This window comes from Marinobacter maritimus, assembly GCF_007671675.1.
GTDB lineage: Bacteria > Pseudomonadota > Gammaproteobacteria > Pseudomonadales > Oleiphilaceae > Marinobacter > Marinobacter maritimus.
Genome location: NZ_VCGW01000001.1, coordinates 1 through 57,671, shown reverse-complemented (window position 1 = coordinate 57,671; position 57,671 = coordinate 1). Strand labels below are relative to the sequence as shown.

Below are 57,671 nucleotides of genomic sequence, written 5' to 3'. Positions count from 1 at the left end.
TGCTAAAAGACGACGGAATTGCCGGAGGTAGTGCACCAAAAGGCTTTAAGCCTTACACAGGCAAGGAAGTCGAGTCCTACAGGGGGGTGATGATCAAAGATCTGGTGGGATACAGACGTAATCTGATTGAACAGATAAGAGATCTGAACATAGATATCCCCGAAGACGTCATTCCATAAATTAAATCACGCCTTTGACAACGCGGTTCGAGGCGCCTTAATGCCTTGAACCGCGCCTTCCGGGTTCTAGCGTCGACAACCAGAATCTTCTCCCAACAGACACTACCCAAGAACCGCACTTTACGTTAAGGTCAACTTTGCACAGCTCGACTCGGTTTTACCCAAACCGGAATGACTGGCAACGGGAGCTTCATTGCAACACCGGCAGGGTTGCATAAAGCGTTCTATACTCTGGCAAAACACCGGCAGATAGAACAAGGCTCCGTAACTTAACGATGCCCTCATAAGGGGCATTCTGTTCCTCAAGCCATCACCCCAGGAAGAGGATTATGACAACAACAAAGTCCAAAACCGTTTATAACCCTGTTTTTACGGACGGTGCTGAATACCGCATCCCGACATTCAAACTTCTGAAACAGGACGGCTCGCTCTATAAAGGCGGCAAAGCCCCTGATATCGACAAAGAGAAAGCTCTGCGAATCTACCACGCGATGGTCACCACCCGTGTGCTGGATGAGCGTATGCTTGGCGCCCAGCGCCAGGGCCGCCTGAGTTTCTACATGCAGTGCACTGGCGAGGAGGCTTCCATTATTGGCAGTACCGCTGCGCTGGATGACGCCGACATGATCATGGCCCAGTATCGTGAGCAGGGCGCACTGGCCTATCGCGGCTTCACCATTGACGAGTTTATGAACCAGCTGTTCGGCAATGAACTGGACTACGGCAAGGGCCGCCAGATGCCGGTTCACTATGGTTCCAGCAAACTCAATTACATGACTATCTCCTCTCCGTTAGCCACGCAAATCCCCCAGGCGACCGGGTATGCCTACGGCCAGAAAATGGCCGGTGACGGGCACTGCACTATTGTCTATTTCGGTGAGGGCGCAGCCTCGGAAGGTGATTTCCACGCAGGTCTGAACATGGCCGCCGTGCATCGCGTACCCGCTATTTTCTTCTGTCGCAACAATGGCTATGCCATTTCCACTCCCGCCGTTGAACAGTTTGCAGCCGATGGCATAGCCCCTCGGGGCTTCGGCTACAAAATGGACACCATCCGTGTAGACGGCAACGACCTACTGGCCGTTTACCAGGCCACCGAAGCCGCCCGCAAACTGGCGGTGGAGGAAAACCGCCCGGTTCTGATTGAAGCCATGACCTATCGCCTGGCGGCGCACTCGTCATCTGACGACCCTTCCGGTTATCGCAGCAAAGACGAAGAGGCCGTATGGCGCGAGAAAGACCCCATCCTGCGCATGCAGAACTGGCTCATAAAGAAAAAATGGTGGAGCGAGAGCAAAGAGAAAGAACTTCAGGAACGCCTGCGCCGTGAAGTGCTCGAGACCATGAAGCGAGCCCAGAAGCTCCCGCCACCCCCGCTGGAAACGCTGGTAACGGATGTTTACGACGAAGTGCCTCCGTTGCTGAACGCGCAGTTCGAAAAACTCAAAGCACACATTCGCAAATATCCGGACGAGTATCCCAAGTCGGCTGCTCACGTTCAGGGAGGGGCATAACATGGCCAAGATGAACATGCTGCAGGCCATCAACGATGCGCTTGATATCGCGATGGCTACCAACGACCGGGTTCTTTGCTTTGGAGAGGATGTGGGTGTTTTTGGTGGTGTATTCCGTGCCACCAGCAATCTGCAACAGAAGTACGGCAAAGATCGCTGTTTCAACACGCCTCTGGTGGAACAAGGCATTATCGGTTTCGCCAACGGGCTGGCAGCTCAGGGCTCCTTCCCGGTGGCCGAGATCCAGTTTGCCGACTACATATTTCCAGCCTTCGATCAGATTGTTAACGAATCGGCCAAGTTCCGCTATAGGTCCGGCAACCTGTTTGATGTGGGCGGCCTGACCATCCGGGCGCCCTACGGCGGTGGCATAGCCGGTGGCCTGTACCACTCCCAATCACCAGAAGCCTATTTTGCCCACACACCGGGTTTGAAAATTGTTGTGCCACGCAACCCGCATCAGGCCAAAGGCCTGCTACTGGCTTCCATCAACGACCCAAACCCCACTCTGTTCTTTGAGCCAAAGCGTTTGTATCGAGCCTCTACAGGCGAAGTGCCGGAGGGCGAATACGAGTTGCCCATAGGCGAAGCCGAAGTCCTGAAGGAAGGCACCGATGTCACGGTGTTGGGCTGGGGCGCCCAAATGGAAGTCATCGACAAAGCTGTCGAGATGGCAGAAAAAGAAGGCTTCTCCTGCGAGGTCATTGACCTGCGCACAATCCTGCCCTGGGACGTGGAAACCGTCGCCGAATCGGTGCTTAAAACCGGACGTCTGGTAATCACCCACGAAGCCCCCCTGACGGGCGGCTTTGCCGGTGAGATAGCCGCCACTATCCAGGAACGCTGCTTCCTCTATCTGGAATCACCGATCGCACGGGTTACCGGGATAGACACACCCTTCCCGCTGGTGCTTGAAAAAGAGCACTTCCCCAATCACCTGAAGGTCTATGAGGCCATCCGGGAAAGCGTCGAATTCTAGACTGATATCAGGACAGGAGAACAATTATGAGTGATTTTATACTGCCCGATATCGGCGAAGGTATCGTGGAATGTGAACTGGTCAAATGGCTGGTGAGTGAAGGTGATCTGATCGAAGAAGATCAGCCGGTCGCAGAAGTTATGACCGACAAGGCCCTGGTAGAAATTCCCGCGCCCTACAAGGGCCGGGTAACCCGCCTGTACTGGAAAGAAGGCGACATAGCCAAGGTGCATGCGCCGCTGTTTGAACTGATTGATGAAAGCGGTGAAGGCGAGGGAGAACCCGCAAAAGCCCGTGATGAAAGCAAAAGCTCTGAGCCAGAGGCAAACCAGGCGGAGCCGAAGCAAAGCTCTGATCGCGCAGAAACAGTCGCTTCAGCAGCCCCGTCGACGCGCCAGGACGGGGAGCGCACGCCCGCCAGCCCCGCTGTGCGCCGTTTGGTTCGCGAGAATGAACTGACGCTGGAAAATATCCAGGGCTCGGGCAAAGATGGCCGCATACTCAAGGCCGATGTACTGGCTCATCTGGAACAGCCTGCCTCCGGCAGTTCACCAGCCTCAACGAGCGGAGCACGCAGGCCTGCCGCGCAAAACCAGGAAGTGCGCATAGAGCCCATCAAAGGCATGCAGGCCGTTATGGCCAAGCGCATGGTGGTTTCCGCAACCACCATTCCACACTTTATCTTCAGCGAAGACATTGATGTTACTGATTTGCTGAGCCTGCGCCAGCAGCTAAAGCCCGAAGCAGAAGCCCGTGGCTCTCGCCTCACGCTCATGCCGTTCATCATGAAGGCCATCGCACTCGCAGTGCGTGAATACCCGGTGCTTAACAGCCAGCTCAACGAGGATGTTACCGAGATCCACTACCAGCCCCAGTGCAACGTTGGCATGGCCGTAGACAGCAAAATCGGGCTGCTTGTTCCCAATGTTAAAAACGTGGGCCAGCTTACCCTGCTGGAGATTGCGGACGAGGTAACCCGGCTGACCGAAGCGGCCCGGGAAGGCCGGGTAAGCCAGGCGGATCTCAAAGGCGGCACCATTACCATTTCCAACATTGGTGCACTGGGCGGCACCTACGCCTCACCCATCATCAATGCGCCGGAAGTAGCGATTGTGGCGCTGGGGCGTACCCAGAAGCTGCCGCGCTTTGATGCGAATGGTCAGGTGGCAGAGCGCGCCATCATGACAATCAGTTGGGCGGGCGATCACCGCATTATTGATGGCGGTACCATTGCCCGGTTCAACAACCTGTGGAAGAGTTATCTGGAGTCACCGCAATCCATGCTTCTCCACATGGGCTGACCGGTATGGCGCCACCAAACCCGTCATCGCAGATGCCACAGCCGTCACAGCTGCAACAATTCTACATCCCGGAAGAGCAGTCGGTTTACCTGCTCAGCCACGACGATGCGAGAAAGCTGAAAGACTGGGTTGAGCTATGCACAACCCAGCTCAGGCAGATGGGTTACGCCGACATCTCGATGATCGGAAAGGGCGCCTACGGTTTTGTGTTTGCCGGCAGGCTGCCGCTGGAGGGCGCGCGTGATCTTGATCATGTGTTCAAGTTCACCCGCATCACCCTGCCCCAGCATCTGCACGACCGGCTGGAAGACGAAGCCTATATTCTGGAACAGGTAGAGCACCCCCGGGTGCCCGGCCTGGTTGCCTTCCACCGCGCCGGCAGCCAGCCTATTCTGGTCATGGAGCGGGCGCCCGGTTTTAACCTGGAGGAAGTATCTCTCCAGCAAGGTCGGCTGAGCCCGCGCCTGATTATCCGCATCGCCGATCAGCTGGCCGATATCCTGCGCCACCTGCGGCGCGAATCCGACAATGAACAACGCCCCATCGTGCACGGTGATATCAAACCATCCAATCTGGTGTTTGACGCCGAGACCGAAAATATTGCGCTGATCGACTGGGGCTCCTCGGTCTTTGCCCAGTTGGACGCCAACCAGCAGTTTCTCAGCCCCAGCGTGATGGAGCTGATGTCCGACAACTTGCAGCAGACCAACGCCCGCCTGGGCGATGTTTACTTCATTGGTGAAGAACAGCTCTATGGCGGCCTCTCATCCCCAAGGTTTGACGAGCAAGGTGCTGCGGCTACGCTCTACGCGCTGGCCTCCGGACAGTCTTGCCGCTTTGGCCATCAGGCGATACCCGCCACCTCCCTTGGCTTACCCATGGAATTTGCGCGCATGCTGGAAGGCATGCTCGACCCGGACCCTGCTCTGCGCATGCGTGCCGGCGACCATTATCTGAAGGAGATGCCGCGTTTGGGCCGCACGGTGATGATCGACCTGCCCGAACCCGCACCCACGCCTCTGGTGCCCATCTGGACACGGCTTTCTGAACGGGAAATCGACACCGTGGTGTACAGTTCCCGAAAGTCTTTCCTGCGACAGGAAGGCGCGCCCGAAACCCTGAACGACGTCAACGACGTGCAGCTGGATCGCTACTACAAGAACTTCATGCAGGGTATGGGAGAAACTGAAAAAGCATTTCTCGCCGCCGTCAGCCGACTTGGCCGTTATCCGGTAGAAGGCGGGCTCGCTGTGCGCTGGGAGGCTGATGGTATCTACGTGGATACCTCTTTGAACCTGCACGACCCGGAACTCAAAAACGCCTTCACCACGGCCGTGAACAACATGGTTAACCTGGCTCAGGCCATCTATCGCCAGGGCATCTTCAAAAGCTGCCTGTTCAACGCCCGGGACACCCTGCACATCGAGCGTGATGAGCCCGAGCAGCCGTTCATTGCGCCGCCTGAGATGCGACTGCCCTATCAGGTGAGCTCGGCGCCGGAAGTGGAAGACCGTTCACGGGTGCACTCTTACTTTGAGGACGGGCCGGATCCGGAGGAGTTTCTGGTACTGCCACAAACCATCATTAAATCCCTGGAGGCGCTCAACACCATCCGCCACACCGGCATGATCATTTTTGAAGCCCTGCCCCGACATCTCAAAATCCACAGCCAGTACCGACTGCTGGACCCGGAGAAGGAAGACGAGTTTCGACAGCGGCTGGACGAAATTCTCGCGGCCGTAGATCAGATTACCGGGCTGGGCGTATCCGGCTTTATGAAAATGCCCTACAAGGACACCCGGTTTTTCCCGCATATTGAGCGGCTGCCTGAACGCTATTACCCCCGGAATCCCAGGCACGAAGCTGCAGAGGCAAGCTAGCTCCCGGCAATCATCTTATCTGCTTCGCAAACACGCCCGATTGGTTTACGATGCGCCGCCATACCCTGTTCCCGCTAAAACCTTCAGGCTGCCATGTCCTCCAATTATCTGTATACCGACCTGTCTGGCTATTACGACTTAATGTGTGCGGATATTAGCTATCACGCTCAAAGCTTCGGCGTTCAGAGGCTGCACCAGCTTTTCGGTAATGATGGACAGACGCACCTGGACCTGGCCTGCGGAACCGGCCCTCATATTCGCCACTTTATTGATTTCGGATACCAAAGCAGCGGTCTGGACATAAACCAGCCCATGCTGGAACAGGCAAGAGAGCGGTGCCCGGAAGCACAGTTTTCATTAGGCGACATGTGCAACTTTGAGGTTGATGAACCTCTGGATTTGATCACCTGCTTCTTGTATTCCATCCACTACAGCGATGGCATAGAAAAGCTGAAACAATGCATTGCCAGCGCACATCGCGCACTAAAACCGGGTGGCGTGTTTTGCTTTAATTCCGTCGATAAAAACAAAATTGATAACAACCTGTTTGAGCGACACACCGTCTCCCAAGGGGATAGCCTGTTCACCTTCCGCTCCGCATGGGATTACTGTGGTGAGGGCGAGAGGCAAGGCCTCAAGCTCAGCATCACGAAAACCACCGACGGCGTCACCCAATCGTGGAACGACGAACATCCTATGGTGGCTTTGGGTTTTGAAGAGCTGGCAAATATCCTGCAGCCCTTTTTCGATGTCCATATTCTTGAACACAACTACGAAAAGATCGTTCCGTGGGACAAGGTATCGGGAAACGCGATCTTCGTATGCGTGAAAGCATAACCTCGCCACTGGATTTTCCGGACCAGCACTGGTAACTTTCCGTACAGATTTATCAACAGATAAACATACCTTCAAGGATTGAAGATATGCCTCAGGCAAACGGATTGCAGTTCACCGCGCGTGTCGGTGAGCTTCCCTCAGATATGTTCTCTGTCGTCAGCTTTGCACTGACCGAAGGTCTTTCGGAGCTTTTTCATGGCCGCCTGATCCTGGCTAGCACCGATCCTGGAATTCAGGCCTCTGACGTACTGGAACAGCCCGTTGACCTGGCAGTCTGGCAGGACGGCATCCCCCAGCGTCGCTTCACCGGCGTGGTGAACGAGTTTGCCCGAGGCGAAACAGGCCATCGCAGCACCCTCTACGAGGTGATCATTCAGCCGCCGCTATGGCGCTTGGGGCTGATGCACAACAGCCGCATCTTCCAGACTCAAACCACCGACGCCATCGTGCGCACCCTGCTGGAAGAGCGGGGCATTGTGGATTCGGTGTTTGATCTGAAGCGCACTCCCCAGGATCGGGAGTACTGCGTACAACACCGGGAAAGCGACCTGGCGTTTATTGAGCGATTGGCAGCAGAGGAAGGCTGGCACTACCGCTACCAACACGGCAGCGTAGATAAGGACGAGCAGCCCGGATTGATCCTTGCCGACCACCACGGTGATGCCCCAAGGTTAGAGGCCGCCGAATACAACGGCAAAGCCGGTGGAAGCACCAAACAACCTGCGGTGTTTCGCCTCCGCTACGAAGAACGGGTGCGTGCCGCCTCTGTAGCCACCAAGGACTACACCTTCAAGAATCCAGCCTATGCCCTGATGCACGAACACAGTGCTTCCGGTACCAGCCATCGCCAGGACTACCAGCACTTCGACTACCCAGGCCGATTCAAAGCCGACGCCAGCGGCCAACCGTTTACCGAAGCTCGGTTAGATGCCCTCAGAAACGATGCCAGCACCGCAAACGGCGAAAGCAATCGCCCGGATTTCACTTGCGGCGCAAAAGTGGAGCTCACCAACCACGACAGCGCCAGGCTAAACTGCGACTGGCTGTTAACTGCCATTACCCATGTGGGCGAACAACCCCAGGCACTGGCAGAAGAAGGCGGCTCTGAACCCACCACCTATCACAACCTGTTCAGCGCTGTACCAGCCAACAAAACCTGGCGGCCATTGTGTGACCACCGGCCGCTGATGGACGGTCCACAGATAGCCATAATTACCGGCCCGGAAGGTGAAGAAATCCACTGCGATGAATACGGCCGGGTGAAAGCGCGCTTTCCCTGGGATAGGCGCCAGCGGCCAAATGGGGTAGAGAGCACTGAGAACAACGAACACAGCAGCGCCTGGCTGCGCGTAAGCCAGGGCTGGGCCGGTGGGCAATACGGTTTCATGGCACTGCCCAGAATCGGCCACGAAGTGATTGTCTCCTTCCTTGATGGCGACCCGGACCAGCCCATCATCACCGGAAGAACACACCACGCCACCAATACACCGCCCTACTCGCTGCCGGAGCACAAAACCCGCACCACCCTGAAAACCCAGACCCACAAGGGTGAAGGCAGCAACGAACTGCGCTTTGAGGACGAAGCAGACAAGGAGCAAATCTACATCCACGCCCAAAAAGACCTCGACCTGCTCACCGAAAATAACCGCACCGAGGTCATCAGAAACGACAGCCACCTGACCGTTGAGAACGACCGGTTCAGCCACGTCAAAACAAACGATCACACAACCGTAGATGGCGAACAACGGGTAAAGATCGGCGGCGACTACAGCCTCGCAGTTAACGGCAGCCACCACAGCAAATTCGGCAAAGCCCAACTCATCGAAGCCGGCAATGAAATCCATCACAAATCGGGCTTTAAGATTGTTATCGAAGCCGGCGCCGAAGTAACCCTGAAAGCTGGTGGTAGTTTTGTGAAGGTGGACCCGAGTGGGGTGACTATTTCAGGCCCGCTGGTGCGGGTGAATTCCGGGGGTGCGCCGGGGAGTGGGAGCACGGCGGCAGTGCAGAAACCACAAATGCCCGCCTTGGTCGCCATACGCGATTCAGGCTCCGGCAATCCCGATACACTACCGGTAACCAAAACCCGACCAGTGGCTACCCCTCAGCCCAGCCCCGTCTCAAAACTGCGTGAAGCTACCCAGAATGATGCCCTGTTAAGCAAGCAATGCGGCAAACAACCAGATGGACGTTGCGACTTCAGCCCATGTTCTTGTGAGGCTGGATAATGATAGAGAACCTGAAGGAAACCTCAGTGCACGCCGGACACAACGTCTACCTAATGATAGATGGCGCTCAACTGGACGCACCAAAGCTGATATATAGCCACGACGACAGTCCGGGATTCGACCAGCTCTACCGCGGCACATCCCATCAGTCAGCTCTGGAAGTAAGCCCTTGCATTGTTCAACCCTCTGAAGCCAGCCGACTGCGGACAGAAGAGACAGTTTGGCGTTCGGCGGGCGTTATTATTGAAAGCAATGCAGATATTCAGACCCTTACAGATCATTTCCGCAGCCTGATCAGCGTAAGGCTACCCGACCAAACATTTGCCTATCTCAGATTCTATTCGCCAACTCAGATCCACGGCGTGATCTCCGCCTTTAATCCGCACGAGTGCGCACGTATAGGCCAGGAACGTCCAGGGCACCGGGGGAAGTCCACATCCGACAACAGCCACTTGTTATGTCATGTATTGCTGAAAGTTACCGAAATAGGGCTTTAATGCACCCAGTATTGGCTCTCTACAATCTCCCTTCACCAATCTCACTACTGTATCAGGTAAACTCCCATTGGCTAATCCCAAAGAATTACTGACTTGAGAGGAAAGTGATTTACGATTATATAAGGCTAATAATTGTCTATAGTCGTTATTTTGTAGCACAAGACTAAATACAGCATTTGTATCAGTGTAAATTTGGTAAACATCGATACTAGCAATTAGATTTTGTAGTGCGGCGTCAATATTGGAGGCACCTTTCTGCATTACATCAAATACATTCAGCTTAAATTTCACTTCACTCGAAACGTGTAAAGAGACTTGTGTATCTAGTTCAGCTTGAAGCCTACCAAAAATTGTATTAGAAACCGTCGCAAAATCTGCGGCAGGATCACGGGCAAGTCTTTCACTTACTATCTCTAACAATTCTTTAGTGCAAAAAAGATTCTCTACTTCAGCAACTTCCAAGACATAAATTGAATCTTGTTCTAATTTAGAAATCTCAGCTTGGACTCTTCGGTCTCGATCTATTAATCCAAATACATCTAAATGATGTATCTGCGCATTTGCTTTTAATGCCTTTACTGACTGAATTACTTGGGAGCAGCTACCACGCGGAATTACCAAGAAATTTGATAACAACTCTCGGTATAGACTGACATCAAAGCTGCCATTTTCTCCTTCGACAAATACTACAGGTTTTCTACTCCCTAACACTTCAATAAGAAGTTCATTAGGTAGATCTTCATCTTCATTAATAAGCTCCCAATCCCACTTTTGACCATCAAATGATTTTAACCAGACACTTTTAGCCGCTTCTTTAGCAGCCGCAAAATCTACGTCATGGGTTAAATAAACAAAAAGACAGTCTTGACGTAGTTTTTCTATTGCATCCCACAGGGGGGCTTGAACAGATTTATGTAAATGCAACTCAGGTTCATCTATTACTATAATTCCATCTTTTGAAGCAGCTAAACACTGACCAATAAGATAAAAAATGACTCTTTCACCATCACTCATTTCAGATGAATTATATATCTTGTCTTCTTGTCCCTTTATTCTAGTTTGAATCCTCAATCCACCAATAATCAATTCTCTATGTGGAAGAATCGTTTCCCATAATTCCTTTACCAGATCAATTTTAGTTGTTGGCGGTGTGATACGCTCTTCGATAGCTATGCATGCTCTTTTGAATTTCGCATTTTCTTCCGTTTCGTCCGAGAACAAATAGACCATCAGTTTTTGGAAGTCATTCATGAATGTGGTAGCTGGTTTTTGACTCCATTTACTTGTTTTATTTTGATAGCCCCATCCTGGGTTACCAAATAATAAATCTTTTTCCGCTTGCTCAATTGATTGAGGGGTAGTTGAATCCGGCAAGGCCAAAGACTTTTGTGCAGAAATTCTATGTACTAACTCTTTCTGTGGAGAATTTATTTCTATCCATGAACCTAGTCTAGTCTTACCTGAACCATTAGCGCCTACAAGTAATATACTTTGATTTGTCTCAACTGATTCAGTTGTATTCTCTTTGGGAAGGATAAGCGCTTTCATAACTAAATTTCTCTACTCCATCAGGATGACATAACGTCTTGGTAACGCTTTAGCTGCCAGCTGTAGTTTCCACGGCAGCCACCTCAATCTTTTCACTAGCCCACGAGTATATGTCATGAGAAAACGACAAAAATGAAGGTACAATTTCCGGGTTATGGCCACCAGCCATATAATGGTTGCCATCTGAAAGCTTCACAGTCAATGCATTATCGCGGTTCTTAGTTGCGAATGGATACTTGCCTCCCCAGACTCCATACCGGGTAAGGAAAGCCAGCGCGAACTCAGAGTCAATATCGAGATGAAAGCCCGCTCTGTTGGCGAGTTCAACTAAGTCATGGCCAATCAGTATATTCGGGACTTTAGAGATCATCGCTATATTTTTCTTTACTTCTTTCTTATTTATAACCGCGATAAGCCCCTTCAAGGAATTTTCGATAGAAAGCGCACAATGGAAGAAGAATATATCCGTGACTCTGGGCGCTACCTTTACAGAGCATTGCCTCCCAATTATATTTTTCACTTCTTCGTACTGTTTAGCCACCACCGGGAGCAATAATTGAGCTGTATAGATATGTTCCCCGGCACTGCCAAGCCATTGCCTCGAAGTAATCGCGACTTCTGAAAAGTGGTCATTGTCTGACTCCCACCCTACGTCGCCATAAAATCTATTATTCTCTGCCTTTATCTTCATATTTAAGGCTCATATGTGTTAGGTATTTTCAAGCTCCAAAGCCAGATCGCTAGCGAATTTTGATAGATTCTTGTGGCATGCTTCTAGAAAAGGAACCACTTCGATTTGCTTACCGTAAAATTGTATTTTGTTATTTTCTGTGATCATTGTTTGACCTGAAACTGGCCCAACCGTAGTGGTTCCATCAGGATCTATAAAAACATCATCTTGAAGCACACCATTAACTCGGTTACGTCTCATTGTCACCTGCGACCCTTCGCCTACCTCTACAAGCGGCATACCTCCTTGATGAATAGTTCTACTCTTTTTGTTATCGGTTTTACTTAAGCTGTTATGTTTTGCATCGTTTGTTAAACCACATAGATCAACCAGCCAAGGATCACCACTTCTAAATGGCTGCATAGCTTGCACCAAAGAATGGATTGAGGGCATATGGTCCGATAAATTAGGGAGATTTCGCTTCACGCTATTCTTGAAGTGGTTTTCTCTTTGCCCATATGGAAAATACACCTTTTCTGGAATTTTATTATTGGTAAGCGTTTTCAATTTATTTTGCATATCTTGAGCTGCATAGTCGAGTACGCTTCGTAAGTTCTCCAGTGTGTTTTTCAACGCCACTTTATTTATGGTGCCATTTTTCGATTGCGCTGAAATAGTGGATATTTCCTTCTGAGCATGCTCAAGCAATTCCTGTATATCTCGATTATGCATCTGCACTCCCTATTGATGCCTAACGATAGCGTCAGGTGCGTCCCTTGACCGCATTTGTCAGGCTATTTTCTACGATAAGTCACCTGATGGAACAAGCTTTCCATCGTACCAATTTCCAGCATCGCTCCTACCAATGACTTCAAGAGCGCGTCTGATGCCTCGTAAAAGCTAGTCAATGCCATGGAAAAATCCATGATCTTCAACTCAGAAATAATTTCATACTGACGCAGAGCATCTGCCTCTCTGTGGGCAATAGTGTTATGCCTTGCCCCAGACACCTCATTCTCAATGGTTTTTCTTGCTTTCTTTAAATTTTTCAAAGCATTGACAACCATATTCTTTGAGGAATCAGATAATCCGGTCGATTCGTATATGAATTGCATCCGTCGCCCGGTGACTTTTCCCATATCCCACTCATAAATAGTCAAAAGCAACGCACGTAACGCAATATTCCTCTTTGTCTCATTTGGGTGCGCAAAAGCATCAGCTTTCAATGCTTGAATATCTCTCTCTGCAAGCAAAAAATACAAGCCAATGTTGAAAATTTGCTTCGTCGCAGGAAATAGATCCTGATTGACCTTCTTATATTCATTTACTGTGGTTTCAATAGCTCCATTTATGACTTTCTCTTTTTCGTTGAATTCCCTTTCCAGCTTACGATGGAGGCGCCACAAGAAAAAAGCTTTCGTCTGCCGGCCAAACTTTCTGTGGAACCTCATTCGAAACCAGCGTTCTTGGACGCTTCTATCCTTCTCAAGGAATCTACTGTTGAACATCAAACTTCCAGTGGTTTATTGCCTAACGCTTTGCTTACCGAAAAGTTAGGAGCGCAGCGAGTAACTTTTCCGCGTGCAGCAACTTGTTATGCAAATTTACTTCCCCCAGCCCTTTGGGAAGCTTATCGTTCCCGAAACCCCAACAGACTTGTCTTCGTCTTTCTTCTCGGTTGCGCCAGGTTTCTCCCCAATCACATTCCGCGTGTAAATCTGGCTGCTCGTGTCGAACGGTATTGGGGCTATAGTTGAAGGAAAATTTTCGTGCACATTCTCGAAGCTATAAATGTATCCAGATTCGGAAATGCTTAATGTAGCCTTATACACCAACTCGGACGCCCGTCTAAGCTCTGGCATGTCCACTGAATTTAGCATTGGAGCCAGCAAGGCTTCCCCCTCCCCAGTGAGCTTTTCAGCTGCTTTTGCATCCGTATCGTCCTCCAATGGATCAACAAATTTACCGGTCAAGTATTCTTTAATTGGTATCAAAGAGGAAATACCCTCCGACAACTTGGTGTCAGGGCTTGAAATTACCTTTGACAGGGTGCCGTCGCTATTAAGCTCTTGAGTTAGATCTCCGGAACCAAACCATGGGAGCGGGGCATTCAAGAAATATTTTGAACTTTCGTCCACCACCCATGAGGATGTTATTTTGTTTTCTATCTGAACTGGTGCAACCGATGAAAAGTCAGTTAGCCCGTCTATTCTTGAGAACGCCTTCAATAGCGCTTCAACCCTTGCATCATCAGCAAGACCGGGCTGCAATATAGCTTCCCTTACTCCGTTTAGTTCGCTCAACTGCGACTTCGAAATATGCTTCTCGATACCCTGCTTGTCTAATGGGAAAGTTTCGAATTTTCCATCTTTTTCGGTGACTAAAAACTTTTCCACAGACAGAGTTGCAACCAGCCAAGATCGAGAATACGACGTCACTTGCTTGTAAATTTCTTTCTTTGTATAGAAGGGAATTCCTCCAACATCGCTAACTGACTCAACTCCATCTTTCGTTACTTTTTCCTCAACCCAAACTGTGCTGGTACAACCAAGTAGGAGAAAGACCAATCCACTCACAATTAAAGCAATCTTCATATCTCGCCTCCTTTCAATTTTAAATTAGGCCAAAAGTGACGGCCTAACAGCTAATTCAGCGACAAATGACATCTATCCCGCCGGCGCCTAATTCCGTACCAGTTTTCGTCATCCTTTCGCTTTAAGTTTTATAAATCAGTGTACTAAAGGATAGACCAAGGGAGCGCTCCGTGGAAATAGGCGTCATTTGTCTTTTATTCGCGAGGCTTTTGTGTCTTCTAATTACGAAACTCTCACTAATTTATTTCTATAAATCAATTGGTTGAAATTTTTCTCCGGAGTTTTGCGTCATTTGTCGCTGAACTCCGGTGCAAATCTTCACCTCTCCAACCGTGCTCCGGCCTGGTACTCAATCACCCGCGTCTCGCGATAAACCGGGACAGATTTATTTCTGGTTCCGATTTATTTCTGGTTCCCGGTTTTCCGGTAGCGCTGGAGAGAGTGGAGGAGAAATTATTTACGAAGGTGTTTATCGTGACTGATCAAGTGGAGTTTATTTTTGCCTGCGCGATGTTCGTCGCGCAGCTAGCAAAATAGGAAACGTCAACGCCGAAGTTTCTCGCTATTTATTTCTTTGGGCGTTCATACCGACTTTGGGGCTTTTTTCATTTGGAGGAATTGCCGTAAGCGTCAGTCTTATTATCAGTTGATAAACCCACTGCATGGCGCTGATCCTCACATTCTGATAAGCGGCAACTCGTCATCATCACTGCCCAACCTGCGGGCTTCACGCACTTGCCTCAATACCCAAAGCAGATGCCGGCGCAGCTCCTTTATTTCTGGCTCTGATTTATTTCTGGCCCTCAATTGGCACACGATTCCTGCTCTTGAGATGCCTGAGAGGCCTTATCAAACAATAGTCGGGGACAGGCCTCGCGTTTTTTAGCCGGGCTTAAGAGCAAGGCCCGACTTCAACAGGCAAGACTTGCCCCCGGTTTTATAGAAGAAAATCGCTGCGGCCAGATGGATGCTTCAAGGGCTTTAACGGCGATTAGATAAACTCAATGGGCGTTAACGCCAACGTTGTAATCACCCTCGATTGTTACCTTGGTAAAGTCACCATCGCCTTTGTTGTAGGACCAAAGCTCTTTCCAACCCATGTTGTCAATCAGAACGAAGATGCGGTCACCCAGGGCAAATGCGTAGTCAACAGGACTGGGGAACGTATGCAGCGGCGCAAAGTCATTGGTGGCGCCGTTAAGTTGGTATACAACGTAACTACCGTAAGCTTCACGGGTCACCGCTATTACCTGATCGCCGTAGGAATACAGGTAGGTCTCACCCTCAAAACTGTCGATCATCTCCGTGGTCGCCGCGGTACCTTGTGTCCGCCAGATTTCAAAGGTGCTGGAACCCTCCGCTACCGCCACAAAATACGCCGTCGTGCCGTTGCTGACGAGGCTGCCAATATAAGTTGAGCCCAGCTGCAGGTTCTTGATCATCTGCGTGCCGGCCGTGGTGCCATCGCTGACCCAGATTTCAGAATTGTCATAGGTGGTATTGCTATCATCGTCAGCCGCATCGTTGGCCGAGAAAACGAAATAGTTCCCCACACTCACCAGATTTCCAATCCTCGCATCACTGTTCAGGTAGCTGGTCTCGTTGATATCCGCCAGGACCTTAGTGCCAGCCTGTGTGCCGTCGCTCTTGTAGAGGACATCCCCCTTACCACCGTCAGCGTAAAGTCCGGCGCTGCCCTGAAAGTAGAGGTCACCTTTGAAAATCAGGGCCTGGTCCGTACTAAAACCGTCGTTCGAGCTCACAGTGGAGTCGATCAATGTATCGTTACCAGCAGTGCCGGTGCCAACAAATACCTTGTGGTTGGTCCCACCCGAACCATTATCTTCAAGCGCATTGAAGATGAGCCGGCCGTCGTACACCAAAAAGTCTGATGGGTCAGCGTTGGAGCTAGTTGAGCTGCGTGTGTTGGTCACAAATTCAGGGCCGGTGCTTTCATTGACCAGCGTCCAGAGCGCTGTCCCCGGGTATGCCTGACTGAGACCGCCAAAGTACAGCGCGTTGTTGAAGACGATACCCTCAGCGCCATAGAAAATATCGTTCGCCGTTCCGGGGTTAAGGTCTTGAACCATATAAGTGCCATCGCTGCTCCCGTCGGTACGCCAAAGCTCCCGCCCATTGGTATCTGTGCGGGTGCTAAAAAAGGTAATACCGTTTATCTCACCAAAGAACATGGCATCCACTGCGCCGGTATGATCGATGTTCCTGACCAGCTTGGCGGAGCCGTCACTACCGAATCGATAAAGTCCCACATCATAGGATGTCAGATTAACCAGTTCACTGTAGGTATAGGTCGCGGGCTGTTCGTTATCCACAGATGAACTAACAGTGCCGTCCCCACAGGCGGTCAACACAGACACGGACAAACAAAGGGTTATATAACGTTGGAGCGAAATTCCCGAGCGGAAAATATTTTTCATTTTATCTTCTTATTGAGTCAGCCGGACAGGCCCGAATGGACAACATAACCAACTGTTGGCGAAGGCATTTAACTGCCAAAAATCCGTCAAACCGATCGCAGACGCGAACGGCAATCCAGGGTCAGGGTTCTGCATTCTGCCTTTAATAGCCGGGTAACGAAAGATGCAAATCCCGGGACTTACCCCCGGCGTTCACTCGCCTATTGCGTGGTGCGTGAGTAAAGAGACGCCCAGTTGTAACGGCCTCCCAAATCTGATCTGCCTTGGCAGTATGGCTCGCTTTCGTCGTGGGCTTCCATAACCAATCAAATAAATCTGTCCCGGTTTTGTGGTCCCGGTTTTGTGCGTCGAATTCCCCCTCACGGTGTTCCTTTCTCCAGCGTGACAGCATGAAAGGGTGAATATCCAGCGCTTCCGCAACGCTCTTCACACTCCGGTGGGCCTGGTGGCTCCACTCAACAGCTTTGACTTTGAACTCGGTGGTGTACTTCTCGGTTTTCTTGCCAGTCTTGATAGCAGGCATCGTTTTCCCCTTCGTCGGAGTTATCGATGCATGTCTACTGAAGCGGGGGAAGTGCAAATTTGCTTTCAAGCTCTTCGGCGTACCTACGGAAGATCTCGATTTTGCTCTTGAAGATCGCCTTATGGATCTCGAAAACTATCCTGTGATCACCCATTAAGGTCTACTCTCTTAGTGCATATAACAGCTAATTCAGCGACAAATGACATCTATCCCGCCGGCGCCTAATTCCGTACCAGCTTTGGTCATCCTTTCGCTTTAAGTTTTATAAATCAGTGTGCTACAACATAGACCAGGGGAGCGCCCCGTAGAAATAGGCGTCATTTGTCTTTTATTCGCGAGGCTTCTGTGTCTTTTAATCACGAAACCATCGCTAATTTATGAATACAAATCAATTAGTTGTAGTTTTTATCATTGCGCTCGAGGTTTAAGCAAGGCGGGAAAACAAAAAAGCCCCCGAAGGGGCCAAACAGGTTACAGATGAAGCGCCAGTCAATCAGTGGCTGATCATCCAGGGCCTCATGGAGGGGAACATTTTCTTCCCGTCGGCGGTGTAGAACAGCATCGACTTGCCAGGTTTGGGCGAGCCACAGCCACAACTGCGGCTGTGCTCTTTGTCGTTCTCCCGGCGGTCGGCGGTTGAAAACACCGGCTCGTGGCGGGAACGTTCATTCCTGTCCTGGGCCTTACGTTTTGCCGGGTCCATGGCTGCAATTTCCGGTGGTAGCACAATCACTCTGGCTGACAGCGCCTTGCAGGTGGGGCATTCCGCCGGTTTGGCGCTGTCGGCCATGGTCGCCAATGTGTTGAACAGACCATGCTCGCGGCACTTGTAGTCATACACAGGCATGGCTGTTACTCCTTATCTTTGGACAGAGGTACATCCATTCCCTCGGTGACCATCTTCTTCGGACCGTCAGCGCACGGGTTGATGTCGAAATCGAAGATGCCCGTTGGTAGCCAGAGCGTGGCACAGGCGTTCGGGATATCCACCACGCCGCTTATGTGGCCTTCCACGGGAGCACAACCCAGAATCGCGTAGGCCTGAGCCTTGGTGTAACCGAACTTGGTCATGTATTCGATAGCGTTCAGGCAGGCCTGGCGGTAAGCCACGTGCACATCCAGGTAATGCTGGCCGCCGTCTTCGTCTACGGAAATACCTTCAAAGATCACGTAATCGTCGTAACGGGGCTTGATCGGGCTGGGCTTGAACACCGGGTTCTTGATGCCGTACTTCTTGATGCCGTCTTTGATCAGGTTAACCCGCAGGTGAATCCAGCCGGCCATTTCGATAGCACCGCAAAAGGTGATCTCGCCGTCACCCTGGCTGAAGTGAAGGTCGCCTACCGACAGGCCGGCACCGTCTACGTACACCGGGAAATAGATCTTGGAGCCACGGGAAAGGTCTTTGATGTCGCAGTTACCGCCATGTTCACGGGGCGGCACAGTGCGGGCGCCTTCAGCACCTGCGGCTTTGGCGGCATCGCCTTTCATCTGGCCCATGTGGGCGGTATCGCCATTCGGCAGGGCCGCCAGTTCCGGCACGCGCTCAGGATCCGTCGCAACCAGCCCGGCCTCGCGCTTGTTCCAGGTGTCCAGCAGCTCTCTGGACGGCAAGCAGCCGATCAGGCCCGGGTGAATCAAGCCGGCAAATTCCACGTTGGGAATGTGGCGGGATTTGGTGAACATGCCGTTGAAGTCCCAGATGCTTTTCTGTGCATCCGGAAAATGCTCGGTCAGGAAGCCACCACCGTTCTGCTTGGAAAAGAAGCCGTTAAAGCCCCACTGGCTTTCTTTAAAGGTGCCGATATCGAGAATATCCACTTCCAACAGGTCACCAGGCTCCGCGCCTTCCACTCCAATAGGGCCTGACAGGAAGTGCACTTGGCTGAGATCCACGTCGCGCACATCGTCGGCGTTGTCGTCGTTCTTGATCTGCCCACCGGTCCAGTCGTAGCACTCGACGATGAAGTCATCACCGGGCTTAACAGTGGCCACCAGCGGAATATCCGGGTGCCAGCGGTTGTGGATTTTGTCGTTCTCATAGGCCGACTTGTTCAGATCAATCTTGATAATGGTTTCAGCCATAGCGGAGGCTCCTTGGAATGATTGGCTTACACGTTCAGGTAACAGCTTCACTATCCGAAATCCGGCCCCGGCGAGGTATTCGCGAAATACCCCCGGTGCCTACGTCATTCGACGTATTGGTGCACGGTGACCACCCTTCCCTGCACATCGGCTTCAAACCGGTTACAGCCGGGATACTGCAGCAGTGCTCTGGCCACCACCGGTTCCAAACGCTGGCGGAAGGCACGCAACATCTCCCGGGCGCCATAACGGGCATCGTAGCCACGGCACAGTTCGTCCCTAAGCTTAGTCGACAGGGACAGCTCTGCGTGTTTTTTGGCCAACCTGTGATTAAGACCCGCCAGCTCGATATTCAGCAGAGCTTCAAGCCAGTTATCAGTGAGACTGTTGAAGGTAAGAATCTGGTCAATACGGTTCAAAAATTCAGGGTCGAAATGCCGGCGCAGAGCGGTATCGCGTATGGTTTCAACGTTGCCGGGTGATAACCCGAGCCAGCGGCGCCAACCTTTCTGATAGCGCTGTTCGTGCGCCTCGGCATCCAGCGCCCCGGCGTTACTGGTCATGAAAATCAAGGTGTTGCGGAAGTCGATCTCTCGGTTGCCGGAGGGGAACACCAGCCGGCCGGTGTCCAGAACGTTCAAAAGGGTGCGGACTACTTCTTTGCTGGCTTTCTCTATTTCATCGAACAGCACAATGCCAGGCTTGCTGAACGAACCCTGCACCTTGTCCAGATCGAACAGGCTGTGGCCTTCCTTGCTGCCAACATAACCTGGCGGTGCGCCGGTGAGTGCGGCAGCGTAGTGTTCCTGGGCCAGGGTGTTCATATCGATGCGGCACAGACCATCCCGATTGCCGTGAATGGCTTCGGCGATCAGGCGAACGGTTTCGGTTTTACCGACCCCTGTGGGGCCAAGGAATAAATGTACCGCCAGCGGCCGGTTTTCCTCACCGATGTCGGCTTTCACCCGCACCAGCATGGATTCCATGGCTGCCAAGGCATCATCCTGGCCGACAATGTTTTCCCGCAAGCGGGACATAACGACATCTGGCTCAAAGCGGAACCGGGAAGCACGAACCGGGCCTGAGGCGGCCCGGTTCTTTTCAATGGCTTCCCGATTGGCTTCCAGCCGCTCATTGATACACGGCATCAGCGCCTCCCGGCTTTAAGCTCCTGCGGATTTTTCCTTGCCATCGAACGGCAAGGTTCCCACCGGGCATTCGGCGGTGCCAATGGTCTTACGTGTCATCGCCTCTACGTTCTCCTGGGCCTTCTGAGCGTCCATCACCCAGGTGCGGTAGAACTCGAACGGGCAGTCGGCCACGCCCTTGTCGCCGTCACCGGAGCTGTGAACTCCGGTATAGCCTCGATGCAATAGCTTGAAGAGGTGGTTCTGGGACTGGTCATTTGCCCGCGCATCGCGAATCTGGCTGATAGAAAGCTGGGCATACTGGATACCCATGTCTTCCTCGCCACACTCACCCAGCGTGCGGCCATCAAAGCCAATGATGGCGGAGTGGCCGAAGTAGGAGTACACCCCGTCAAAGCCAGATGCGTTGGCCACCGCCACGTAGCAGTTGTTCGCCCAGGCCATGCTCTTGGACATCATCACCTGCTGCTCCTTGGCCGGGTACATATAGCCCTGACAGCGTACGATCAGCTCGGCGCCTTTCATGGCGCAGTCTCGCCAGATCTCCGGGTAGTTGCCGTCATCGCATATGATCAGGCTGATTTTCATGCCCTTGGGGCCTTCGCTTACGTAGGTGGTATCGCCCGGATACCAGCCTTCGATCGGACACCAGGGGACGCACTTGCGGTACTTCTGAACAATCTCGCCTTGATCATTGATGAGAATCAGCGTGTTGTAAGGCGCCTTATTCGGGTGGTCCTCGTGACGCTCACCGGTCAAAGAGAAAATGCCCCAGGTATTCGCCTCACGGCAGGCGGCGGAGAAAATGGCCGTTTCGTCACCGGGAATGGTGGCGGCGGTTTCCATCATCTCGTCGTTGTCGTACATGATGCCCATGGTGCTGTATTCCGGGAACACCACCAGGTCCATACCCGGCAGCCCCTTCTTCATACCCTTGATCATGTCCGCAATCTTGCGGGCGTTGTCCAACACTTCGGCCTTGGTATGCAGCCTCGGCATCTTGTAGTTCACTACCGCCACGCCAACGGTATCGTTGCTGCTGGAAATATCACCGTGTCTCATAGATTACTCTCCCGAAAATCTTACTCAGAATTTTGGGCCGCCGCAGCGGCTTGCACCAAACTAAACGGCCAGATAACTGGCAATCTTCTCCTGATCCGCCTCGGCCCGGCTCTCTTCGTGGACGATGGCGCCCTTCTCGATCACCAGAATCCGATCCGCCGCATCCATCACAAAACTCAGCACCTGTTCCGACACCACAATAGACAAGCCACGCTCATCCCGGATGCGCCGGAGGGTCTGGGCGATTTCCTTGATGATATTGGGCTGGATGCCCTCGGTGGGTTCGTCGAGCAGCAACACTTTGGGCCTGGTGGCCAGAGCGCGGGCGATAGCCAGCTGTTGCTGCTGGCCGCCAGACAGATTACCGCCGCGACGGTTCTGCATTTCCTTCAGCACCGGGAACATCTCATACAGATCCTCCGGCACCTTCTTCTCGCCCACGGCAGCCAAGGCAGCCTCAATGTTCTCGCGCACCGTCAGGGTGGGAAAAATCATCCGTCCCTGGGGCACAAAACCGATACCGGCACGAACCCGTTGAAAGCTCTTCAGGTTGGAAAGATTGGTGCCGTTGAGACTGACTTCACCGCCCTTGGTGGGGATCATGCCCACCAAGGATTTCATCAGCGTGGTCTTACCCATGCCGTTGCGGCCAACCACGGCCACAATCTCGTTTTTATCCACATCGAGGTTCAGGTTCTCGATGATGGTGCTTTGGCCATAGGCCACCGAATGATGTTTGATGTTTAGCATGATCAGTGCCCCAGGTAGACTTCGATGACTTTCGGATCCGACTTCACGTGTTCGATGGACCCTTCCGAGAGAACCTTGCCCTGGTGCATAACTGTGACCCGGTCAGCGATGTCGCCGACAAACTGCATGTCATGCTCAACCACCAGAACCGTGTGGTCCTTGGTGATCACCCTGAGCAATTCCGCCGTTTTCTTTCGTTCTGCCACAGACATGCCGGCCACCGGCTCATCCAGCATCAGCAAGGCCGGCTTCTGGATCAGCAGCATGCCGATCTCCAACCACTGTTTCTGACCGTGGCTGAGCATGGCTGCTGGTTCGTTCAGGACATCCGTAAGAAAGATGGTTTTCGCCACGTCTTCCACCGCCTCAATAACCGCCGTATCCCGCTTGAAAGCCAGTGCGCCTATCACGCTGTGGCCTTGTGGATAGGAGACCTCGAGGTTTTCAAACACCGTCAGGTCTTCGAATACAGACGGGGTCTGGAACTTCCGGCCCACGCCCGAATGAACGATCTGGTGTTCTTTGAGCTTGGTCAGTTCCTTGCCCGCAAATTTGATGGAGCCAGTTGTCGCTTTGGTCTTGCCACAAATCAGATCCAGCACTGTGGTTTTGCCCGCTCCGTTAGGGCCGATGATGACCCGGATTTCCCTGGGATCGAGATAGAAGGACAAGTCGTCCACCGCCTTGAAACCATCGAAGGAGACGGTCAGGCCCTCAACTGCCAGCAAAAAATCCCCGCTGATGCTCTTAGCTGTGCTCATCACGATTTCTCCGGGCTGTAGGTGTCGTTCATCGGGCTATAGTCATCCACCTTTTCAGCGGTCTGCCTGGTCGCCACAGGCGCGGTTTTACTCTTGTTGCGCTTGAATACCTTATTCTCCAGGGGCATAACGTAGCTCTTGTAGAGCCCCGCAAGGCCATCCGGGAAAGCCAGCACTACACCAATGAACAGGGCACCCATAGCGAAAGGCCAAAGCTCTGGGAAGGACTCGGAGAAACCACTCTTGGCAGCATTCACCAGCAGCGCGCCGTAAACAGCACCAAGAATGGACAAGCGGCCGCCAAGGGCACAGAAGATGACCATCTCGATGGAGGCAACGATGCCGATGAACGACGGCGACATGAAGCCCACCAACAGTGTGAACAGCGCGCCGCCGATGCCGGCAAAAGCCGCTGCCAGGCAGAATACAAAGATTTTGAAAGCTGCCACGTCGTAGCCGGAGAAGCGCACCCGCATTTCCTGGGCATTCATGGCGACGAGGATACGGCCCAGTTTCCGGTTCTGAACAAGGCGCGCTGCGAACAGGCACAGAAAGAGCATGCCGACGCAGATGAAATACAGGATATTCCTGGCCTCATCTGTGCGGATGTCCCAGCCCATCAGGGTCTGCAGATCGGTAATGCCGTTCACGCCACCGGTATAACCCTGTTGCCCGATAATCAGGATGGTCAGGACCGCAGCAATAGCCTGGGTGATGATGGCGAAGTACACGCCGCCCACCCGCCGGGTGAACATGGCAATGCCGATAACGAACGCCAGCAGAACCGGCACACCAATAACTGCCAACAAGGTGAACGAGAAGCTGTGGAATGGTTCCCAGAACCAGGGCAGCTCGGTGAGCTGGTTCCAGTCCATGAAGTCCGGAATACCGGGTGTGGATTGAATCGCCGTGGCCTCCGGCGTGGAGGCCTCCAGCTTCAGGAACATGGCCATGCAGTATCCGCCGAGGCCAAAGAACACCCCCTGGCCCAGACTGAGAATACCGGCCTTGCCCCAGCACATGACCAAGCCAATCGCAACGAATGCATAAGTCAGATACTTACCCACCATGTTCAGGCGGAACGAATCCAGGGTAAGCGGTAAAAGAACCACCAGCAGAAAAGCCAATGCCAGGTAATACAGTCCCTCTCGGGAAACAAACCACTTCATAAGGGATGAATGCTTCATGACAATCTCCTAGCGACGGACCTTCAGGGCCATGAGTCCTTCCGGACGTATCATCAGAATTCCGATCACAACCAGCAGGGTCAGGACCTTGGCCATAGAACCGCTGAGGAAGAATTCCATGGTGGACTGGGCTTGCGAGATACCGAAGGCAGATACAATCGTGCCGATCAGGCTTTGGGCGCCGCCAAACACCACAACCAGGAAGGTATCGACGATGTAAGCCTGGCCTGATGACGGACCGGTTGAGCCGATCATGGTGAACGCAGCACCGGCAATACCGGCAATGCCGCAGCCAAGGGCGAAGGTAGCCCGATCTATGCCAGCACTGTTGATGCCCACGGCTTCCGCCATCGGGCGATTCTGAACCACCGCACGAACTTTCTTGCCGTACCCGGAGCGATACATAAGCAGGTACACACCCACAGCGACCGAAAGCGCAATGATCATGACGAACACGCCGTTGATTGGCAGGTCGACCATGTCGGTCACCGGAATAGCTCCCATCATCCACTCTGGCAGGTCAACACCCACTTCACGGGCACCAAAAATAGAACGGTATGCCTGCTGCATAATCAGGCTCAGGCCCCATGTGGCCAGCAGGGTGTCGAGGGGGCGGTGGTAGAGATGCCGTATCATGAGCCACTCAACGAGTGCTCCCAATGCGGCACAAATAAAGAAAGCCAGAATCATGGCAACAAAGAAATATCCGCCGAAGAGTCCTGGCAGATAAGATTGGAAAAATCCGGATGTCAGGTAGGTTGTGTAGGCACCGAGGATCATGAATTCCCCATGAGCCATGTTGATCACACCCATCTGACCAAAGATGATCGCAAGGCCCAAAGCCATCAGTACGAACACTGAAAACAGGGAGAGCCCGGCAAACCCCTGCATGGCAAATATCGACATCAATTCACTGCTGGTGTAGCCATCGAACATGACTCTTACTCCCCGTTCAAACCAATATGCTTAGCGTTTTGGAGACAATAGACGCCGGCGCCTCAGGGCGCCGGCGGTCCAAACTTACTGGTAACCCTTAGGGAAAGGATCTGGCTCCATCAGTTCTTCGGTCTCGTAAACCACTTTGTACTGGCCATCAAGCTGAGCCTGACCGATACGGGTTTTGGACCAAAGGTGATGGTTCTCGTGGATGCGAACGTAGCCTTCAGGCGCCTTGTCGAACTCAATGCCAGCAAACTCTTCGCGGATCTTGTCGATATCGAAGGAACCGGCCTTCTCAACCGCTGCCTTCCACAACCATGGGCCGAGGTAGGCCGCCTGGGTAACGTCACCGATGACCATGTCATCGCCGTAGGCTTCCTTGAAAGCCGCAACAAACTCTTTGTTGTTGGCGTTATCAAGGCTCTGGAAGTACTTCATGGAGGCGTAGATACCTTCCACGTTCTCACCACCGATACCGCGGATTTCGTCCTCGGTTACAGAGATGGTCAGCAGCAGAGGCTTCTCATCGGTAAAATCAACACCAGCGGCTTTCATTTGCTTGTAGAAAGCTACGTTGGAGCCGCCCACAACTGATGCGAAGATCACGTCCGGCTTCCGAAGCTTGATCTTGTTGATAACCGAGTTGAACTGGGTGTGGCCCAGTGGGTAGTACTCTTCACCCACCACTTTGAGACCCAACTTGTCGATGTGCTTGCGCGCGATTTTGTTGGAGGTGCGTGGCCAGATGTAATCCGAGCCGAGCAGGTAGAATGTCTTGGCACCTTTGGTTTCAACTGCCCAGTCGATACTTGCGAGAATCTGCTGAGTAGCTTCCTGTCCGGTGTAGACAACGTTGGGGGACTGTTCCAGGCCTTCGTAGAAGGTCGGGTAATACAGCATGCCATTGAACTGCTCAATCACCGGCAGGATGGCTTTACGGGATGCCGAGGTCCAGGCACCGAAAATAGCCGCTACGTTGTCCTGTCGCAGCAACTTACGGGTTTTTTCCGCGAAGGTCGGCCAGTCACTGGCGCCGTCCTCCTGAACAAATTCAATCTGGCGACCGAGTACGCCGCCGGAGGCGTTAATCTGATCAATGGCGAGCTTTTCAGCCTGCACCGAACCGATCTCACTAATCGCCATTGTGCCGGTGATCGAGTGCAAAATACCGACCGTGACGGTGTCATCGGTAACCGCCAGTCCTGTGGTGTTGACCTCAGCTGTGCTCGGCGTCGCCGCTTGCACAGATGTAGCCAGCATGACGGACGCCGCCAGTGTCATCAGGCTCTTTCGAAACCCTGGCCCCTTTCCATCTGACCGCCTGGTGGCGGTTGTATCAGTCGTACCCATGGTGAATCCTCGCAGTGTTTGGAAAGCCGGTACTGCGCTTCCTTCCGAAAGCACAGCGCCTACCCCAAACATTCTGCTCGGCCCCTTCATAGGCGCCCATTCGGTAATCGCCCCAGCAGACTACGTCATTTGACGCATTCCTGAACGCCTTCTTCGTAGGCTAACGCCCAGCCGCACCAAATAATCGCGTCCGTTTATTCCAGCCCGCCATACTTTGGCACAAAAGTTGTAAAGACTTCCTTGTACACCATTTAGAGGCTCCAAACCGCACCAAAACCGGGCACTCCTCAGACCACACAGGCAATGCAGCAATGGCCGCACGACAAAATATTTTTCGGGTTAGGCGCCAGTACAACCAATGGGTTGCCAATCAGACGCTAGAAGATTACGCCTTGCGCTTTACCGCCAAGAGCGCCCGGCGCTGGTCTGCGGGAAGGGTCGCCAACACCGCACTGGGTGCAATCTCATTCCTGGCCATGGAGGCCATTGGCGGCTCCATCACCCTGTACTACGGCTTCGATAATGCGGTGGCTGCGATTCTTGCGGTCAGCCTGGTGATCTTTCTGACCGCCATCCCCATCAGCTACTACGCTGCCCGCTACGGTGTCGATATTGATCTACTCACTCGGGGCGCTGGCTTTGGCTATATCGGCTCAACCATTACATCGCTCATTTATGCCAGCTTCACGTTCATTTTCTTCGCCATAGAAGCCGCCATCATGGCCATGGCCCTGGAAATGCTGTTCGATATCCCCCTGGTGATCGGCTATCTGATCTGCGCAGTGGCCATCATTCCCCTGGTGATACATGGCATTACCACGATCAGCCGGTTTCAGGTCTGGACCCAGCCTGTATGGATCCTGTTACAACTGGCTCCGTTTGTATTCATTATCTATGCAGATGCCTCCTCCATCGGCGATTGGACCCAGTTTGAGGGGCTGAGCCCGGTTGCCGGACAAGGGCTCAATGTTATGGCGTTCGGTGCCGCCGCAGCCGTTGTCTTCTCGCTGATCGCGCAAATTGGCGAACAGGTAGACTTTCTCCGCTTCATTCCGGAACCCCAGAACCTCAAGGAGAAACGGCGCTGGTGGTTGGCCGTGATGGCCGGTGGGCCAGGCTGGATTGTCATCGGCATGCTCAAGACTCTGGCCGGTTCATTTTTGGCCGTGCTGGCACTAAATCAGGGCGTTTCCGAAACAGAGGCGGCCGACCCAACCCAGATGTACCTGGTGGCGTTCAACTACATCACTCATTCCCCGGAAGTTGCCCTGGCCATGGCGGGCATTTTCGTTATTCTATGCCAACTCAAAATCAACGTAACGAACGCCTATGCGGGCTCGATTGCCTGGTCAAACTTCTTCTCCCGCCTGACCCACAGCCACCCCGGCCGTGTGGTTTGGCTGTTTTTCAACGTGGCGATTGCGTTGCTGGTCATGGAGTTGGGCGTATACCGGGCACTCGAGGAAACATTGGGGTTTTACGGCATCATTGCCATCGCCTGGGTCGGCTCATTAGTGGCTGATCTTGTGATCAACAAGCCGCTCGGGTTCAGCCCCCCGCATATCGAATTCAAGCGGGCCCATCTTTATGACATCAATCCAGTAGGGGTTGGAGCCATGCTCACCGCATCCGTGGTGGGTATTACCTGCCATACCGGCGTTGTTGGTGAATACGCTCAAGCACTGTCTCACTTTATCGCCTTGGGCGTAGCGCTTATAACTGCGCCGCTCATCGCCTGGAAAACGAAAGGCCGTTTTTATACTGCTCGCCCCTTCGTGCTCCTCGCCACAGATCACCAATTGGTGCAGTGCACCATTTGCGAGCACAAATTCGAACCAGAGGACGTTACCAGCTGCCCAGCCTATGCCGGCATTATCTGCTCATTGTGTTGCTCCCTGGATGCCCGCTGCGGTGACGTCTGCAAGCCCGGAGCTGGTTATCAGGAGCAGCTCCAGCAGTTTCTCGGTAAGTTGATTCCCCAATCCATACTGAGTCACCTGCGCTCGCGGCTTGGCCACTTTCTGACGCTCCTGTTCCTGATCAATGGTTTATCAGCCCTGCTGCTGTCGCTGATCCACTTCAAGACACCCGTCGCCTCGACACCCGAGGCCCTGCTGTTATCAGCTACCTTGTGGAAAGTCTTTTTTATCCTTTTGATCATCACCGGGGTGATCTGCTGGCTGTTCGTACTGGCCCATGAAAGCCGAGTGGTGGCTGAGGAAGAATCCAGTCGGCAAACCCGCCTGCTGATGGAAGAAATCGTTGCACACAAACGAACCGACCAGGCTTTGCAACAAGCCAAAGAACAGGCTGAAGCAGCCAATGGCGCGAAAAGTCGCTATCTTACCGGGATCAGCCACGAACTCCGGTCACCGCTCAATTCAATTCTGGGCTATGCCCAGCTAATGGAAAACGATGAGGCGATACCCGCTCACCGCAAAGAAGCCGTAGGAGTAATCCGCCATAGCGGAGAGTATCTGGCCGACCTGATTGAGGGATTGCTGGACATTTCCAAGATCGAAGCCGGGCGGCTTGACCTTCACCGGGATCAGGTACGCATCGGGTTACTGATGGAGCAGATGGTTACCATGTTCCGGTTGCAGGCTGAAGAGAAAGGGCTGGCCTTCGACTACCATTGCCTGAACCCGCTGCCAGAAGTAGTGACCACTGATGAGAAGCGCCTGCGCCAGATCCTGATTAACCTGCTGTCCAACGCCATCAAGTACACTGATCACGGGAGCGTTTCTCTGACTCTACGTTATCGTAGTCAGGTAGCGGAATTTACCGTTCAGGATTCGGGCGAAGGAATTGCAGAGGAGAACATTGAGCGTATTTTCCACCCCTTCGAGCGTATCCGCCTCCCCGGGGAGAATCGCATTGGCACCGGCCTGGGACTGACTATCACCCGCCTGCTCACAGAAATCATGGGGGGAGACATCAACGTGGATAGCAAACTCGGCCATGGCAGCACTTTCAAAGTCAGCGTGATGCTGTCCAGTGTGCACAGCTCCACGCCACGCTCCACCTCCGCTCCAGCCCGTCGGATTTATGGCTACCAAGGCGTCAGGCGTAAAGTTCTGCTGGTCGACGACGACACGTCACAGCGTCAGGTAATTCGCGCCATGTTATCGCCGCTTGGCTTCGAGATTACAGACATCGGCAATGCTCTCAAGGTTCTGGCAACGGTTGAAACACAACGACCGGATCTTGTCCTGATGGACGTATCCATGCCCGGCCAAACGGGCTGGGAAGTTCTCGAGCAGTTACGTTCTCAAAAGCATACTATGCCAGTAGTCATGGTGTCCGCTGATGCCAACGAGGGCCATCACTCGGTGGAGTCCACCCCCCTGTACGATGGCTACATCGTCAAACCCGTGCGTCTGAACCTGCTACTGGACACCATCGCTCGCGTACTGGAGCTTGAATGGCGATTCGAAAAAAGTGCCGAACCGCTGGCCCCCATCCTCCTGCCCGAGGCCGGTGTTTTGCCGCTTCCAGACATAGCGCACCGACTAACGCTGGCGAGTCTGGCTCGAATAGGTCATCGCAAAGGCCTTCTGGAATCCCTGCACGGTCTGAAACACAGCGGTGAAGCTGACGAGCGCTTTACTCTTGAGCTGACCAGTCTCACCAATGATTTCCAGTTTGAGAAAATTATTGAACTCCTTAAGGTAGCCGAACATGAAGCCTCATGATGACCGGAAAACCGTTGTAATGGTCGTAGATGACGCGATCGACTCCATCCGAATGATCAGTGATGCGCTGGAGGAAGCGGGCATGACCGTACTGGTGGCTCTGGAAGGCAACCAGGCCCTGACCATCAGCCAGAACATCACCCCGGATGTCGTGCTCATGGATGCGCTCATGCCGCACATGGATGGCTTCGAAACCTGCAGGCGACTGAAGGAAAATCCGGCGTTCACCGATATCCCTATTATCTTCATGACGGGCCTGAGTGATACCGAACATGTCGTGATGGGTCTGAAAGCTGGCGGCGTCGACTACGTCACCAAGCCCATCAACACCACTGAGCTGCTGGCACGCATGGATGTGCATCTGGCCAACGCCCGGATGACACGAAGTGCCCGGAGCGCTCTGGATACCGCGGGCCAAAACCTGTTTGCAGTAGACCGGGAGGGCAATTTGCTTTGGGGCACGCCCCAGGTGTGTCGGTGTCTGCCAGACATTGGCCACCCGGACTTTCTCGTGATCCGCACCGAACTCGCGGAATGGCTCAGCCACAACCTGGAGCCCGGGCACCAGATGCCTTTACATGCTCTGGACGTCCAGCACTCGGTAGAATACCTGGCATTGGTGGATGGCCGGGAGTACCTGCTTCGACTGAAAACACCGCAGAACCAATCCAGCGCCGCCGCAGCCCTGAGAGAACGGTTCCAACTGACACTGCGAGAGTCCGACGTGCTGTTGTGGATAGCCAATGGCAAGACCAACCGGGAAATAGCGCAAATTCTGGAGATGAGCCCGCGCACCGTGAACAAGCATCTGGAGCAAGTGTTCCGGAAGCTGGGCGTCGAAAACCGGACTTCTGCTGCAGCCAGCGCGATTCGCTTGCTGGCCACACAGTAGTCGCATCGGTTCATTTCAGCGATCACCACCCCCATACAACCACCTGTTACACTCTGTTCAGGCTAGACTGGTCGGTATGAATAACCGATATACGGTGGTGATCATTTGAAAAAGCTACTCCTGATTTGTGGCATGGCTCTACTGATGGCGGCTGTTTTCAGCACGATAGCCCAGCCCGTTCCCATTGAACAGAAGCTGATTAGCATTCACGCCAGCGACGAGCTCGGTGATTTCCCGGGCATTGAGCACGAATCAGTGGAAATGCAGGCAATATTGCTGGATATGTCGGATGACCCCCTCCTGCTTTTGAAAGCTCAGGCCGCGTTCATACGTTACCCCGACATGGCCCGGGATCTGTTTCCACTTTACGCAGCAGAGCCTGAATTTCGGGATGTGTTGAAGCGCTATGGTGAAGATGCTCTGCCGCCCATTCAGCATTTCGTTAACCAGCCCATCAGCACCATTGAATGGATGCACAAAGCATCGCGTCAGTATCAGGCAGCCAAACGGTACTTTACCGACGTTCCGGAGGCGACAAAGCCTGACAGCCAGCCATCCGGCGAGCGCCAAGACCTGACACCGGAGGAACGGGGCTGGTACGCCGTCAACTTCATTCATAGCGAAGGCCACGACTTTCTTGGTCAGTTTATTGTCGACAACCAGGGCATCACCAAGTGGATCGGCACCGAGCGGGTGCTGGAAGGTGTGAATCAGTTTTTCGCCAGTGGAATCCGTGATCTTGAGAGAAACTACCGCTTCGGAAATGAGATCACCGCCGGCGACATTGGCTGGGCATCGGTGGATGTGCTGGTTTTCGCCAGTGCCGTCAAACTGCTGCGTGTGGGGCGTGTCGCCGCCGCAACCACAAAGAATGCAAGTCGCGGCACTCGTTCTGCCGCTCTGGCAGCCCGGGTTACACGCAGCGGAAAAATGGTTCTGAGCAGCACCCGTTACGCCAAATGGCCCGTTATTATCGGCGCCGGCTATCTGGTTGTTGCCCATCCCAGCATTATCAATGATCTGTTCGCCGGTGTGGCGGATGTACTCGGCTATCCGGTGCTCGTGGTTCAGTTTGTGGGCTGGTTGCTGCTGCTTATTCCCGGGCTCTATATCGGCAGTTGGCTGCTATGGTTGCTGGCACCGCTTTTGATGGGGCTATTCCGGGCCTTGAGCCATCTGGTGGCAATCCTGAGCGGCCGGCGGCATCGTCATTCCGGATACGGTAAGCTATAACGCAACCTTAAAGCCTCATCCCGGAACCGCTGACAATGGCACTCCCCTACTTTCTTGGCTGCCCCCAGTGGCAACACCCCGCATGGAGTAGTGGGCTACCGCCCGGCAAAAGCCCTCTGGGGCGCTACAGCCAAGTGTTTAACTGTGTTGAGGGCAATACCACCTTTTACGCGACACCCAGCCGCGAGCAATGTCAGCAGTGGCGACTTCAAGTGCCGGGCGACTTCCGCTTTTTACTCAAGTTTCCCCGAACCATCACTCACGACCGACTGCTCTCTGGCGTCGACGCAAGTATGCGTGATTTTCTGGAGGTTGTTGCGCCACTGGAAGATGTCGCAGGCCCTTTTCTCTTGCAGCTTCCCGCCGCATTCGGGCCAGAACATCTGAACAGCCTCTGGCGATTTGTTGATGCCTTGCCGGCACCTCTGAACTGCACCGTAGAAGTTCGCAACAGCGCTTTTTTCAGCAAAGGCGAAGCCGAAAAAGCACTGAACCGTGGCCTCCGGGAACGCAGCATCGCACGCGTATGCATGGATACCCGGGCTCTGTTTGCGGCCACTCCGGATAACGAAATCACAATTGAAGCCCAACGCAAAAAACCTCAGGTGCCTGTGCACTTGCTTCCAGGCGACGCAGCTCCGGTAATCCGCTACATCGGCCACCCGGACCTGGAATCCAACCGGCGTTATCTCGCGCCCTGGGTTGAGAAAGTTGCCAACTGGATCGAAGAAGAACGTCGCCCGTATTTTTTCCTGCACATGCCGGATATTGGCGACGCCCTCTCACTGACCGAAATATGGACTGAGCTTTTGAGCAAGCGCGTAGATGGGCTGGAACCCCTGCGCTTCAACGAAGAACAGCCCCAACTGGGGCTGTTTTAAAGCAAGGTTTCAGGCCCGCAGGTCCGCCAGCTATGCCCGAGCCTTTGCCAGCCGGAACAACGCCTCCGGCGCCACCCGCTTGACCCACAGCGCCGCCATTTCCTTGCCTTTACCCACTGGAATCTCGCGTTTTTTCGCGTTCAAACCCGTGACCACCACCTCAGCGCACTCGTTCACGTCCATGCCTCCTGCTATATCCTCATCTTCCTGACCAAAAGCCTGACCGTCACCTGAAAGCGCATTACGAGCAATATCCGTACGGATGAAACCGGGCACAATGGTCGAAACATAAACGCCCTGGTTTTCCACCTCAGCTCGCAAAGCATCAAAGAAACCCATAACCGCATGTTTGGCAGCGCAATAACCGGTGCGCAAGGGTGCTCCTACCTTTCCAGCCACACTCGCGGTTACGGCAATATGGCCAGCACCGCGCTCAAGCATCTGGGGCAGTACTGCTTTGGTTAGGGCAATCTGGCCCATCACATCCACTTCCATCAGCTGGCGGTAGACCTCCATATCTGTATCCACGCACAGCGAACGCTGGGAAACGCCGGCATTGTTGATCAACAAATCTATGTGTCCAAACCGGTTGAGCACTGCCTGTACTGCACCCGGCAGGGCGTCCCAATCTGTGACATCCAGGGAGAGAACCAGAATCTGGTCCGCGCCAAGGCCTTTATCGCGGCAACGCTCAGCAACACGCTCCAGCTCGCTTTCCCGGCGGGCGGAAAGAACAAGGCGAGCGCCCTCCTGCGCAAATCGCACAGCCAGCGCCTCGCCAATACCGGAGGAGGCGCCGGTTATCCAGATGGTTCGATCAGACATTGCCGTTTCTCCAAAAAAGGGTTAACCAAAGGGTTTGTCAGTCCAAGCCTCTATCACCCCCGAGTCTAACGAAAAGCGGCGCCAATACGAATATTGATGCGCCGCTTCGTTTGACCTGAAAAGTTTCAGGGAGCAGGAATAAAGCCTGCACTGTTACTCTTCTATTGGCATTGTCCCTTCTCGAAAACGCCGTCCGAGGTTTCCTTGACCCAGGCGTAACCACCCGGGAAGGCTCCAAGATAATCGTCACCCCCGGTGCTGTAATAGCCGCCAGCGTAATAGGCGCGCGAAGCCATGTTGTGGCTCAGGTTACTGGCGTTCCAGTCCTGACAGGCAAAGGGATCACCACCACCGTTGCCGCCGCCATTGCCGGCGCACGCAGCAGGCTCACTGGCGAACCACTGGCCAGGGTCACCCTCATACAGAATTACGCTGCTCCAGCTGTCGAACGAACCACCAATATCGACATCGTCACCGTTAGCCAAGGCACGAAGGTTGTAGTTGCCACCCGCGTAGGCACGGCCTGCGGAAACATGGGCACTGGGTGATGCTGTTACTTGTTCGCAGGTTTCCGTGGGCGCATTGGGATCGGTTACGTTAACCTGGCGCTCTGCCGTGGTCACATTGGCGTCGCTGTCGGTTGCGGTGTAGACACAGGAATAGGTGCCGGCTGCAGATGAATTGACGGAACTGCAATCTGCCGTTACCGAAACGGACCCGTCTTCCGCATCTTCCGCCGTAGCGCCAGGGTCAGTGAACGCTGTATTCAACGCAACGGACATGGGGTTGTCACCAATCAGGGTGATGACCGGAAATCCTTCGGGAGCGCTGCCATCACGACTGTGTGCTGCGAAAAAGCTCCAGATAATATCGGGATAGCTTGGCCCGACTCGCAGAGCCCATTTACCATTGTTGCCCTGCTCGCCGCCAACCCAGTAATGGCCGTGATTGGTATCCTGCGAGTTAGGCGTCGCTAATGGCCCGTCGAGGTAAACCGTTTCGACCAGTGACCGGGCGCCACTGGTGCCATTCTGGGTGTAACGGGTACGGACACAGCTGTAGTTATTCTGATAATAAGGAGAGCAGGTAACCGATTCGGCCTCTGCTTCAGCGGGCGTATCGAAAGCAGGATCACCAAACGCTTTCAGGTGCGCGTCGCGAATGAGATCAGCGGATGCTTTTATAACAGTACAGTCATTCTTGTTCTGCAGCACCATCAACGGAATGGGATAGGCGTCGTCCAGCTCGGCGCCCATATCGGAGACCACCCGGGCCAGGCTGTGAAATGTCGCACTGCCCGGACACTGGCCGGATAAAGATACCGACGCCGCGTCTTCGCCATACGGAATTCCAGCCGCCGGCGCAGCAGCGGCCCAGTATTCGTTATGCGCTACGGCTGCAACAACTGCCATGGCCCCACCAGACGACAGACCGGTGATATAACGGCGCTGGGAATCAACGGCGTAGTTACTTTCAACCGCCAGGGCGATCTGGTGCAGGTCCTCCACTTCACCAGCGCCCTGATGGCGATGGTGTTCAAACCAGAAACCCCAGCAGTCCTGATTGCGCAGCCCGTCATAGCTGGTGATATAAGGTGCAACGAGAATAAACCCATACCGATCAGCAGCCGCCTTCATGCCCCAGTCATTCAGTACATCGTTGTTGGTCTGTTTGCAGCCATGCAGCGCCATAACCATAGGTGCCGGCGACTGGATATTATCCGGGACGTACACCTTGTAGTTCCTGGCACGGGACTGGTTATAACTTTGTTGTGGCAAAGTATAGGAATCGGTCTGGCCAGCACTCGCAGGCAGCGAGGGCAACATGAAAGCGATGGACAGGGTCAATGCCGGCATAGCGACACGACGAATCCAGTTGAACGTGACGTTCGACATGGTGTGCTCCTTCTTGGATTTATTGTTTTGCATCCAAACAAGAAGAAAAAATCGTGCCACATGGATAACACTTTAATTTAAAAGCACTATCCTTTACGGGTAAGATAAAAACTGACCGGGCAGCCAGACAGGGCGTCCGGGAAATACGACACCAGGCTTTCAGAAATAACCACAGAAGAGGACCGCTATGACACTTCACCTCGAACTCGCTCCCCTTATTAGCTTGGGCGCAGGGATTGGCATTTTGGTGTTCCCGCGCCTGCTTAACTACATTGTTGCGGGCTACCTGATCACGCTTGGCGTTCTTGGGCTGTTGGGACATCCACTATGACATACCGGATTCATCGACAAGGTCTGAGCCTACGTCACCTGTAGGAGATATCTCACAGGCCAACGAGTCGATCTCCGGTATCCCACAAATACACTCCCTATAGAATAAGCAGTGTCAGGGATGACAAGCCAGCACGGAACGTTGGCACAGGGATGAAGCGCTCAGGATGAGCCAAAGCCTGAAGGAACAGGCGGGGGTCAGCCACGGAAAATCGGGGATCACATGGAATGTGGTCCTTGTCCGTGCACTGTACATAACCGCCGATCTGTTTTTTCCGTTTTTCTTCCTGTACCCGCAAAACCCCAGAACCTTGCTCCTGCCGTTCTTGCGCTCTGACTCATAACCATAACGACGCATTTCAGCCTCAGGAGTCATATTTACATGAAGCACTCATCTTTTTTCGCCACACTCGTACTGCTGTTCAGCCTGGCTACCGGATTTGCTCACGCAGATCAGTCGATTATCAATATCAATAGCGCCGACGCAACTGCCCTGGCGAGCCTGGATGGTATCGGCAACAGCAAAGCTGAAGCGATAGTCGCTTACCGCGAAGCCAACGGTCCTTTCGCGACACCGCAGGATCTTTCCAATGTAAAAGGGATTGGAGCACGCACCGTTGAGAAAAACGCTGAGCGTTTGACGGTAAAATAGGTGCCCGGGGGCCCACCCCCTCTGTCACTGTGCAGCGCGGCAGCATCCGGCTACCGCTCTGTATTCTCATTCCCATGTCCCACGAAAGTATTCTGGTAACAACACTTCTGCCGCCCTATGATTACCGGATAAGAACTCTAACCGGCTCGAGTGGCATGCTATGGCTGATCCCATCAAGGTTTACCCGCCAAAACCCTCCCATGTGTATTTTTACGCAACCTGTCTGATAGACATGTTCTACCCGGATGCGGGTATGGCTGGCATTCAGCTCCTTGAGCGTGAAGGCATCAAAGTCATCTTTCCCGAAGATCAGACATGCTGTGGCCAGCCGGCTTATACCTCCGGTTACCATGATGAAGCACGGGCGGTTGCAAAGGCCCAGCTCGACCTGTTCCCGGAAGGCTGGCCCATCGTCGTGCCCTCTGGTTCCTGCGGCGGGATGATGCGCAAGCACTACCCGAGTCTGTTCAAGAAGACCGACCAGGAAAAAAAAGCTACTGAAATTGCTGCCCGAACCTGGGAGCTGACGGATTTTCTTCTCAACGTGTGTCACATAAAGCTGGAAGATCTGGGCGATCCAACCACTGTCGCCATGCATACCTCCTGCTCCGCACGCCGTGAGATGGGCGTTGCTGAGGTCGGCCCCCGGTTGATAGGGCAGCTGCAAAACGTAAACCTGGTTGAACAGATTCGCGCTGAGGAGTGCTGCGGGTTTGGGGGCACCTTCACCGTTCGTCACCCGGAAATTTCCGGCGCCATGGTGAGCGAAAAAGTGGATGCCCTTACCGACACCGGGGCTGGTGCATTTGTGACAACAGACTGCGGCTGCATGATGAACATCGCCGGTTTCGCCGAGAAGAACAACAAACCCCTCGAAGGCCAGCACATCCTGAGCTTCCTCTGGGAGCGCACCAGCCCGGACAATGGAGGCGACTCATGAGTCAGTCCACCACAGACAACCCGCACCACATCGACGTAAAAGAGTTCCACCCCCGTGCCCGGGCGGCCATTGCGGATCCCAAGGTACGCCAGAATTTCCGCAAAGCCATGGACGGGTTGATCAGCAAGCGTAAGGACGCTTTTGAAGGTTGGGACCTCGAAGCACTGAGAGATCTGGGTGCCAATGTCCGCCTGCGGGCGCTGGCAAATCTGCCAGATCTGCTAGAGCAGCTTGAGAAAAAACTCACCGCAAACGGCATCTACGTGCATTGGGCCATTGATGGTGATGAAGCCTGCAAAATTGTCCGGAATATATGTGTGGCCCGGAATGCCAGGACGGTGATCAAAGGCAAGTCGATGGTGTCTGAGGAAATGGAACTGAACCATTACCTTGAAGAGCGAGGCATTGAAGCGCTGGAGTCAGATCTTGGCGAGTACATTGTTCAGCTTGCCGGAGAAACGCCCTCTCACATCATCATGCCCGCGATTCACAAGAATACCGGTGAAATTTCCGAGCTGATGCATGAAAAAACCGGTACCGATCTTTCCAACGATGTGGAGTATCTCACCGCCAGCGCCCGCCAGCAGTTACGTGAGAAGTTCATGAATGCGGATGTGGGCGTCTCCGGCGTGAACTTTGCGGTCGCTGAAACCGGGACACTTTGTCTGGTGGAGAACGAGGGCAACGGGCGCATGACCACCACTGTGCCACCCTGTCACATCGCTGTTACCGGCATAGAAAAGGTTGTAGGCACTCTGGAAGATGTGGCACCGCTGCTTGCCCTGCTGACCCGATCTGCCACCGGACAGCACATCACAACTTACTTCAACATGATTTCCAGCGCGCGCAAGCCGGGTGAGCTGGATGGCCCGGAAGAAGTCCACTTGGTGCTGATTGATAACGGCCGCTCGTCCATCTATCAGGATGATGAATTACTGGATACCCTGCGCTGCATTCGGTGCGGTGCCTGCATGAACCATTGCCCGGTCTACACCCGCGTGGGTGGTCATACTTATGGCACTACCTACCCGGGCCCCATTGGCAAAATTCTGATGCCTCATCTTATCGGTCTGGACGAAGGCCGGCACCTGCCCACCGCTTCAAGTCTATGCGGCGCCTGTGGCGAAGTGTGCCCGGTTAAAATTCCGATACCGGATCTGTTGGTGCGCCTGCGCCAGGAATCCGTAGACGGCGATAAATTAAACCCTGCCAAGGTTCGCGGCCATGGCGCGAAACGCGGCTCGGTGGAAGCAATGATCTGGAAAGGCTGGAGCTGGATGCACGCCCGTCCTGGCGCTTACCGTTTTGGAACAGCAGTGGCCGCACGTCTGCGAAAGCTGCAACCAGGGAAGCTTGGTGGCTGGACAAAATATCGGACAGCACCAAAACTGGCCGCCAAAACACTCCACGAACGCATGAAGGAGCGTGGCCAATGAGTTCCCGCGATACCATTTTACAGCGCCTGCGTAATCGCAGCGGCGGCGACCTGAATGTGCCGGATTGCGACTTCGCAGTGCTGAAGCGGCAACCTTCCTCAGTGGCTGAACGCATTGAGCAGTTCCAGAAAACCATAGAGTCGGTGCATGGAGAAGTGCATCGGTGCAGCTCAGAAAACTGGGTTACCCAGCTTGCCGGCATCCTGTCAGACCGTGGCGCGCATAATCTGTTGATTCCTGCTGCACACACTATCGGACATACACTGCGAGATTCCGGACGAGATGACCTGCCGGAACTGCTGATCTATGACGAACCGATCGAAAGCTGGCAGCCGCACCTGTTCAACGAAGTGGATGCCAGCATCACGTCCACTCGGGGCGGTATAGCGGAAACAGGGTCACTGATTCTGTGGCCAACACCAGATGAACCCCGCCTTATGAGCCTGGTGCCGCCTATCCATATTGCAGTGCTGGAAGCCTCAGAACTCTATTCAACCTTCCACGAGGCGATGCTCAAGCAGAACTGGGCTTCTGGCATGCCGACAAACGCTCTGTTGGTATCCGGGCCCTCAAAAACCGCCGACATTGAACAGACTCTGGCTTACGGTGTTCACGGCCCCAAAGAATTGATCGTACTGGTTATAGAATGATTCGAGGCGCTCTGCTAATCGCCCTGGCGGCCTTGCTCTGGGCGACTACAGGGATCGTTGCAAAATTCCTCTTTACCGGGACCGAGCTGCAAGCCATCACTCTGGCCTTTCTCAGACTGGCGATTGCCTTGCCTTTTTTCTGGCTGCTGATGCACCGGGAACAGCGGAAAATTCGAAACGCCGGTGTCAAAGCATCCGGTAGCTCTCTGCGTCAACTGAATTTGAAATCCCTTGCACCCCTCGCGGCACTGGGACTTTTTCAGGCTGTTTATCAGGGTAGCTATCTGCTCGCAGTGGACCTGACCGGAGCGGGCATAGCCACGCTGATTGCACTGTGCCTGCCACCGGTGCTGGTGGCGATACTGGCGGCTCCTTTGCTTGGAGAAAGGCCGGGGCGGGTAACCATTTTGGCCCTGATTACCGCGGTCATAGGCACCGCTATGTTGGTACTCAGCGACATGGATACCAGTGGCACCTTACGTCTTGCGGGCATACTCATGGCGCTCCTGGCGGCGTTGGTTTACACCGGCTTCACGCTGACAAGCCGCTACAGCTCCACCGGCACACCCGTCTTTACCACCGCCTTCATCTGTTTTTTTACAGCGGTGCTTATCCTGTTGCCCGCGGTACTGCTCAGCGGCGGCTTTGAACGAATCGAAGAGCTGAAATTACGACACTGGGCGATGGTAGCGTTTATTGGCATCGTGCCCACCTGCATTGGCTACGTATGTTTCTTTGCCGGCATGAAAACGACGCCAGCCACGCTTTCCAGCATCATTGTCACGCTGGAGCCGCTGTTCGTTGCTTTGCTTGCATGGATCTTTCTGGAGGAGATTTTGGGGCCAGTTGGCATTACAGGTGCAGTGATACTCACCGCAGCGGTGGTGGTTGCGTCACGTTATGGTGGGAAATCCGGTGCCGCCCCGGAGGACGACACGGAAACCTCAGCCTGATCAGCTGTTCTTGCGCTGTTTTTCCAGCATATTCGGCTGCAGTATTTCGATCCAGTAGCCGTCAGGATCCTTGATAAAGGCGAGGCCTTTCATCTTGCCATCGTCTGGCTTCTTGACGAACTCAATGCCCAAGCTATTAAAGCGCTCGCAGGCAGTGTAGACATCAGGTACTGCGATACCGATATGGCCAAAACCCTGAGGCTCGTCGTTGCCGTTATGATAAGCAAAGTCCTTGTCGTTTTCCGTGCCCCAGTTATGGGTCAACTCCAACATCGCCTCGCGCCCGAAGGTGTAGGTGGTCCGGTGGGCGTCGTCCGTCGGCACAAGACCCGCTTGCCGGTCGTCAAGGTAGCCCAGGAAATAGAGCGTAAACTTCATTTCCGGGAAGTCCAGCTTGCGCACCAGCCGCATTCCCATTACGCGGGTATAAAAATCCATGGAACGTTCAGGATCTTTGATGCGTAACATGGTCTGGTTGAAGACATAGCCTTCCGTTTCCGGAACCGGTTCTTCATGCAGACCGGGGGCTTGTTCAAAGTGCTTGGGCATGGAATTTCCCTTTTTTGCTTTTGAAAGTTCAGACTGTATACCTGCGTGCGTTTCTGCTGGATTTCAAGGGCTTTGCCTTACTATACGGGCGGTTCATTGTCAGGATTCCGGGTATGATAAACTTAAGCCCATATACTCTACTGCCGCAGCAGCGCCGCCATACGGCCCGCCGGCCCTCAAGACCTGTTCAGAGAACCTCTATGGATTTCAAGGTGCCTAATACCCTGGCGGAGCAAATCGCCAACTACTTGGCAGAACGGATTATGACCGGGCAGATACAGCCCGGTAAGCGTATTCAGGAAGCCACGCTGGCCGGTGAACTCAAGGTCAGCAGGGCCTCCGTCAAAGAGGCTCTTTACACCCTTGAGCGCTGGCATCTTGTGGAGATTACGCCTCGCAAAGGCGCGTCTGCCTCAAAGCTGGACGCCAATCATGCCTCGGAGCTGTATGACGTTTACATGCACCTGCTTCTGATGCTTGCAGCAAGGCTCTGTGAGCGCTGGAAGGAGAGCGACAGGCAGCGCATGCTGGCGGTGGTCGCAACGGCTGTTGAGCAAATGAAGAAACCAGCGGCGGATATTGCTGCAGTTGTGGAGGCCAGCTTTGAGGTGATGGAGGCTTGCTGTGAGCTGGTCGGCAACCCGTACCTCACGGAGGCGCTTTCAAACTTCAAGCCGGCGGTGAGCCGCGCTTATTACTTGAGCGCAGAGCGGTATCGCCACGGGCTTACTCAGACCAGCCAGTTTTTTACGCGGCTTCCGCAGGCGGTTCTGGATCGGGATGTGGAGGAGGCGCAGGCTGTTATTCGGGAGTTTGCTGAGCATCAGAAGGTTATGATTCAGCGGGCTCTGTCCTCAACTTAGTCCGTTCCGGCAAATCAGCGGGAACGCCCATTCAAAACACGCTGTGAATACTTCCCTGTACGCTCGGCTCCGCCATCCCTGGCTCCGCACGGTTTCGAATGGGCGCTCCCGCAGGTTTGCTTCGACAACGTACTTGCCTCCAACTGTGATTGAACTCACAGACATAGCTCCACCTCCCACTTATCGTAACAACATGTAACAAAACTCGATTGCCGCTGCATTGGTTACGCTGTCCCCTGCGGCCGGGAGCCTGATCCAGGCTTTCTACCAACAAAAACAAACCATGGAAATGGGGCCATCATGATTCAGCCGCTCAGTTGTCGCCGCACAACACGATCAAAAACGCTTTCACTCTGGGTGCTCGCACTCTCTCTGCCTACCGCTGCCATGGCGGAATTTCGGCCGCTGGATGACGGAACTCTCTCGGGCGTGACCGGCCAGGCCGGTGTGACGATTGATCTGGAGACCAGGATCAATATTGACCGGCTGACATGGACGGATGAAGGCTCACTGAATGTGAACAACATGCGGCTTTCCGGGCATAACGATACGGTTCTGGATAACCTGAAGCTGACGGTGGATATCGCCGGTGCCGGTGAGGTGCTTGAGCACGGTTTTTCTGAAATCGCGCGTCGGGCGAATGCGGGGCTGCTCGGCACCACCAATGCTGATGTTGCAGATGCACTGACAACCTATTCCATAGCAGGCGAGTTTGGCAAACAATTCAACAGTGGCGATCTGGTTATTCACCTGGGTGCAACCGATTATGGTGACCCAACCAGCCTGGCTGACTACCTGCAGGCGGTGGATTTTGAGCTGGAGGTGGGAAGCATTACCGCCACCGGTTCCGAAGGGGCGGCCACGCTGTTTTCCGATGTGTTGCTGCAGGGTTATGTCGGGCCTACAGATCTGGTTATTCGCAACGCCGGTGGGTCAAATCGCACGTTGAGTAATGGCAACGTCGTTTCCGGGGCTGAGCTGCAGCTCGATACCCATTTTGAGATCACCAATGGCAGCCTGAACTGGGACGCCGCAGATGTGATTCTGCTGTTCAACTTTGCCGCCGTGGGCATTGAAGGCCTGCAGCTTCACAACCGGCGAGGTAATGACACCCTCGGCCACTTCGGCATGGCGAGCGCCACTGCCAAGCTTTCCCGGGGCACGGGATCGGTATCCGGCAAGGAAGGGCTTTCGGTTCACGATGTGGAGTTCCGGGCAGATATTGATATGCCCGTATTCAAAGTAGGCCAAGTCAATATTGGCAGCGTTCAGTTCACAGACTTTGCCATAACAGACACCACCATGTTGGTTTATGGTCACTAGTGTCCTGTAAACTGCTCGTCTCATTTCGACGGGCAGCCCATGACTGACACCACTGACACCAGTTACCAGCCACGAACCTCAGCAAGACGTCTTATACTGTTTAGCTTGCTCTTTATTGCGCTTACAGCGGCGGGGCTTTATGCAGTTTACGATCAGTTCGCAGGGCGCAGCATCAGTTTTGATGCCCGGTTGATTGCACCACAAACCGTTGCGTCTATCGCCGCTCTGCTTCTGGTGTATTTTGTCTCTGACGGCCTGCGCCTGCACTTCACGCTGCGGGCACTCGGGCACCGCTTGTCCTTTCCGACACTATTCCGTCTGGTTTTTATCAATCTGTTCTTTTCCAACGTCACCCCCATGGCCACCGGCGGCGGGTTCGCTCAGATCTGGTACCTGAATCGCCATGGTGTTCCTGTGGGCAGAGCCACGGCTGCAACGACGATCAGAACCGTGTTGGCCGTGCTTTTCATTTTCTCTCTCACGCCGGTTTTTTTGCTGACACTGGATGCGTTTGACGGCCAGACCATCACTGGCGATCTGGGCTTCGCTCTGGCCATCTTCATTCTTCTGTATCTTGGCTTTTTCATTATCCTGCTATTTCGCACACGTTGGCTCATCGGGCCGCTCAGTGGCCTGCTCAGAACGCTTAACCGCTGGCACCTCATAAACGATACCCGCCACCGGCGCTGGCAGTTCAAGGCACGGCGGGAGATGCTGCGTTTCTCGCACAGCTTTGGCGATTACCTGCGGGGCCGGCCGCTTTTCGTTGTGCTTTCGGTGCTTTTCACAGCCGTATTCCTGCTCAGCCTGTTCAGCTTCCCTGCCCTGCTGATACACAGCCTGGGTTACGATATTGATTATCTGATGTCCCTGGGGATGCTGGTTGTGACAACGTTTATTATGTATTTTTCGCCAACGCCCGGCGCATCCGGCATTTCAGAAGGTGTCTTCGGAAGCTTTTTCAGCGATGTCCTGTCAGGGAACCATCTGATTCTGGTTATTGTAAGCTGGCGCCTGGTCACCATTTATCTTGGTATGATCATCGGCCTGGTTGTGCTGCAAAAAGAACTGATTAAAAGTCGCAGGAACCCCGGATGATCTTCCGAAACCCGCTAAAACTGCTGTTCTATCTTTGCCTGCTGATCGTGATATTGCTGGTGGGCTATAAGGCCTACCTGAATTTTTTCATGGAAGATTTCGCTGGCGTGCATACCGAGCAGGTTGAGCAGATTCATCGCGACCTGTCCGTCACTGAACCCTTCAGCTTTGCGGTCGTGGGCAACATCAACAACTCGGTCGGTATTTTTGAAGAGCGCATTATTCCGGAGCTCAATGCCTCGGGAATGGACTTTCTGGTATCCGCCGGCAATGCCGTCAGCGGCGGTGGCGAAGACAAATACCGTGCCCTGTATGGAACCCTCAGCCACCTGGACATTCCGTACCTGCTTACATTTGGTGCTCATGAGTACGATAATTTCGGCAGTTTCCGTTTCTACGATCACTTCGGGCCGCATTTCTTCAGCATTCAGGCTGGCAGCAGTCGGCTTATCTTTCTGGATAGCACCGGGAAAACGCCCTGGCAGTGGCAGATCCGCTGGCTGGACGATCTCCTTAGTCAGGATTCGTCGAAAGCCAGAGTCCTGTTTATCGGTCACCCGCCACTAAAGCCCAAGGAAGATGCTCTGTTCGATCAGGCTGCGGACTATCTTGCACCACCTGAGTTCCGGAGCGCGCTTCTGGAAGCAGTCAAAGAGCACAACATTGATCTGGTGTTCTCCGCAAACCTTTCGTTGTACTCGGAGACACAGCTCGGTGACACACAGTTTATCACCACCGGCGGTGCCGGCGGGCTGATACTGAACGACGACACCAGTTTCTATCATTACGTGCGAGTGAATATAAGCCCGGAAGGCGAGATCAGCCACTCACTTCAACAACTCGAAGTCGGTCAGCATCCGATTCTGAAACGTCTCGAAAGCCTGTGGTTCTTCGTTTATTCACTGTTCTATACCGGCTATCTCAATTTCATTCTGATTGTGGCCATCTTTGCAGCAACCACCATCAAGCTCTACGCCACTATCTTTGTCGGCAAGGAGTACTACCCCGACTACGATCTTGACCCAACGCCATGGATAGAGAAGCCGTTAAGAGTGGTCATGTTCACCAACAACTATTTGCCGTTCATCGGCGGCGTACCCATTTCCATTGCCCGGCTAAGGCGAGGACTGCAACAACTTGGCGACGAGCTTTTGGTTGTAGCACCGCGCTACAAGGATCAGCCGGAGGTTGAAGAGCAAATACTCCGCGTTCCTTCTCTGCTCGCCATGGGCGAGAAACGCGAGTTCCGGCTGGCCAACATCTTTCTTGGCCGAATCCGCAAACGGGTTCGGGCTTTTCATCCGGACATTGTTCACCTGCACCACCCGTTCTGGCTCGGTTCGCTCGGATTGTTCATGGCGCGCAGGCTCAATGTGCCCGCGATTTACACCTACCACACCAGGCTGGAGCACTACGCCCACTTTGTGCCACTACCAGGCCTGATCTTCCGTAATCTTATCTCCCATGCGCTGATCAAACGCTTCGCCAACAAATGCGACGGCGTTATCGTGCCGACTTACTCAACCGAGGAATACCTCCGGATGATCGGTGTGAAAACACCCACATTCGTGCAGCCCACGGGGATTGAGTACAAGCGTTTTCAAACGGTAACCGACGGCGAAATCACTGAGCTTCGCAAGACTCTGAAACTGAACGACGAGGTGGTTTTCATCAGTGTGTCGCGGCTGTCGAACGAGAAGAATATCGACTTCATGATCGAAGCGATCAGCGCATTGCGACAGGAAACAAATAAACCCTTTCACTTCCTGATAATCGGGGATGGCCACCAGAAAGACCGCCTTCAAAACAAAATTCAGGAACTTGGCCTTGAAACCAGCATCACTCTTGCTGGCGCGATACCCCCAGATGACATGGCTGTCTGGTATCGCCTCGGCGACGCGTTTCTGTTTGCTTCCAAATCCGAAACCCAGGGCATGGTTATTCTGGAAGCCATGGCTGCCGGCCTGCCAGTGGTCGCCGTACGTTCCAGCGGCATCGACGACGTGATACGTCACGGCTTTAACGGCTTCAAGACTCCGGAAAGGCAGGATCAGTGGTGCGCAAAGGTTAAGCGCTTGCTGGAAGATGATGACCTGAGAAATACGCTTTCCGGACAGGCTCTGGCATTTGCCAAAGACTTTTCAGTGGAACAGTTTGCCAGTGATGTTCGCGAGATTTACGCTACTACTTTAGCACTCAACGATAAAAAGCTGAGAAAACGGAGAGAAACGTGAGCGGCATTCCCGTGGGAATCAGCACTTGTCTGCTGGGCAAAGAAGTTCGCCATGATGGCGGCCACAAACATTCCCGTTATTGCACTCAGGTGTTGTCACAGCATTTTGATTTCCAACCCGTTTGTCCGGAATTGGAAGCCGGTTTGGGCGTCCCCCGGCCGGCTATTCATTTGCGAGAGCATCCAGACGGTATGCGCCTGATAGAAGCTAAGGGCGCTGCTGACCACACCGGCGCCATGCAGGGGTTCACAGGCCGGATTTTGCCTGAGCTGGCCCACCTGCGCGGCTACATACTGATGGCTAAATCCCCAAGCTGCGGCATGGAGCGCATCAAGGTTCACAACCCGGAAGGCCAGGTGATTCGGCGTGACGGGCAAGGAATGTTTGCCGAGGCGCTGATGCGCACTTACCCGCTGTTGCCTGTTGAGGAAGAAGGTCGACTGAACGATGACGCACTGCGGGAAAATTTTATTGAGCGGGTGTTTGCCTATGATGACTGGATGCAAAATGTTGCCGGCGAGAACCTCTCTGCAAAAGCACTGATCGAGTTTCACACGCGGCACAAGTTCCAGTTGCTGGCGCACTCCGAGAAAATCTACCGGCAACTTGGCCCCATGCTGGGTGATCTCAAGGCAGACGCCCTTGAAACCATTGCGAGCCGCTATATCCAGGCGTTTATGGGCGCCATGACTCAAAAGGTGAGCCGTGGATCACACATAAACGTGATGCAGCACCTGATGGGCTATCTGCGGGATGCCATGGGAAACGAAGATCGTAAGGTTCTGGTAGAGCAGATTGAAGCTTATGGCCGAGGCGAGGTGCCGCTGGTTGTACCTATGACCTTATTGAGAATGGCTCAACGCAGGGAGCCGGTGGATTACCTACGGCTGCAACACTACCTGAGCCCCTATCCGGACGAACTGGGGCTCAGGAACAAGGTCTAGGATCCAGTATCAGAAGCCGTAAAGCAGTGTGATAGCCGTCTCGGTATCCGTAGAGTCTTTGCCCGCCGGCGCATCGGATACGTGCTTCACTCGGTAGGCCGCTTTCATGGAAAGGTTGCCGACAACATTGGCCTTGATAGCGGTCTCTGACTGGCTGATAGCATTGTTGTCATCCAGCCCGACTTCCGTACTCAATTTCTGCTGAAACAGCGCATTCTCAGAAAGCGCGTAGTTGAGCTGAGCCGCCAGGCGCCCGATCGGCTCCTTTTCAGCGTCTTCACCGTCGGAATTCACAACTTCCAGCTTGTTATAACGATAACCGGCACCGACCGACAGATCAAGGAATGAGCGCTCGCCGCGCTGCCAGACCCGGTTGCCGTAACCGGTGGTGGCTGTAGATTCAAAATCGTAGCCGGAAAAGCGATCTTTCTCGTAGGTGCCACGCAGAAACCAGTACTGGCTTTCATCAAACTTGTAATTGGTTTCAAGAGCCGCTTTATACTTCTCAGCTGTGGTTTGGTCCTCGCCCGTCGTATCGTCTTGAGCTTCGGAGTAGTTCGAGCTGAAATCTGCAATATTGCGCCAGTCTACTACTTCATGAATCAATCCAAGACGCCCGTTTATATTGGTTTCTTCAGTGTTACCTGAGGTCATGAGCACACCCAGCTCTGCCTCGCCCTCCCAGTCTTTCGCTTCCTGGCCGTAAGCCAGTGGTGCTGCTGAAATAGCAAGTATGGCAACTGTTTTCTTAAAACTCATGAACGCTCCTTGGTAATGGGTTCAGGCGGATTGAATCAGGTTACCGGGCTGTTTTGCTGGTTTCACCTTCCAGGCTTTTCTCGGCGTGGCGTTCACGCTCTGACTTTTTGCGTGCTTTGCGTTCAGCAATAAAGCGGGCGGCCTCTCCGCCTACATGCGTTTCACCACGGGCATCGGCCAAACGAATCTGGCGCTCTCGCTCCGCAAAACGGGCCTTTTGTTCTTCGCTCAGCGACTCAATGCACCGGTGGCAACTCACACCTTGCTGATACTCTGGAAACTGCTTTTCAGCCTCGGTAATCGGGCGGCGGCAGGCATGACACTGATCGTAAGCGCCGCGCTCCAAACGATGATTGACCGTAACCCGGTCGTCAAATACAAAACATTCACCTTTCCAGAGACTTTGCTCCTCTGGCACCTCTTCCAGATATTTCAGAATGCCGCCCCTGAGGTGATAAACCTCCTCAAAGCCTTGCTCTTTCAGGTAGGCCGTAGACTTTTCGCAACGAATGCCACCTGTGCAGAACATGGCAACTTTTTTATGTTTTGCCGGGTCGAGATTCTGCTTCACATAGTCCGGAAACTCGCGAAAGGTATCTGTAGAGGGATTTACCGCATGTTCAAAGGTACCTATTTCCACTTCGTACTGGTTACGGGTATCAACAAGAAGAACGTCAGGATCCGATATCAGGTCGTTCCACTGGCCCGGCTCTACATACGTGCCCACGATGCGCTTCGGATCAATGCCGTCAACGCCCATGGTGACTATTTCCTTTTTGAGCTTCACTTTGGTGCGTTTGAACGGCTGGCTATCTACGAACGATTCCTTGTATTCAATACCGTTAAAACGCTCATCAGCGGCCAGCCAGGCCTGAACCACGTCAATGCCGCGGCGGCTTCCGGCAACGGTGCCATTGATGCCTTCCCGGGCCAGTAACAGCGTGCCGTGCACACCATTGGCCAGCATAATATCCAGCAGTGGTTGGCGAAGGGTTTTGTAATCATTCAGAACAGCGAACTTGTATAGTGCGCAGACAACAACGGTGTTGCTCATGGGGTTCTCCTGCGAGCCGGATCGTAAATCCGGAGCATGGGTTTGTTTATCTGGAAGGTGTAAGCCAGAGAGGGCGCAGATTTTAACCCACTCTGGCTTATGTTCAAGTCCCGACAGATCCGGTCCTGAATCCGTTGTTTATTTGCTGGCGCTTGAGAGTTCTCTCTCCACAAGCGCTGAAAGCTGGCCCCAACCCGGGCGGGTAAGGCGAATGTTATCCACCAGCACGGTTGGCGTGCTGGTCACTTGCAACTGCATGGCAACGCGAAGACTTGCCTCAACAGCTTCCCGGTGCAACTCTGTGGTCATGCAACGGCGCAAACGGCGCTCTTCCAGACCCAAATCCTTGCCATAACGCGCAAAGGTTGCAACCGGGTCGTTCGAACCGCTCCATTCTGTCTGCGAATCATAAAGGCGCTCGTGCATTTCCCAGTACGCGCCCTGGTCGCCGGCACAACGAGCGGCCTGAGCAGCAGGAACGGCATTCTGGTGCTGGCGCAACGGCAGATCGAAATACACAAACCGAACCTTTCCTGCCTCAACATACTCCTGTTTAAGGCGCTTACTGGCTTCAGAAAATGCTCCGCAAGCCGGGCACTGATAATCTGCAAACTCGCGTACAACAACCGGCGCATCATCAGCACCCACGGAAACGCCGTATTGGTCCAGTTGCGATGGAAAGGGTTCCGCATTGGGCCCGGCAACCGGCAGCCCATCCGAGGTTGGTTTGGGTGCTGCTGTCAGGAATACGACACCCAGAATAATTGCAGCCAGAACCAGCACTGTTACTCCGATCGCCAGAGGCTTTCGGGAATTGGCCTTCCGCGGGGCCGGCGCTCCGGTTTGTTCGCGACGTTTTTTTTCACCCATTACTTACTCCTTGTTGTTTTCCAGACGTAGCCCAATATTTGTTAGCAGGCGAACATTCACACAATCGTTCAGGCAGGCTAAGATCCTTTATATCCTACAAAAGTTCCAATACAAATTAAGGAGATCTCATGTCACGTGCCGCTTTCTGCGTGGATTCGCTCAACCTGCCTCTCGTCGCAGCCCCGATGTTCCTTATCTCTGGCCCGGAGCTGGCGCTTGCGTGCTGTCGGGAGGGCATCGTTGGCAGTTTTCCCGCGTTGAATCAGCGCACGAGTGAAGGTTTTGAAGAATGGCTGGTTCAGATGAGTGATGGTCTCGGGAAGCTCCAGGAAGAGAACCCGGGTGCCAGCATTGCGCCCTATGCTGTCAACCTGATTGTGCACCGTTCCAATCCACGATGGCAGGCCGATCTGGAACTCTGCGTAAAGCATCAGGTGCCCATCGTCATCACGTCGCTGGGCGCTGCCAGCCAGGTGGTAGAAGCCGTGCACAGTTATGGTGGCGTCGTATTCCACGATGTGACCAATCAGAAGCACGCCCGCAAAGCAGCCGAGGCAGGTGTGGACGGCGTTATTGCAGTCGCCGCCGGCGCCGGCGGCCATGCTGGCACCATCAATCCCATTGTTCTGGTTCATGAAATCCGTGAAGTGTTCGACGGCACTATTTTGCTGGCAGGTGGGCTTTCCCACGGCGAAGATATCCTTGCAACACAAGCTCTGGGAGCTGATCTCGCCTACATGGGAACACGCTTCATCAACACCACAGAGTCCCGGGCAGAGGATGCCTATCGCACCATGATTATTGAATCTGTATCCAGCGATATCATTCATACCCCCGCCGTGTCTGGCATCCCCGCAAGCTTCATGCGACAGAGCCTTGAGGCCGCAGGTTTCCCGATGGACAAGCTAAACCAGGCCGGCGAGATCAATTACGGCGAAAAGCTCAAACCGATTGACGACGAAGCCAAGGCGTGGAAAACCGTATGGTCAGCTGGGCAAGGCGTGAGCCAGATTACCGATGTGGTCAGCGTTCAAGCTTTGGTCTCAAGACTGACGCAGGAGTACCAGGCAGCCCGTAAACGGCTTTGCAGCTGAGCTGGCGAGACAACCGTCTCCATCAGTCTCCTCCCATTAGCAGCCTCACTATCCGTACCGGGCCACGCACCCGGTTCCGTCAAACACGGAACTGGGACGCTTTGGCCTGAAGTGCCGCCAGTACCTCGCTGATTTTCATGCTGGCATTGTCCGAGCGCTGGATAGCCTCGACGGTTGCTTCTGACGAACGGGCAATACCCTCAACGCTAACGCTGATCTTTTCCGCGTGTCGGCCTTCCTGCTCCGCCACCGATGCAATACTCAGGGCTTGTCCCTGAAGACTGCCAAGCAATTGATTGATCTGATCAAAGTGTTCGTCCGCACGGCGGAATTCGGCGGATGATTCCGCAACCTGCCCCGAAACATCGCCAATGACCGATACAGCCTGTGTACTACCCTGCTGCAAGCGCGCAATGATGGCTTCTATTTCGGTGGTGGACTCTTGAGTTCGGCTGGCCAGGGTTCGCACTTCATCGGCCACAACTGCGAAACCCCGGCCCGACTCACCCGCTCTGGCGGCTTCAATCGCGGCGTTCAGTGCCAAGAGGTTGGTCTGCTCTGCGATGGCGCCGATTACCGACAGAACGGACGTAATCTGTGTACTTTGTTTGTCCAGAGCACTGACCGCCTCCACTGCTCTTTGCACGTTCAGGACAACGTCATCAAGACGCTTGAGCACGCCGCGGGAAATGCCCGCCGTTGCCTCACTCTCGTCACTGACACTGCGTACAGCGCCGGCAACTTCCTGAATGTTTTCAGAAACACCCGCAATGCTATGGGACATAGCCGCCATGGTTTCGGACACTTCCAGCACATCCTGCTGCTGGGCATTCACCGCAGCAACCGCATCATGACTGACCTCTCCCTGCGCCTGCGCCTGCCCGACCGCAGACTCAGCTGAAGTTTTGACGTCCGATACCAGTTCCTGAATGCGGGCGATAAACTGATTAACGCCCCGGGCCATTTCCGTCAGCTCATCGTTGCCCTTCATGTTCACTCGACGAGTCAGGTCGGCTTCACCGTCCGCAATGCCACGGATTGCGGAGTTCAGGCGTAAAACCCGAGGCAAGACTCCGCCCCCAAGTACCGCAGCCATCAGAACCAGAAGAATCACCATCGAGCTCACAGCAACAAGTGTGAGGCTCGACGACATGCCCGATGCCTCCTGACGCAACGCATTGACTGTCTCGCTGATACGCGCTTGCGTGTCCGCTCCCATATCCGCCAACTGCTGCTGAAGCCGCTGATTGACCTCTTCGGTTTCGGATTCAAGCGTTTGCCTGGAAGTGTCGATACTCCCAGCCAAAGTAGCGCGGAACTCTTCTTTCAATTGCGCGAGGTCGCGGTTGATACCTTCCAGTGACAACCCGAGTTTCAACTGCCCTATCGCCGAGCCCTTGGGTTTGATGTCTGCAGTGATAATGACAATGTTCGAATCACGACCTGCCGCTTCCAGCACACGGCTTGCCGCGCCCCGACCTTCACCCTGATCCATCAGCGTGACCACACGCTCATCAGTACGATCAACGTAGCGGGTCATGCGCTTGCCATACTGATCAAAATAGATAGCAAAGAGTACCGATTTCCTGGCGTCTGCCAGCTCCACGAGATCGGTCAGCCGCGGAATGTCCCTGTCCCAGATCAACGGCGCGGCTACGGCAGCCAACACATCTGCCAATCCCTGTGCTTCAGCCATAACCGCACTTCGTACATTTTCCGCCACGCGCTCCTGCTGTTCGTTTTGCTGGCGAGTGAGCTCATTGGACAGTTCGCCAACGCTTTCTTCGCGCATGGTCTGAAGACGCTGGCGCACATCGTCACGGGTATTTTCAAAGGAATCACTGAGCTGATCGCTGCTCGCTTCAAGTGCTGAACCGGCGGTACCTATCAAACGCTCAACCTGATCTGATATCAGCCACTGACTGATCACAACCTGTGCCAGGCCCGCAACAATCAGAACAATAAAAACCGGCCGGAACAGCCTGCTGGAGATCAGATTTTTCAGAAACCGAGAGGCCATAAAAACTCCCTCATTCGTTTATTCCGGCGCCCGGAACATTCGTTTTTTATTCATTGAAACGCCTAGAGACACAGTTGTAGCAAAACAAGGCAGAAAGGTGGATTTCTTTATGTAGGGTTTTGTAGCAGGTATTCAAAAAGATGCAAAAGGGGTTGCCCCAACTGCTTTGCCGGGGAGTTTGTATCAGATTTCGTCGTTGTGTCGCCGGCCCGCACTTCGTCCCGGGCTGTGCTTTTTCCGCCTCACTTTGGGCGATGATTCGAATTCTGGAACATCATGCACATAGGTGCTCCGCCGGAGCAGAACATGGCCACTATCAAGTTGCTCGACCACGCCTTTGCGCAACAATTCGTTGAGAATTACAGACGGGGCATAACCCGCATTAACAGATTGCACGAGTTGGCTGAAGGAGGGCTCACTTTGATTATTCACTGCCAGCAAAACCGGGTGTTGATTCTCATCAAGATACGCCAAAGCACTGATCCAGTGCCTCACGACGTCACGACCGGGGCCAGACAATATGGTGCTTGCAAGTTCGGTTGGTTCCCAGCGAATAATGAACTCAGGCTGGATACTGAAACTCATGATGTCTTCTCTCTCTTGGAACCGGGCAGGGTACTACCGTAAAAGGTACTTCTTCAAAGTAGAAGACACTGACTCCGGTTCGAAACGATTCCTGCGATGAGCCATCAGCCTGGTCGCCAGACACATCGCGAACTTGCGGCCCCCGCCAGGACTCCATGACCTCGGGAGGAATACTGCTGTAAGTCAGCGTGCGCTGGAGCAACGGCTGTCGACCGCCTTCGCCACAGACCAGATAGTAATCAACTGTGACTATAATATCAGATACGTCCTCACCCAAGTTTTGGAGCATTTCTTTACTGTACCTTGCGGGCACACAGGCTCTTTTGGCCAACGGATTATTGATGCTTGGGATTGTATTCCCATATATCTGAATAATCCGGAGTAAAACCTGTTTAATTTATGAACTTTCAGACAGGCTCAGCGTAAAGTTGTGAACACAAACGCGAAATGAGACAAAAAAATGCTGGGATTTTTGAAAGGTGACCCGAAGAAAAAAATGCAGAAAGCTTACGAAGACAAACTGACCAAAGCGCTGCATGCGCAGCGCAATGGCGACTTAAGAAGCCACGGAACCCTGATGGAAGAGGCTGAAAAGATTTACGCCGAAATCAAGGCTCTCGACGAAAACCAGTAAAGCAGGAGCTGCCGACGCGGTGCACTACTCTCCGGTCAGCTGCTGCAGCTGTCGGCTAAGGCGATCCACCTCCCGGCGCATATCCTGAACTTCATCGAGAAGTTCCAGAGACATCGCAAGGCCCGGCAGATTCATCTTCAGGTCTCGTTGCAAACGTATTGCCTTGTGCAGGCGAGCCAAGGCTGCCAGATCAAACAGCCATTGGCGCGCTTCAGTTGCCGGCTCTACGGGCGCAATAATGCCGTAGCTTACCAGCTTGATTACAAACTCCGCGTGGCACTCACCGCGCTCGCACACTTCATGAAGGGTGAAGGTGCTGCCGTCGGGGTCCATCACTTCAACGGTCAGAATACTGTTTTTATCGCTCATTCTTTTTTCTCCCCCTTCACAGATGGAGTTTGCTGCGTGGGTTGAACGCTTTCTCGGCCTCGGCAAGCTGCTCATAGAGCTTTTCTGCCGCCTCGGAATGCTGCTCCGGTATGGTTATCTGGAGAATAACAATCTGATCGCCCGGGTGCTTACCTGGCAGCCCTTTGCCTTTGAGACGGAGCTTGCGACCCGACGAGGTGCCTTTGGGCACTTTTACATTTACCTTTGAGCCCACGGTCGGCACCGTGATTGTTGCGCCCAATGCGGCCTCCCAAGGTGCCACTGGAACGGTAACCACAACATCCCGGCCTTCTACACTGAACAGAGGATGCGGCGCCAATTCAACTTCAATCAGCAAGTCGCCCGACGCACCTCCGCCAATACCGGGAGAACCCTGGCCCTTCAGGCGCAGATGCTGCCCCTCGCGCATACCGGCGGGGATTTTCACCTTCAGGGTTTTCTGGCGCGCAACAATTCGGCCGTGTTCATCCGTCTCATGCACCGCAAAAGAAACCTGCTTCTCGGTTCCATTAAACACTTCTTCCAGAAAGAGCGGCAACCGTGCGCGAACATCCTCTCCGCGCATGCGCACGCTCTGACGAAAACCACCGCCAGCGCCGCGACCGGCGCCCTGGCCACCGCCAAACATCTGCTCAAAAAAATCACTGAACTGGCGGGAATCGGCATCGGTGTATCCGCCGCCGCCGAATCCGGATTCACTGTGCCAGCCGGGAGGTGGCTGGAAGGAGCCATCAGCCTGGGCGCCGTATTTACGCAGCTGATCGTACTCACCACGCTTTTCCGGATCCTTCAGTACTTCGTATGCCTCGCCAAGATCTTTGAACTTCTCGTCGGCATTATCTTCTTTACTGACATCCGGGTGATACTTCCGGGCCAGCTTCCGGTAGGATTTTTTGATTTCCTCGGGGGAGGCAGACTCGCTCACACCAAGCACGGCGTAATAGTCTTTGAAGTCCATTGAACTCCTCGCTTTTGGTCAAAGATTGTTCTCTGGATCTATATAATTGGCGCAAACGGCAGGAATACAAGCTCTGCCCGAAGCGTTCATAGATGTAGTACCCTCATCAGCAACCTTAGCTTAAAACCAACGCAGAGAAAGGATGTTATGCCTGATAAGCCGTCCAAACCCGTATCCGCATCGGCCATTGAGAAACACGTTTACAAAGTTTTTCCCAATGACATGAATGCCCACGACACCGTGTTCGGCGGCATGATTATGGCGAAATGCGATCGTCTGGCACTGGTAGTAGCCGAACGCCACTCTGCTCACGTTTGCGTGACCGCTGCGGTGGATTCCATTCACTTTCGCGCTCCGGCAAAAGGCAACGACACCCTGCTGTTCAGTTTATCGCTAAACCGCAGCTGGGGTTCGTCTATGGAAATCGGTGCCCGCGTAGTTGCTGAGAACAGCTATACCGGCGAAACCCGCCATATCCTCTCTGCCTTCTTCACATTTGTAGCCCTGGACGAGAACGACAAGCCCATAGATGTTCCCGCAGTCGTTCCGGAAGACCGCAAACAGAAACGTCGTTTTGACAACGCTGAAATCCGCCGGGAGGGGCGACTCAAGACACGGGCACAACTGGCGAAAATGACCGATGACGATAGGGATTAACCGGCCTTAAATTCTGTAAAGCGGTGAGCTATGGTAGGGTCTCGCTGATTCAACCCTCCCTCTATACATCTTATTTAGGAGAACTCCATGATCTGGACTGTGTATCTCTCTGGCGAAATCCACACTGACTGGCGTGAGCAGATTCAGGCCGGGGCAGAAGCTGCCGGGTTACCGGTAGAATTTACCGCACCCGTGACCAATCACGAAGCCAGCGATGCAGCGGGAGACATGCTAGGCAAGCCGGAAGTGGCATTCTGGCGTGATCACCAGTCATCCAAGGTGAACGGTATTCGCACCAAGACCCTGCTTGAGCAATGCGATCTGGCGGTGATCCGGTTTGGTGACAAATACAAGCAATGGAACGCGGCCTTTGATGCAGGGTTCTGTGCCGCTATGGGCACACCTTATGTCACGCTGCACAACGACGACATTATCCACCCCCTGAAGGAAGTCGATGCATCTGCCATGGCGTGGGCGCAGACTCCCGAGCAGGTGGTTGAAATTCTTAAGTACGTTACAACGGCGCAGTAACATCTGGGGCATCTGGCGAAGAGCCGAACCAATGGCTATTTCGCCAGATGCCCTACGTAAGCTGCAATGAACGCAGTCTCCTGAAACACCTTCAGGCCGGTCTCCGCAAACGGGACAGGCAACGGATTCGAGGCATGTAGTGGCATAGTGACTTTGGCCACCTGATTTTGAGTGTATGATCACTCACATAATGAATCAGGTGAAGACGATGACGAAAAAGAGATCCTTCAGCCCGGAATTCCGTTTGGAGGCTGCC

The 57,671-nt window shown here is 53.7% G+C and carries 54 protein-coding genes (1 of these 54 running past the window's edge); 27 read left to right on the top strand and 27 right to left on the bottom strand.

All coding sequences use genetic code 11. From position 1 onward, the window contains the following. From FFI90_RS00275 to FFI90_RS00240, 8 genes are all read left to right on the top strand, one after another. Window positions 1-179, top strand: the final stretch of a protein-coding gene (locus tag FFI90_RS00275; protein ID WP_144775410.1) for a cytochrome C. 346 nt of this gene lie to the left of the window's left edge; the window shows 179 of its 525 coding nt (coding positions 347-525); the start codon falls outside the window, past its left edge; it ends in the stop codon at window positions 177-179. A gap of 329 nt (window positions 180-508) precedes the next feature. Beyond that, window positions 509-1,693: a thiamine pyrophosphate-dependent dehydrogenase E1 component subunit alpha gene (locus FFI90_RS00270; RefSeq protein ID WP_144775408.1), complete on the top strand. Its 1,185-nt coding sequence runs from the start codon at window positions 509-511 to the stop codon at window positions 1,691-1,693. A gap of 1 nt (window position 1,694) precedes the next feature. Continuing rightward, window positions 1,695-2,672 carry an alpha-ketoacid dehydrogenase subunit beta gene (locus FFI90_RS00265; protein WP_144775406.1) on the top strand — a complete coding sequence of 326 codons (978 nt, stop codon included), beginning with the start codon at window positions 1,695-1,697 and terminating at the stop codon, window positions 2,670-2,672. Window positions 2,673-2,698: 26 nt separating this feature from the next. Next, window positions 2,699-3,973 (top strand): 2-oxo acid dehydrogenase subunit E2, encoded by a 1,275-nt coding sequence (locus FFI90_RS00260; protein WP_144775404.1) that lies wholly within the window; start codon window positions 2,699-2,701, stop codon window positions 3,971-3,973. A 32-nt stretch (window positions 3,974-4,005) separates the two neighbouring features. Continuing rightward, a complete protein-coding gene (locus tag FFI90_RS00255; protein ID WP_144777158.1) occupies window positions 4,006-5,853 on the top strand; it encodes a protein kinase domain-containing protein in 1,848 nt (615 codons plus the stop codon). Window positions 5,854-5,946: 93 nt separating this feature from the next. After that, on the top strand, window positions 5,947-6,690 hold the full coding sequence (locus FFI90_RS00250) for a class I SAM-dependent DNA methyltransferase (protein ID WP_144775402.1): 744 nt from the start codon (window positions 5,947-5,949) through the stop codon (window positions 6,688-6,690). Between the two features lie 86 nt (window positions 6,691-6,776). Further along, entirely contained in the window at window positions 6,777-8,918 is a 2,142-nt protein-coding gene (locus FFI90_RS00245) for a type VI secretion system Vgr family protein (protein WP_144775400.1), read from the top strand. Continuing rightward, window positions 8,918-9,415 (top strand): DUF4123 domain-containing protein, encoded by a 498-nt coding sequence (locus tag FFI90_RS00240; RefSeq protein WP_144775398.1) that lies wholly within the window; start codon window positions 8,918-8,920, stop codon window positions 9,413-9,415. The genes FFI90_RS00245 and FFI90_RS00240 overlap by 1 nt, the downstream gene beginning before the upstream one ends. Here FFI90_RS00240 and FFI90_RS00235 read toward each other — a convergent pair. From FFI90_RS00235 to urtA, 16 genes are all read right to left on the bottom strand, one after another. After that, window positions 9,374-10,963: a DUF4435 domain-containing protein gene (locus FFI90_RS00235; RefSeq protein WP_144775396.1), complete on the bottom strand. Its 1,590-nt coding sequence runs from the start codon at window positions 10,961-10,963 to the stop codon at window positions 9,374-9,376. The two genes, FFI90_RS00240 and FFI90_RS00235, sit on opposite strands and share 42 nt — an antisense overlap. Window positions 10,964-11,012: 49 nt before the next feature. Then, entirely contained in the window at window positions 11,013-11,654 is a 642-nt protein-coding gene (locus FFI90_RS00230; RefSeq protein WP_144775394.1) for a HEPN domain-containing protein, read from the bottom strand. An 18-nt stretch (window positions 11,655-11,672) separates the two neighbouring features. Next, entirely contained in the window at window positions 11,673-12,365 is a 693-nt protein-coding gene (locus tag FFI90_RS00225) for a hypothetical protein (RefSeq protein WP_144775392.1), read from the bottom strand. A 62-nt stretch (window positions 12,366-12,427) separates the two neighbouring features. Continuing rightward, complete coding sequence (locus tag FFI90_RS00220) at window positions 12,428-13,141, bottom strand: hypothetical protein (protein WP_144775390.1); 714 nt, start codon at window positions 13,139-13,141, stop codon at window positions 12,428-12,430. Between the two features lie 96 nt (window positions 13,142-13,237). After that, entirely contained in the window at window positions 13,238-14,227 is a 990-nt protein-coding gene (locus FFI90_RS00215; RefSeq protein ID WP_144775388.1) for a hypothetical protein, read from the bottom strand. A gap of 1,001 nt (window positions 14,228-15,228) precedes the next feature. Then, window positions 15,229-16,560 (bottom strand): hypothetical protein, encoded by a 1,332-nt coding sequence (locus FFI90_RS00210; RefSeq protein WP_186317890.1) that lies wholly within the window; start codon window positions 16,558-16,560, stop codon window positions 15,229-15,231. A gap of 247 nt (window positions 16,561-16,807) precedes the next feature. Then, entirely contained in the window at window positions 16,808-17,188 is a 381-nt protein-coding gene (locus tag FFI90_RS20460) for a transposase (RefSeq protein WP_144775384.1), read from the bottom strand. 493 nt (window positions 17,189-17,681) lie between these two features. Beyond that, complete coding sequence (locus FFI90_RS00200) at window positions 17,682-18,035, bottom strand: FmdB family zinc ribbon protein (protein WP_144775382.1); 354 nt, start codon at window positions 18,033-18,035, stop codon at window positions 17,682-17,684. Between the two features lie 5 nt (window positions 18,036-18,040). Then, window positions 18,041-19,273 (bottom strand): formamidase, encoded by a 1,233-nt coding sequence (gene fmdA / locus FFI90_RS00195; protein ID WP_144775380.1) that lies wholly within the window; start codon window positions 19,271-19,273, stop codon window positions 18,041-18,043. Window positions 19,274-19,377: 104 nt separating this feature from the next. Continuing rightward, on the bottom strand, window positions 19,378-20,421 hold the full coding sequence (locus tag FFI90_RS00190) for an AAA family ATPase (protein ID WP_144775378.1): 1,044 nt from the start codon (window positions 20,419-20,421) through the stop codon (window positions 19,378-19,380). A 15-nt stretch (window positions 20,422-20,436) separates the two neighbouring features. Further along, window positions 20,437-21,483, bottom strand: coding sequence for an aliphatic amidase (locus tag FFI90_RS00185; RefSeq protein ID WP_144775376.1), 1,047 nt, complete (start codon window positions 21,481-21,483; stop codon window positions 20,437-20,439). Window positions 21,484-21,543: 60 nt separating this feature from the next. Continuing rightward, entirely contained in the window at window positions 21,544-22,233 is a 690-nt protein-coding gene (gene urtE, locus FFI90_RS00180; protein WP_144775374.1) for an urea ABC transporter ATP-binding subunit UrtE, read from the bottom strand. A 2-nt stretch (window positions 22,234-22,235) separates the two neighbouring features. Continuing rightward, window positions 22,236-22,994 (bottom strand): urea ABC transporter ATP-binding protein UrtD, encoded by a 759-nt coding sequence (gene urtD, locus FFI90_RS00175; RefSeq protein WP_186317889.1) that lies wholly within the window; start codon window positions 22,992-22,994, stop codon window positions 22,236-22,238. Further along, window positions 22,994-24,181, bottom strand: a complete 1,188-nt coding sequence (gene urtC / locus FFI90_RS00170; protein ID WP_144775370.1) for an urea ABC transporter permease subunit UrtC — start codon at window positions 24,179-24,181, stop codon at window positions 22,994-22,996. The genes urtD and urtC overlap by 1 nt, the downstream gene beginning before the upstream one ends. A gap of 9 nt (window positions 24,182-24,190) precedes the next feature. Continuing rightward, window positions 24,191-25,117 carry an urea ABC transporter permease subunit UrtB gene (urtB, locus tag FFI90_RS00165; protein ID WP_144775368.1) on the bottom strand — a complete coding sequence of 309 codons (927 nt, stop codon included), beginning with the start codon at window positions 25,115-25,117 and terminating at the stop codon, window positions 24,191-24,193. 84 nt (window positions 25,118-25,201) lie between these two features. Beyond that, window positions 25,202-26,380, bottom strand: a complete 1,179-nt coding sequence (gene urtA, locus FFI90_RS00160) for an urea ABC transporter substrate-binding protein (RefSeq protein WP_246123377.1) — start codon at window positions 26,378-26,380, stop codon at window positions 25,202-25,204. Window positions 26,381-26,781: 401 nt separating this feature from the next. On the opposite strand from urtA, the gene FFI90_RS00155 reads away from it, so the two are divergent. The 4 genes from FFI90_RS00155 (at window position 26,782) to FFI90_RS00140 (ending at window position 33,171) form a co-directional block, all read left to right on the top strand. After that, window positions 26,782-30,165, top strand: a complete 3,384-nt coding sequence (locus tag FFI90_RS00155) for a hybrid sensor histidine kinase/response regulator (protein ID WP_144775364.1) — start codon at window positions 26,782-26,784, stop codon at window positions 30,163-30,165. Beyond that, the gene (locus tag FFI90_RS00150) at window positions 30,152-31,057 is read left to right on the top strand and encodes a response regulator (protein WP_144775362.1); all 906 of its coding nucleotides are present in this window, start codon (window positions 30,152-30,154) and stop codon (window positions 31,055-31,057) included. Before FFI90_RS00155 ends, FFI90_RS00150 begins: the two co-directional genes overlap by 14 nt. 105 nt (window positions 31,058-31,162) lie before the next feature. After that, window positions 31,163-32,290: a hypothetical protein gene (locus FFI90_RS00145; protein ID WP_144775360.1), complete on the top strand. Its 1,128-nt coding sequence runs from the start codon at window positions 31,163-31,165 to the stop codon at window positions 32,288-32,290. A gap of 35 nt (window positions 32,291-32,325) precedes the next feature. Beyond that, window positions 32,326-33,171, top strand: a complete 846-nt coding sequence (locus tag FFI90_RS00140; protein ID WP_144775358.1) for a DUF72 domain-containing protein — start codon at window positions 32,326-32,328, stop codon at window positions 33,169-33,171. Window positions 33,172-33,201: 30 nt separating this feature from the next. On the opposite strand, the gene FFI90_RS00135 is transcribed toward FFI90_RS00140, so the two are convergent. Then, on the bottom strand, window positions 33,202-33,996 hold the full coding sequence (locus FFI90_RS00135; RefSeq protein ID WP_144775356.1) for an SDR family oxidoreductase: 795 nt from the start codon (window positions 33,994-33,996) through the stop codon (window positions 33,202-33,204). Window positions 33,997-34,157: 161 nt separating this feature from the next. Then, window positions 34,158-35,891: an extracellular catalytic domain type 1 short-chain-length polyhydroxyalkanoate depolymerase gene (locus FFI90_RS00130; protein ID WP_144775354.1), complete on the bottom strand. Its 1,734-nt coding sequence runs from the start codon at window positions 35,889-35,891 to the stop codon at window positions 34,158-34,160. Between the two features lie 187 nt (window positions 35,892-36,078). On the opposite strand from FFI90_RS00130, the gene FFI90_RS00125 reads away from it, so the two are divergent. The 6 genes from FFI90_RS00125 (at window position 36,079) to FFI90_RS00100 (ending at window position 40,852) form a co-directional block, all read left to right on the top strand. Beyond that, a complete protein-coding gene (locus FFI90_RS00125; protein ID WP_144775352.1) occupies window positions 36,079-36,222 on the top strand; it encodes a DUF3096 domain-containing protein in 144 nt (47 codons plus the stop codon). Window positions 36,223-36,603: 381 nt separating this feature from the next. Then, on the top strand, window positions 36,604-36,873 hold the full coding sequence (locus FFI90_RS00120) for a ComEA family DNA-binding protein (RefSeq protein ID WP_144775350.1): 270 nt from the start codon (window positions 36,604-36,606) through the stop codon (window positions 36,871-36,873). A gap of 160 nt (window positions 36,874-37,033) precedes the next feature. Next, window positions 37,034-37,813, top strand: a complete 780-nt coding sequence (locus FFI90_RS00115; protein WP_144775348.1) for a (Fe-S)-binding protein — start codon at window positions 37,034-37,036, stop codon at window positions 37,811-37,813. Then, window positions 37,810-39,249 (top strand): LutB/LldF family L-lactate oxidation iron-sulfur protein, encoded by a 1,440-nt coding sequence (locus FFI90_RS00110; RefSeq protein ID WP_144775346.1) that lies wholly within the window; start codon window positions 37,810-37,812, stop codon window positions 39,247-39,249. Before FFI90_RS00115 ends, FFI90_RS00110 begins: the two co-directional genes overlap by 4 nt. Then, window positions 39,246-39,899 carry a LutC/YkgG family protein gene (locus FFI90_RS00105; RefSeq protein WP_144775344.1) on the top strand — a complete coding sequence of 218 codons (654 nt, stop codon included), beginning with the start codon at window positions 39,246-39,248 and terminating at the stop codon, window positions 39,897-39,899. The genes FFI90_RS00110 and FFI90_RS00105 overlap by 4 nt, the downstream gene beginning before the upstream one ends. Beyond that, window positions 39,896-40,852, top strand: a complete 957-nt coding sequence (locus tag FFI90_RS00100; RefSeq protein ID WP_144775342.1) for a DMT family transporter — start codon at window positions 39,896-39,898, stop codon at window positions 40,850-40,852. The genes FFI90_RS00105 and FFI90_RS00100 overlap by 4 nt, the downstream gene beginning before the upstream one ends. On the opposite strand, the gene gloA is transcribed toward FFI90_RS00100, so the two are convergent. After that, window positions 40,853-41,401 (bottom strand): lactoylglutathione lyase, encoded by a 549-nt coding sequence (gene gloA, locus FFI90_RS00095; protein ID WP_144775340.1) that lies wholly within the window; start codon window positions 41,399-41,401, stop codon window positions 40,853-40,855. It abuts the gene before it with no gap. A 200-nt stretch (window positions 41,402-41,601) separates the two neighbouring features. Between gloA and FFI90_RS00090 the strand changes: the two genes are divergently transcribed. The 5 genes from FFI90_RS00090 (at window position 41,602) to FFI90_RS00070 (ending at window position 47,863) form a co-directional block, all read left to right on the top strand. Further along, the gene (locus FFI90_RS00090) at window positions 41,602-42,264 is read left to right on the top strand and encodes a GntR family transcriptional regulator (protein WP_144775338.1); all 663 of its coding nucleotides are present in this window, start codon (window positions 41,602-41,604) and stop codon (window positions 42,262-42,264) included. A 300-nt stretch (window positions 42,265-42,564) separates the two neighbouring features. Beyond that, complete coding sequence (locus FFI90_RS00085) at window positions 42,565-43,587, top strand: DUF6160 family protein (protein WP_222120458.1); 1,023 nt, start codon at window positions 42,565-42,567, stop codon at window positions 43,585-43,587. Window positions 43,588-43,626: 39 nt separating this feature from the next. Beyond that, window positions 43,627-44,685 carry a lysylphosphatidylglycerol synthase transmembrane domain-containing protein gene (locus FFI90_RS00080; protein ID WP_144775335.1) on the top strand — a complete coding sequence of 353 codons (1,059 nt, stop codon included), beginning with the start codon at window positions 43,627-43,629 and terminating at the stop codon, window positions 44,683-44,685. Next, window positions 44,682-46,919: a glycosyltransferase gene (locus FFI90_RS00075; RefSeq protein WP_144775333.1), complete on the top strand. Its 2,238-nt coding sequence runs from the start codon at window positions 44,682-44,684 to the stop codon at window positions 46,917-46,919. Before FFI90_RS00080 ends, FFI90_RS00075 begins: the two co-directional genes overlap by 4 nt. Then, window positions 46,916-47,863, top strand: a complete 948-nt coding sequence (locus FFI90_RS00070) for a YbgA family protein (protein ID WP_144775331.1) — start codon at window positions 46,916-46,918, stop codon at window positions 47,861-47,863. The genes FFI90_RS00075 and FFI90_RS00070 overlap by 4 nt, the downstream gene beginning before the upstream one ends. A gap of 9 nt (window positions 47,864-47,872) precedes the next feature. Here FFI90_RS00070 and FFI90_RS00065 read toward each other — a convergent pair whose 3' ends face one another. From FFI90_RS00065 to FFI90_RS00055, 3 genes are all read right to left on the bottom strand, one after another. Then, on the bottom strand, window positions 47,873-48,622 hold the full coding sequence (locus FFI90_RS00065) for a DUF481 domain-containing protein (RefSeq protein WP_144775328.1): 750 nt from the start codon (window positions 48,620-48,622) through the stop codon (window positions 47,873-47,875). A gap of 40 nt (window positions 48,623-48,662) precedes the next feature. Next, window positions 48,663-49,676, bottom strand: a complete 1,014-nt coding sequence (trhO, locus tag FFI90_RS00060) for an oxygen-dependent tRNA uridine(34) hydroxylase TrhO (protein ID WP_144775326.1) — start codon at window positions 49,674-49,676, stop codon at window positions 48,663-48,665. Window positions 49,677-49,814: 138 nt separating this feature from the next. Beyond that, on the bottom strand, window positions 49,815-50,546 hold the full coding sequence (locus FFI90_RS00055) for a DsbA family protein (RefSeq protein WP_144775324.1): 732 nt from the start codon (window positions 50,544-50,546) through the stop codon (window positions 49,815-49,817). Window positions 50,547-50,674: 128 nt separating this feature from the next. Here FFI90_RS00055 and FFI90_RS00050 point away from each other — a divergent pair, with 128 nt between their 5' ends. Continuing rightward, on the top strand, window positions 50,675-51,640 hold the full coding sequence (locus tag FFI90_RS00050; RefSeq protein ID WP_144775322.1) for an NAD(P)H-dependent flavin oxidoreductase: 966 nt from the start codon (window positions 50,675-50,677) through the stop codon (window positions 51,638-51,640). Between the two features lie 79 nt (window positions 51,641-51,719). Here FFI90_RS00050 and FFI90_RS00045 read toward each other — a convergent pair whose 3' ends face one another. The 3 genes from FFI90_RS00045 to FFI90_RS00035 form a co-directional block, all read right to left on the bottom strand. After that, window positions 51,720-53,660, bottom strand: a complete 1,941-nt coding sequence (locus FFI90_RS00045) for a methyl-accepting chemotaxis protein (RefSeq protein ID WP_144775319.1) — start codon at window positions 53,658-53,660, stop codon at window positions 51,720-51,722. Window positions 53,661-53,843: 183 nt separating this feature from the next. Next, entirely contained in the window at window positions 53,844-54,245 is a 402-nt protein-coding gene (locus tag FFI90_RS00040; protein ID WP_144775317.1) for a DUF6502 family protein, read from the bottom strand. Beyond that, window positions 54,223-54,534 (bottom strand): hypothetical protein, encoded by a 312-nt coding sequence (locus FFI90_RS00035; protein WP_144775316.1) that lies wholly within the window; start codon window positions 54,532-54,534, stop codon window positions 54,223-54,225. The genes FFI90_RS00040 and FFI90_RS00035 overlap by 23 nt, the downstream gene beginning before the upstream one ends. A gap of 171 nt (window positions 54,535-54,705) precedes the next feature. Here FFI90_RS00035 and FFI90_RS00030 point away from each other — a divergent pair, with 171 nt between their 5' ends. Then, window positions 54,706-54,879 (top strand): DUF6435 family protein, encoded by a 174-nt coding sequence (locus FFI90_RS00030; protein ID WP_144775314.1) that lies wholly within the window; start codon window positions 54,706-54,708, stop codon window positions 54,877-54,879. Window positions 54,880-54,903: 24 nt separating this feature from the next. On the opposite strand, the gene FFI90_RS00025 is transcribed toward FFI90_RS00030, so the two are convergent. Both FFI90_RS00025 and FFI90_RS00020 read right to left on the bottom strand, forming a co-directional pair. Beyond that, window positions 54,904-55,248, bottom strand: a complete 345-nt coding sequence (locus tag FFI90_RS00025) for a chaperone modulator CbpM (protein ID WP_144775312.1) — start codon at window positions 55,246-55,248, stop codon at window positions 54,904-54,906. A 16-nt stretch (window positions 55,249-55,264) separates the two neighbouring features. Beyond that, on the bottom strand, window positions 55,265-56,227 hold the full coding sequence (locus FFI90_RS00020) for a DnaJ C-terminal domain-containing protein (RefSeq protein WP_144775310.1): 963 nt from the start codon (window positions 56,225-56,227) through the stop codon (window positions 55,265-55,267). Between the two features lie 147 nt (window positions 56,228-56,374). On the opposite strand from FFI90_RS00020, the gene FFI90_RS00015 reads away from it, so the two are divergent. Together FFI90_RS00015 and FFI90_RS00010 are read left to right on the top strand one after the other, a co-directional pair. Beyond that, window positions 56,375-56,884 (top strand): acyl-CoA thioesterase, encoded by a 510-nt coding sequence (locus tag FFI90_RS00015; protein ID WP_144775308.1) that lies wholly within the window; start codon window positions 56,375-56,377, stop codon window positions 56,882-56,884. Window positions 56,885-56,971: 87 nt separating this feature from the next. Next, complete coding sequence (locus FFI90_RS00010; RefSeq protein ID WP_144775306.1) at window positions 56,972-57,415, top strand: YtoQ family protein; 444 nt, start codon at window positions 56,972-56,974, stop codon at window positions 57,413-57,415. Window positions 57,416-57,671: the final 256 nt, after the last annotated feature.

Excerpts from the sequence above, each read along its gene's own strand:
- FFI90_RS00075 (WP_144775333.1), top strand. The coding sequence starts at position 44,682 with ATGATCTTCCGAAACCCGCTAAAACTGCTGTTCTATCTTTGCCTGCTG.
- urtE (WP_144775374.1), bottom strand. The coding sequence starts at position 22,233 with ATGCTAAACATCAAACATCATTCGGTGGCCTATGGCCAAAGCACCATC.
- FFI90_RS00090 (WP_144775338.1), top strand. The coding sequence starts at position 41,602 with ATGGATTTCAAGGTGCCTAATACCCTGGCGGAGCAAATCGCCAACTAC.
- FFI90_RS00115 (WP_144775348.1), top strand. The coding sequence starts at position 37,034 with ATGGCTGATCCCATCAAGGTTTACCCGCCAAAACCCTCCCATGTGTAT.
- FFI90_RS00020 (WP_144775310.1), bottom strand. The coding sequence starts at position 56,227 with ATGGACTTCAAAGACTATTACGCCGTGCTTGGTGTGAGCGAGTCTGCC.
- trhO (WP_144775326.1), bottom strand. The coding sequence starts at position 49,676 with ATGAGCAACACCGTTGTTGTCTGCGCACTATACAAGTTCGCTGTTCTG.
- FFI90_RS00245 (WP_144775400.1), top strand. The coding sequence starts at position 6,777 with ATGCCTCAGGCAAACGGATTGCAGTTCACCGCGCGTGTCGGTGAGCTT.
- FFI90_RS00230 (WP_144775394.1), bottom strand. The coding sequence starts at position 11,654 with ATGAAGATAAAGGCAGAGAATAATAGATTTTATGGCGACGTAGGGTGG.
- FFI90_RS00065 (WP_144775328.1), bottom strand. The coding sequence starts at position 48,622 with ATGAGTTTTAAGAAAACAGTTGCCATACTTGCTATTTCAGCAGCACCA.
- FFI90_RS00105 (WP_144775344.1), top strand. The coding sequence starts at position 39,246 with ATGAGTTCCCGCGATACCATTTTACAGCGCCTGCGTAATCGCAGCGGC.
- FFI90_RS00035 (WP_144775316.1), bottom strand. The coding sequence starts at position 54,534 with ATGCTCCAAAACTTGGGTGAGGACGTATCTGATATTATAGTCACAGTT.
- FFI90_RS00025 (WP_144775312.1), bottom strand. The coding sequence starts at position 55,248 with ATGAGCGATAAAAACAGTATTCTGACCGTTGAAGTGATGGACCCCGAC.
- FFI90_RS00135 (WP_144775356.1), bottom strand. The coding sequence starts at position 33,996 with ATGTCTGATCGAACCATCTGGATAACCGGCGCCTCCTCCGGTATTGGC.
- FFI90_RS00150 (WP_144775362.1), top strand. The coding sequence starts at position 30,152 with ATGAAGCCTCATGATGACCGGAAAACCGTTGTAATGGTCGTAGATGAC.
- FFI90_RS00185 (WP_144775376.1), bottom strand. The coding sequence starts at position 21,483 with ATGAGACACGGTGATATTTCCAGCAGCAACGATACCGTTGGCGTGGCG.
- FFI90_RS00240 (WP_144775398.1), top strand. The coding sequence starts at position 8,918 with ATGATAGAGAACCTGAAGGAAACCTCAGTGCACGCCGGACACAACGTC.
- urtB (WP_144775368.1), bottom strand. The coding sequence starts at position 25,117 with ATGTTCGATGGCTACACCAGCAGTGAATTGATGTCGATATTTGCCATG.
- gloA (WP_144775340.1), bottom strand. The coding sequence starts at position 41,401 with ATGCCCAAGCACTTTGAACAAGCCCCCGGTCTGCATGAAGAACCGGTT.
- FFI90_RS00120 (WP_144775350.1), top strand. The coding sequence starts at position 36,604 with ATGAAGCACTCATCTTTTTTCGCCACACTCGTACTGCTGTTCAGCCTG.
- fmdA (WP_144775380.1), bottom strand. The coding sequence starts at position 19,273 with ATGGCTGAAACCATTATCAAGATTGATCTGAACAAGTCGGCCTATGAG.
- FFI90_RS00140 (WP_144775358.1), top strand. The coding sequence starts at position 32,326 with ATGGCACTCCCCTACTTTCTTGGCTGCCCCCAGTGGCAACACCCCGCA.
- FFI90_RS00045 (WP_144775319.1), bottom strand. The coding sequence starts at position 53,660 with ATGGCCTCTCGGTTTCTGAAAAATCTGATCTCCAGCAGGCTGTTCCGG.
- urtC (WP_144775370.1), bottom strand. The coding sequence starts at position 24,181 with ATGAAGCATTCATCCCTTATGAAGTGGTTTGTTTCCCGAGAGGGACTG.
- FFI90_RS00040 (WP_144775317.1), bottom strand. The coding sequence starts at position 54,245 with ATGAGTTTCAGTATCCAGCCTGAGTTCATTATTCGCTGGGAACCAACC.
- FFI90_RS00050 (WP_144775322.1), top strand. The coding sequence starts at position 50,675 with ATGTCACGTGCCGCTTTCTGCGTGGATTCGCTCAACCTGCCTCTCGTC.
- FFI90_RS00265 (WP_144775406.1), top strand. The coding sequence starts at position 1,695 with ATGGCCAAGATGAACATGCTGCAGGCCATCAACGATGCGCTTGATATC.
- urtA (WP_246123377.1), bottom strand. The coding sequence starts at position 26,380 with ATGCTGGCTACATCTGTGCAAGCGGCGACGCCGAGCACAGCTGAGGTC.
- FFI90_RS00100 (WP_144775342.1), top strand. The coding sequence starts at position 39,896 with ATGATTCGAGGCGCTCTGCTAATCGCCCTGGCGGCCTTGCTCTGGGCG.
- FFI90_RS00130 (WP_144775354.1), bottom strand. The coding sequence starts at position 35,891 with ATGTCGAACGTCACGTTCAACTGGATTCGTCGTGTCGCTATGCCGGCA.
- FFI90_RS00110 (WP_144775346.1), top strand. The coding sequence starts at position 37,810 with ATGAGTCAGTCCACCACAGACAACCCGCACCACATCGACGTAAAAGAG.
- FFI90_RS20460 (WP_144775384.1), bottom strand. The coding sequence starts at position 17,188 with ATGCCTGCTATCAAGACTGGCAAGAAAACCGAGAAGTACACCACCGAG.
- FFI90_RS00080 (WP_144775335.1), top strand. The coding sequence starts at position 43,627 with ATGACTGACACCACTGACACCAGTTACCAGCCACGAACCTCAGCAAGA.
- FFI90_RS00215 (WP_144775388.1), bottom strand. The coding sequence starts at position 14,227 with ATGAAGATTGCTTTAATTGTGAGTGGATTGGTCTTTCTCCTACTTGGT.
- FFI90_RS00250 (WP_144775402.1), top strand. The coding sequence starts at position 5,947 with ATGTCCTCCAATTATCTGTATACCGACCTGTCTGGCTATTACGACTTA.
- FFI90_RS00270 (WP_144775408.1), top strand. The coding sequence starts at position 509 with ATGACAACAACAAAGTCCAAAACCGTTTATAACCCTGTTTTTACGGAC.
- FFI90_RS00155 (WP_144775364.1), top strand. The coding sequence starts at position 26,782 with ATGGCCGCACGACAAAATATTTTTCGGGTTAGGCGCCAGTACAACCAA.
- FFI90_RS00220 (WP_144775390.1), bottom strand. The coding sequence starts at position 13,141 with ATGTTCAACAGTAGATTCCTTGAGAAGGATAGAAGCGTCCAAGAACGC.
- FFI90_RS00190 (WP_144775378.1), bottom strand. The coding sequence starts at position 20,421 with ATGCCGTGTATCAATGAGCGGCTGGAAGCCAATCGGGAAGCCATTGAA.
- FFI90_RS00260 (WP_144775404.1), top strand. The coding sequence starts at position 2,699 with ATGAGTGATTTTATACTGCCCGATATCGGCGAAGGTATCGTGGAATGT.
- FFI90_RS00010 (WP_144775306.1), top strand. The coding sequence starts at position 56,972 with ATGATCTGGACTGTGTATCTCTCTGGCGAAATCCACACTGACTGGCGT.
- FFI90_RS00200 (WP_144775382.1), bottom strand. The coding sequence starts at position 18,035 with ATGCCTGTGTATGACTACAAGTGCCGCGAGCATGGTCTGTTCAACACA.
- FFI90_RS00225 (WP_144775392.1), bottom strand. The coding sequence starts at position 12,365 with ATGCATAATCGAGATATACAGGAATTGCTTGAGCATGCTCAGAAGGAA.
- FFI90_RS00085 (WP_222120458.1), top strand. The coding sequence starts at position 42,565 with ATGATTCAGCCGCTCAGTTGTCGCCGCACAACACGATCAAAAACGCTT.
- FFI90_RS00055 (WP_144775324.1), bottom strand. The coding sequence starts at position 50,546 with ATGGGTGAAAAAAAACGTCGCGAACAAACCGGAGCGCCGGCCCCGCGG.
- FFI90_RS00030 (WP_144775314.1), top strand. The coding sequence starts at position 54,706 with ATGCTGGGATTTTTGAAAGGTGACCCGAAGAAAAAAATGCAGAAAGCT.
- FFI90_RS00125 (WP_144775352.1), top strand. The coding sequence starts at position 36,079 with ATGACACTTCACCTCGAACTCGCTCCCCTTATTAGCTTGGGCGCAGGG.
- FFI90_RS00235 (WP_144775396.1), bottom strand. The coding sequence starts at position 10,963 with ATGAAAGCGCTTATCCTTCCCAAAGAGAATACAACTGAATCAGTTGAG.
- urtD (WP_186317889.1), bottom strand. The coding sequence starts at position 22,994 with ATGAGCACAGCTAAGAGCATCAGCGGGGATTTTTTGCTGGCAGTTGAG.
- FFI90_RS00015 (WP_144775308.1), top strand. The coding sequence starts at position 56,375 with ATGCCTGATAAGCCGTCCAAACCCGTATCCGCATCGGCCATTGAGAAA.
- FFI90_RS00255 (WP_144777158.1), top strand. The coding sequence starts at position 4,006 with ATGCCACAGCCGTCACAGCTGCAACAATTCTACATCCCGGAAGAGCAG.